General features: G+C 70.3%; 51 protein-coding genes (2 of these 51 running past the window's edge). 27 read left to right on the forward strand and 24 right to left on the reverse strand.

What is annotated here, in order from left to right; translation table 11 throughout:
• From OG407_RS47645 to OG407_RS47690, 10 genes are all read right to left on the reverse strand, one after another.
• Nucleotides 1–423 carry the 5' end (the start) of an LLM class flavin-dependent oxidoreductase gene (locus OG407_RS47645; RefSeq protein WP_405867466.1) on the reverse strand. Its footprint begins 612 nt before the window's first position, so only the first 423 of its 1,035 coding nucleotides appear in the window; it begins with the start codon at nt 421–423; its stop codon lies beyond the left edge, outside the window.
• A 20-nt stretch (nt 424–443) separates the two neighbouring features.
• A complete protein-coding gene (locus OG407_RS47650; protein ID WP_405867468.1) occupies nt 444–2,180 on the reverse strand; it encodes an FAD-dependent oxidoreductase in 1,737 nt (578 codons plus the stop codon).
• Nucleotides 2,181–2,190: 10 nt separating this feature from the next.
• A complete protein-coding gene (locus tag OG407_RS47655) occupies nt 2,191–3,531 on the reverse strand; it encodes an LLM class flavin-dependent oxidoreductase (protein WP_366495731.1) in 1,341 nt (446 codons plus the stop codon).
• Nucleotides 3,532–3,583: 52 nt separating this feature from the next.
• Entirely contained in the window at nt 3,584–4,444 is an 861-nt protein-coding gene (locus OG407_RS47660; RefSeq protein ID WP_405867470.1) for an ABC transporter ATP-binding protein, read from the reverse strand.
• Nucleotides 4,441–5,400: an ABC transporter ATP-binding protein gene (locus OG407_RS47665; RefSeq protein WP_405867472.1), complete on the reverse strand. Its 960-nt coding sequence runs from the start codon at nt 5,398–5,400 to the stop codon at nt 4,441–4,443. Before OG407_RS47665 ends, OG407_RS47660 begins: the two co-directional genes overlap by 4 nt.
• The gene (locus tag OG407_RS47670; protein ID WP_405867474.1) at nt 5,400–6,302 is read right to left on the reverse strand and encodes an ABC transporter permease; all 903 of its coding nucleotides are present in this window, start codon (nt 6,300–6,302) and stop codon (nt 5,400–5,402) included. Before OG407_RS47670 ends, OG407_RS47665 begins: the two co-directional genes overlap by 1 nt.
• Before the next feature lie 2 nt (nt 6,303–6,304).
• Nucleotides 6,305–7,336, reverse strand: a complete 1,032-nt coding sequence (locus tag OG407_RS47675) for an ABC transporter permease (RefSeq protein ID WP_405867476.1) — start codon at nt 7,334–7,336, stop codon at nt 6,305–6,307.
• A gap of 60 nt (nt 7,337–7,396) precedes the next feature.
• Entirely contained in the window at nt 7,397–8,956 is a 1,560-nt protein-coding gene (locus tag OG407_RS47680) for an ABC transporter substrate-binding protein (RefSeq protein WP_405867478.1), read from the reverse strand.
• Between the two features lie 483 nt (nt 8,957–9,439).
• Nucleotides 9,440–10,597, reverse strand: a complete 1,158-nt coding sequence (locus OG407_RS47685; protein WP_405867480.1) for a DsbA family protein — start codon at nt 10,595–10,597, stop codon at nt 9,440–9,442.
• Nucleotides 10,594–11,046 (reverse strand): RrF2 family transcriptional regulator, encoded by a 453-nt coding sequence (locus OG407_RS47690; protein ID WP_405867482.1) that lies wholly within the window; start codon nt 11,044–11,046, stop codon nt 10,594–10,596. Before OG407_RS47690 ends, OG407_RS47685 begins: the two co-directional genes overlap by 4 nt.
• A 164-nt stretch (nt 11,047–11,210) precedes the next feature.
• Between OG407_RS47690 and OG407_RS47695 the strand changes: the two genes are divergently transcribed.
• The 3 genes from OG407_RS47695 to OG407_RS47705 all read left to right on the forward strand — a co-directional run bounded on the left by OG407_RS47695 (nt 11,211) and on the right by OG407_RS47705 (nt 13,958).
• Entirely contained in the window at nt 11,211–11,717 is a 507-nt protein-coding gene (locus tag OG407_RS47695) for a cupin domain-containing protein (RefSeq protein WP_405867484.1), read from the forward strand.
• 131 nt (nt 11,718–11,848) lie between these two features.
• The gene (locus tag OG407_RS47700) at nt 11,849–13,210 is read left to right on the forward strand and encodes a hypothetical protein (protein ID WP_405867486.1); all 1,362 of its coding nucleotides are present in this window, start codon (nt 11,849–11,851) and stop codon (nt 13,208–13,210) included.
• 79 nt (nt 13,211–13,289) lie between these two features.
• On the forward strand, nt 13,290–13,958 hold the full coding sequence (locus OG407_RS47705) for a class I SAM-dependent methyltransferase (protein WP_405867488.1): 669 nt from the start codon (nt 13,290–13,292) through the stop codon (nt 13,956–13,958).
• 52 nt (nt 13,959–14,010) lie between these two features.
• Here the strand turns inward: OG407_RS47705 and OG407_RS47710 are convergent, their stop codons facing one another.
• Nucleotides 14,011–14,973 carry an NAD(P)H-dependent flavin oxidoreductase gene (locus OG407_RS47710; RefSeq protein ID WP_405867490.1) on the reverse strand — a complete coding sequence of 321 codons (963 nt, stop codon included), beginning with the start codon at nt 14,971–14,973 and terminating at the stop codon, nt 14,011–14,013.
• Between the two features lie 89 nt (nt 14,974–15,062).
• Between OG407_RS47710 and OG407_RS47715 the strand changes: the two genes are divergently transcribed.
• Complete coding sequence (locus tag OG407_RS47715; RefSeq protein ID WP_405867492.1) at nt 15,063–15,512, forward strand: ankyrin repeat domain-containing protein; 450 nt, start codon at nt 15,063–15,065, stop codon at nt 15,510–15,512.
• A gap of 295 nt (nt 15,513–15,807) precedes the next feature.
• On the forward strand, nt 15,808–18,114 hold the full coding sequence (locus tag OG407_RS47720) for an FUSC family protein (protein ID WP_405867494.1): 2,307 nt from the start codon (nt 15,808–15,810) through the stop codon (nt 18,112–18,114).
• Here OG407_RS47720 and OG407_RS47725 read toward each other — a convergent pair.
• Complete coding sequence (locus OG407_RS47725; RefSeq protein WP_405867496.1) at nt 18,102–18,695, reverse strand: NADPH-dependent FMN reductase; 594 nt, start codon at nt 18,693–18,695, stop codon at nt 18,102–18,104. The genes OG407_RS47720 and OG407_RS47725 overlap by 13 nt on opposite strands.
• Nucleotides 18,696–18,807: 112 nt before the next feature.
• Between OG407_RS47725 and OG407_RS47730 the strand changes: the two genes are divergently transcribed.
• Both OG407_RS47730 and OG407_RS47735 read left to right on the forward strand, forming a co-directional pair.
• Nucleotides 18,808–19,644 (forward strand): helix-turn-helix domain-containing protein, encoded by an 837-nt coding sequence (locus tag OG407_RS47730; RefSeq protein ID WP_405867498.1) that lies wholly within the window; start codon nt 18,808–18,810, stop codon nt 19,642–19,644.
• Between the two features lie 323 nt (nt 19,645–19,967).
• Nucleotides 19,968–20,423: an ATP-binding protein gene (locus tag OG407_RS47735; protein ID WP_405867500.1), complete on the forward strand. Its 456-nt coding sequence runs from the start codon at nt 19,968–19,970 to the stop codon at nt 20,421–20,423.
• A 99-nt stretch (nt 20,424–20,522) separates the two neighbouring features.
• Here the strand turns inward: OG407_RS47735 and OG407_RS47740 are convergent, their stop codons facing one another.
• Nucleotides 20,523–21,425, reverse strand: coding sequence for a LysR family transcriptional regulator (locus tag OG407_RS47740; protein ID WP_405867502.1), 903 nt, complete (start codon nt 21,423–21,425; stop codon nt 20,523–20,525).
• Nucleotides 21,426–21,611: 186 nt separating this feature from the next.
• Here OG407_RS47740 and OG407_RS47745 point away from each other — a divergent pair, with 186 nt between their 5' ends.
• The 8 genes from OG407_RS47745 to OG407_RS47780 all read left to right on the forward strand — a co-directional run bounded on the left by OG407_RS47745 (nt 21,612) and on the right by OG407_RS47780 (nt 36,478).
• Nucleotides 21,612–22,550, forward strand: a complete 939-nt coding sequence (locus OG407_RS47745) for a family 2A encapsulin nanocompartment shell protein (protein ID WP_405867504.1) — start codon at nt 21,612–21,614, stop codon at nt 22,548–22,550.
• 2 nt (nt 22,551–22,552) lie between these two features.
• Entirely contained in the window at nt 22,553–24,589 is a 2,037-nt protein-coding gene (locus OG407_RS47750) for a family 2A encapsulin nanocompartment cargo protein cysteine desulfurase (RefSeq protein WP_405867506.1), read from the forward strand.
• Nucleotides 24,590–24,816: 227 nt separating this feature from the next.
• Nucleotides 24,817–26,565 carry a diacylglycerol kinase family protein gene (locus OG407_RS47755; protein ID WP_405867508.1) on the forward strand — a complete coding sequence of 583 codons (1,749 nt, stop codon included), beginning with the start codon at nt 24,817–24,819 and terminating at the stop codon, nt 26,563–26,565.
• Complete coding sequence (locus OG407_RS47760) at nt 26,566–27,519, forward strand: YihY/virulence factor BrkB family protein (RefSeq protein WP_405867510.1); 954 nt, start codon at nt 26,566–26,568, stop codon at nt 27,517–27,519.
• On the forward strand, nt 27,520–28,335 hold the full coding sequence (locus OG407_RS47765) for a phosphatase PAP2 family protein (protein WP_405867512.1): 816 nt from the start codon (nt 27,520–27,522) through the stop codon (nt 28,333–28,335).
• 327 nt (nt 28,336–28,662) lie between these two features.
• Entirely contained in the window at nt 28,663–32,832 is a 4,170-nt protein-coding gene (locus tag OG407_RS47770) for a beta-galactosidase (RefSeq protein WP_405867514.1), read from the forward strand.
• Between the two features lie 398 nt (nt 32,833–33,230).
• A complete protein-coding gene (locus OG407_RS47775) occupies nt 33,231–34,022 on the forward strand; it encodes a hypothetical protein (RefSeq protein ID WP_405867516.1) in 792 nt (263 codons plus the stop codon).
• 884 nt (nt 34,023–34,906) lie between these two features.
• On the forward strand, nt 34,907–36,478 hold the full coding sequence (locus OG407_RS47780) for an MFS transporter (protein WP_405867518.1): 1,572 nt from the start codon (nt 34,907–34,909) through the stop codon (nt 36,476–36,478).
• Between the two features lie 33 nt (nt 36,479–36,511).
• Here the strand turns inward: OG407_RS47780 and OG407_RS47785 are convergent, their stop codons facing one another.
• The 3 genes from OG407_RS47785 to OG407_RS47795 form a co-directional block, all read right to left on the reverse strand.
• Nucleotides 36,512–37,741 carry a PP2C family protein-serine/threonine phosphatase gene (locus tag OG407_RS47785; protein ID WP_405867520.1) on the reverse strand — a complete coding sequence of 410 codons (1,230 nt, stop codon included), beginning with the start codon at nt 37,739–37,741 and terminating at the stop codon, nt 36,512–36,514.
• A 197-nt stretch (nt 37,742–37,938) separates the two neighbouring features.
• Nucleotides 37,939–38,364, reverse strand: a complete 426-nt coding sequence (locus OG407_RS47790; protein ID WP_405867522.1) for a hypothetical protein — start codon at nt 38,362–38,364, stop codon at nt 37,939–37,941.
• A gap of 92 nt (nt 38,365–38,456) precedes the next feature.
• Nucleotides 38,457–39,677: a low temperature requirement protein A gene (locus OG407_RS47795; protein WP_405867524.1), complete on the reverse strand. Its 1,221-nt coding sequence runs from the start codon at nt 39,675–39,677 to the stop codon at nt 38,457–38,459.
• Between the two features lie 118 nt (nt 39,678–39,795).
• Between OG407_RS47795 and OG407_RS47800 the strand changes: the two genes are divergently transcribed.
• On the forward strand, nt 39,796–39,936 hold the full coding sequence (locus tag OG407_RS47800) for a hypothetical protein (protein WP_405867526.1): 141 nt from the start codon (nt 39,796–39,798) through the stop codon (nt 39,934–39,936).
• 41 nt (nt 39,937–39,977) lie between these two features.
• Here OG407_RS47800 and OG407_RS47805 read toward each other — a convergent pair whose 3' ends face one another.
• Both OG407_RS47805 and OG407_RS47810 read right to left on the reverse strand, forming a co-directional pair.
• The gene (locus OG407_RS47805) at nt 39,978–41,204 is read right to left on the reverse strand and encodes a PQQ-binding-like beta-propeller repeat protein (RefSeq protein ID WP_405867528.1); all 1,227 of its coding nucleotides are present in this window, start codon (nt 41,202–41,204) and stop codon (nt 39,978–39,980) included.
• 271 nt (nt 41,205–41,475) lie between these two features.
• Nucleotides 41,476–42,159, reverse strand: coding sequence for a ScbR family autoregulator-binding transcription factor (locus tag OG407_RS47810; protein WP_405867530.1), 684 nt, complete (start codon nt 42,157–42,159; stop codon nt 41,476–41,478).
• 1,260 nt (nt 42,160–43,419) lie between these two features.
• On the opposite strand from OG407_RS47810, the gene OG407_RS47815 reads away from it, so the two are divergent.
• The gene (locus OG407_RS47815) at nt 43,420–44,307 is read left to right on the forward strand and encodes an NAD(P)H-binding protein (protein ID WP_405867532.1); all 888 of its coding nucleotides are present in this window, start codon (nt 43,420–43,422) and stop codon (nt 44,305–44,307) included.
• A gap of 833 nt (nt 44,308–45,140) precedes the next feature.
• On the opposite strand, the gene OG407_RS47820 is transcribed toward OG407_RS47815, so the two are convergent.
• The gene (locus tag OG407_RS47820) at nt 45,141–45,707 is read right to left on the reverse strand and encodes a class I SAM-dependent methyltransferase (RefSeq protein ID WP_405867534.1); all 567 of its coding nucleotides are present in this window, start codon (nt 45,705–45,707) and stop codon (nt 45,141–45,143) included.
• Nucleotides 45,708–45,839: 132 nt separating this feature from the next.
• Here OG407_RS47820 and OG407_RS47825 point away from each other — a divergent pair, with 132 nt between their 5' ends.
• Together OG407_RS47825 and OG407_RS47830 are read left to right on the forward strand one after the other, a co-directional pair.
• A complete protein-coding gene (locus OG407_RS47825; protein WP_405867536.1) occupies nt 45,840–47,090 on the forward strand; it encodes a sensor histidine kinase in 1,251 nt (416 codons plus the stop codon).
• The gene (locus OG407_RS47830; protein ID WP_405867538.1) at nt 47,087–47,785 is read left to right on the forward strand and encodes a response regulator; all 699 of its coding nucleotides are present in this window, start codon (nt 47,087–47,089) and stop codon (nt 47,783–47,785) included. The genes OG407_RS47825 and OG407_RS47830 overlap by 4 nt, the downstream gene beginning before the upstream one ends.
• Nucleotides 47,786–47,949: 164 nt before the next feature.
• Here the strand turns inward: OG407_RS47830 and OG407_RS47835 are convergent, their stop codons facing one another.
• Nucleotides 47,950–48,111: a hypothetical protein gene (locus OG407_RS47835; protein WP_405867540.1), complete on the reverse strand. Its 162-nt coding sequence runs from the start codon at nt 48,109–48,111 to the stop codon at nt 47,950–47,952.
• 799 nt (nt 48,112–48,910) lie between these two features.
• A complete protein-coding gene (locus OG407_RS47840) occupies nt 48,911–49,387 on the reverse strand; it encodes a hypothetical protein (protein ID WP_405867542.1) in 477 nt (158 codons plus the stop codon).
• 260 nt (nt 49,388–49,647) lie between these two features.
• On the opposite strand from OG407_RS47840, the gene OG407_RS47845 reads away from it, so the two are divergent.
• Both OG407_RS47845 and OG407_RS47850 read left to right on the forward strand, forming a co-directional pair.
• The gene (locus OG407_RS47845; RefSeq protein ID WP_405867544.1) at nt 49,648–49,851 is read left to right on the forward strand and encodes a hypothetical protein; all 204 of its coding nucleotides are present in this window, start codon (nt 49,648–49,650) and stop codon (nt 49,849–49,851) included.
• An 821-nt stretch (nt 49,852–50,672) separates the two neighbouring features.
• Entirely contained in the window at nt 50,673–51,581 is a 909-nt protein-coding gene (locus tag OG407_RS47850; protein ID WP_405867546.1) for a serine hydrolase, read from the forward strand.
• A gap of 52 nt (nt 51,582–51,633) precedes the next feature.
• Here the strand turns inward: OG407_RS47850 and OG407_RS47855 are convergent, their stop codons facing one another.
• Nucleotides 51,634–51,807 (reverse strand): hypothetical protein, encoded by a 174-nt coding sequence (locus tag OG407_RS47855; protein ID WP_405867548.1) that lies wholly within the window; start codon nt 51,805–51,807, stop codon nt 51,634–51,636.
• A 381-nt stretch (nt 51,808–52,188) separates the two neighbouring features.
• Between OG407_RS47855 and OG407_RS47860 the strand changes: the two genes are divergently transcribed.
• Both OG407_RS47860 and OG407_RS47865 read left to right on the forward strand, forming a co-directional pair.
• Nucleotides 52,189–52,581: a hypothetical protein gene (locus OG407_RS47860; RefSeq protein ID WP_405867550.1), complete on the forward strand. Its 393-nt coding sequence runs from the start codon at nt 52,189–52,191 to the stop codon at nt 52,579–52,581.
• A gap of 78 nt (nt 52,582–52,659) precedes the next feature.
• Entirely contained in the window at nt 52,660–52,908 is a 249-nt protein-coding gene (locus OG407_RS47865) for a transposase (protein ID WP_405868958.1), read from the forward strand.
• A gap of 170 nt (nt 52,909–53,078) precedes the next feature.
• Here OG407_RS47865 and OG407_RS47870 read toward each other — a convergent pair whose 3' ends face one another.
• The gene (locus OG407_RS47870) at nt 53,079–54,011 is read right to left on the reverse strand and encodes an NAD-dependent epimerase/dehydratase family protein (protein ID WP_405867552.1); all 933 of its coding nucleotides are present in this window, start codon (nt 54,009–54,011) and stop codon (nt 53,079–53,081) included.
• Between the two features lie 131 nt (nt 54,012–54,142).
• On the opposite strand from OG407_RS47870, the gene OG407_RS47875 reads away from it, so the two are divergent.
• Complete coding sequence (locus tag OG407_RS47875; RefSeq protein WP_405867554.1) at nt 54,143–54,820, forward strand: TetR/AcrR family transcriptional regulator; 678 nt, start codon at nt 54,143–54,145, stop codon at nt 54,818–54,820.
• Between the two features lie 368 nt (nt 54,821–55,188).
• Here the strand turns inward: OG407_RS47875 and OG407_RS47880 are convergent, their stop codons facing one another.
• Nucleotides 55,189–55,626: a MarR family winged helix-turn-helix transcriptional regulator gene (locus OG407_RS47880; protein ID WP_405867556.1), complete on the reverse strand. Its 438-nt coding sequence runs from the start codon at nt 55,624–55,626 to the stop codon at nt 55,189–55,191.
• A 158-nt stretch (nt 55,627–55,784) separates the two neighbouring features.
• Here OG407_RS47880 and OG407_RS47885 point away from each other — a divergent pair, with 158 nt between their 5' ends.
• The 3 genes from OG407_RS47885 to fmdA all read left to right on the forward strand — a co-directional run.
• Complete coding sequence (locus OG407_RS47885) at nt 55,785–56,882, forward strand: substrate-binding domain-containing protein (protein ID WP_405867558.1); 1,098 nt, start codon at nt 55,785–55,787, stop codon at nt 56,880–56,882.
• A gap of 111 nt (nt 56,883–56,993) precedes the next feature.
• Complete coding sequence (locus OG407_RS47890; protein ID WP_405867560.1) at nt 56,994–57,275, forward strand: FmdB family zinc ribbon protein; 282 nt, start codon at nt 56,994–56,996, stop codon at nt 57,273–57,275.
• 46 nt (nt 57,276–57,321) lie between these two features.
• On the forward strand, nt 57,322–57,402 hold the 5' portion of the coding sequence (gene fmdA, locus OG407_RS47895) for a formamidase (protein WP_403601084.1). Its footprint extends 1,167 nt past the window's final position; only the first 81 of its 1,248 coding nucleotides appear in the window; it begins with the start codon at nt 57,322–57,324; its stop codon lies off the right edge, out of view.

A 57,402-nucleotide genomic window follows, 5' to 3' on the forward strand; every position in this document is an offset into this window, starting at 1 on the left:
GATGTCGAGGTTCTCGCTGGTGAGTTCGCGCTTGCGGGCCACGTCCTTGCCGAACGCCGCGTACTCCACCTCGCTCGACCCGCTGCCCACGCCGAGCTCCACACGGCCCCCGCTGAGCGTGTCGACGGTGGCGATGTCCTCGGCGAGCCGTACCGGGTCCTCCAGGGGGAGGATGGTGATGGCGGTGCCGAGCCGGATGCGGGTCGTGCGTGCCGCCGCGTGGGCCAGGAAGGTCCAGGGCGAGGACAGCCCACCGCCCCCGAGGGGGACGTGGTGCTGGGCCACCCAGCCGACGTCGAAGCCCAACTCGTCGGCCACGACGAAGAGTTCCTGGGCGTTGCGGTAGGTGCGGGCGATGTCGTCGTCGCGGCCCTGGACATGGGTGAGGAAACCGAGCCGGAAGCGTGGTCTCTCGGTTGTCATGGGGTGATGGCCTTTCGGTGTCAGGCTGCGGTGGTGACGGGAACCGGGGCGGGTTCGGCCGTCGCCTCGGCATGCCCCAGCACCTGGTCGAGTACGGCGGCGGCGCCCGCGTCGGGCAGCCGGGTACCGCGCCAGACGACGTGCTGGTCGGGGCGGATCAGGACGTTGGCCGTGCCGTAGAGGGTCCGTGCCGCCGGGTCGGTGAGGTGGACGACCGTGAACGGCAGGGAACGGGCGGCGGCTTCGGCGGCGAAGGCCTTCTCCACGGTCCGGTCGTCGGTGAGGACGAGCAGGCCGAAGGAGGTGCCGAGGCGGTCGTAGAGCGTGCCGCCGCTCGGGTCGACGGGACCGTCGGGCGCACGGTGGCCCGGGCGCGGGTCGTCCTCGTAGACGTCGGCGCGCCAGGGCTGTTCGGCGTCGAGCTGGCCGGGTTCGTACCGGACGACCGCCGAGGCGTCGTACCGCTCGTCGAAGGCCACCCCGTCGCTGCCGAACCGGTCCCGGCGCAGCCGTGCGCCGATCTCGGCCCGCCGTCGTACCGCGTCCTCGCCGAGGTCCGCGTCGTCGGGGATGCCGTCGGCCCGGATCTCGGCGAGGGTGGCCTGGGTGCGCCGCGCACGCTCCAACGCGTGCTCGGCGACTCGCCAGTTGTGGGGGCGGCGCTCCTGGTCGTAGGAGTCGAGCAGGCTCGGCGGGGCCTGTCCGGCGAGCACCGCCGCGAGCTTCCAGCCCAGGTTGACGACATCGCCGATGCCCTCGCCCAGGTTGCCGCCGGGCGTGCGGACATGGGCGGCGTCACCGGCGAGCAGGACCCGGCCGCGACGGAACGTCTCCGCGATTCGGGTGGCGTGGTAGAAGGTCGTCGCGGACACCAGCTCAAGGTCGATGTCCAGGCCGAACGCGGCCCGCCCGACGTCCAGCAACTCACCCTCGCCGGGCTCGTGTTCGAGCGGGTACGGGCCGGCGTACACCCGCCACTCCCGTGCGCTCACGGCGGCCAGGAAGCCGGAGGCGCTGGCGTTGACGACGATGTTCGTCGCGCTCGGGGCGGGTCCGACCCGGTCCGCGATGTCGCCGGTGCGGACGATGAGCCGCAACCGCTTCTCGGTGGCGTGCTCGCCCGTACGGTCGATGCCGGCCAGGCGGCGGGTGGTGCTGCTGCCTCCGTCGGTGCCCAGGACATAGGCGGCCCGAATGATCTGTGAGCGGCCGGAGTCGACGTCCACGACCTCCGCGTCGACGCCGTTCGCGTCCTCGCGCAGACCGGTCAGCTCCCAGCCGCCGGACACGCTGACGCCCTGTTCCGTCAGGTGGTCGAGGAACACCCGCTGGAACACGGTCTGCGGGCGGCGCAGCGCCTCGTCGGCGGAGTGCCCGGCGCTGCCTGCCCTGTCGGTGAACGACGGGGCGGGCACGGGCACCAGCTCGTGCCCGGCGAGGGAGGTGACCAGCCGGGTGCCCCGGTGCCATTCCGGCGGGTACGTCCACGCGTCCCGGACGCGCTGGAGCAGTCCCCAGCGCCGCAGATGCTCCACGACCCGCGGGGTGTGGCCCATCGCGCCGGCCCGCACCAGCGTCGCGGCGGGGGAGCGCTCCACGACGGCGACCTCGACGCCCCGCGAGGTCAGTTCGACGGCCGCCGCCAGGCCGACCGGGCCGGCGCCGACGACGAGGACGTCGACGGTCGCCGGGGGAGTGGTGGCGGGGAAGCGGACGGTGTGGACATCACGTCCCCCCGTCGCCGACAGTTCGGTCATCGCGCGGCCCTCAGTCGTTCACGAGCTGGCGCTCGCGGGAGTGGCGGTTGGCCGGGATCGGCAGGCCGAGGTTGCCGCGCAGGGTGTCGGACGTGTACTCGGTGCGGAACAGGCCACGCTTCTGGAGGATCGGGACGACACTGTCGACGAAGTAATTCAGCTCCTCCTCGGTGCGGAAGGCGAGGTTGAAGCCGTCGAAGGCGCGGGCGTCGAACCACTGCTGGATGGTGTCGGCCACGGTCGTCGGGTCCCCGACGAACGGCGACTGACGGAACTGGTTGATGGATTCGGCCACTTGACGCAGGGTCAGGTTCTCGGCCTTGGCCCGTGCGATGAGCTGCGTGGCACCCGTGCGCCCGCCCTTCTCGGCGAGGTGGGCGACATCCGGGAAGGGCGCGTCCAGGTCGTGCACGCTGAAGTCGTACGCCCCGAAGGAACGGCCGAGCAGCGCCAGGTTGCGGGTGAAGTCGTCGTCCTCCTCGAAGATCTCCCGCTCGCGACGGCGGGCCGCCTCGTCGGTGGCGGCGACGACCGGGCCGCCGTGGATGAGGATCTTGACGTGCTCGGGGTCACGGCCGTAGGCGGCCGCGCGCTTCTTGACGTCGGCGTAGTAGTCCCGCGCCGACTCCAGGGTGCCCCCGGGCGCGAAGATGCCCTCGGCGACCTGCGCGGCCAGATCACGGCCCTCCTCGGACACGCCGGCCTGGAAGATCACCGGCTGGCCCTGCGGGGAGCGGGAGAGGTTCAGCGGGCCCGCGATCTTGAAGTGCTCGCCCGCGTGGTCGAGTTCGTGCAGCTTGGCCGGGTCGAGGAAGACGCCCCGCTCGACGTCGGCCGGGAACGCGTCGTCCTCGTAGGAGTCCCACAGTCCGCGGGCGACCTGCACGAACTCCAGGGCACGCCCGTAGCGGGTGGCGTAGTCGAGGTGCTCGTCGAGCCCGAAGTTCCGTGCGGTGCCGGTGTCGAAGCTGGTCACGACGTTCCAGCCGGCCCGCCCGCCGCTGATGTGGTCGAGCGAGGCGAAGCGGCGGGCGAGGTTGAAGGGCGAGTTGTACGTCGAACTCGCCGTGCCCACCAGGCCGAGGTGCTTGGTGTGGGTGGCGACGGCCGACAATAGGGTCAGCGGTTCGAGGCGGTTCAGGTAGTGCGCCGGGTAGGTCGAGTTGATGAACTGGCTGTCGACGATGAACAGGGCGTCGAACAGGGCGTGTTCGGCCGCCTGCGCCAGCCGGATGTAGTAGTTGATGTCGATGCTGGCGTTCTTCGCGACGCGCGGGTCCTTCCACAGTCCGTGCTGGCCGGGACCGCCCACGCCGTAGGGGTGCAGGGCGAGGTGGAGCGTGCGGGACATGGCTGTTCCTTTTCTGTCAGGGGTGCTTCTGCCAGGGCGAGTTGAGGGAGTGTCAGGCGTGGAGAAGGGCGCGCAGAGCGTCGCGTTCGGCCCGGTCCGCCGCCGCGTTGTGCAGGGTGGGCGCGGAGCGGACGAGCAGACGCGTGTAGGGGTGCTGGGGCTGGTTGATGACGTCGGCGGTGGCGCCGACCTCGACCAACTCGCCCTGGTAGAGGACGGCGATGCGGTCGGCGACCCCGGCGACGGACCCGAGGTCGTGGGAGATGAAGACGAGGGCGACTCCGTCGGCGCGGAGTTCCTTGAGGATCTGCAGGATCTGGACGCGGTTGGCGGAGTCGAGCGCGCTGACCGGCTCGTCGAGGATCACGAGACGCGGTTCGGTCACCAACGCCCGTGCCACCGCGACCCGTTGACGCTGACCGCCGGACAACTCGCCGGGCAGCCGGTCGAGCAGCTCGGGGGAGAGCCGTACCCGGTCGAGGAACGCGCGCACCCGGGTCGCCGCCTCCTGCCGGGACACGCCCTGGATGAGCAGGGGTTCGGCGAGGGACGCCTCGACCGGCACGTCCGGGTCGAGACTGCGCAGCGGGTCCTGGAAGACGTACTGGATCACACCGCGCCGCCGCAACGCACGCCACTGACGATGGCCGTACGCGCTCACCTCCTCCCCGTCGATCACGATCGATCCGGCCGAGGCACGCACCAGGCCGAGCACGGCCCGCGCGAGCGTCGACTTGCCGGAGCCGGTCTCGCCGATGATGCCGACGGTCTCACCCGGCGCGATGCTCAGGGAGACCCGGTTCAGCGCCTGACGGCGGCGCCGGCGGAGGCCGTAGTGCACCTCCAAGTCGGTTACGTCCAGGACGGGTCGGGTGGGTTCGGCGGTCTGCGACGCCGGGCGGTCGGTGCTCACGCGTCCTCCTCTGCGGCGTCCAGGGCGGCGGTCCGCTCGGGCTCCACGGCGTCCGTGCCGAGGAACTTGTCCAGGCCGTACTGCTCGTGCTCGGCGATCAGCAGCCGGGTGTATTCGTGCTGCGGGTTGTGCAACACCTCGTGTGTCGGGCCCTGTTCGACGACCTCGCCCTGTCGCATGACGAGGACCTCGTCGCAGAGCTGGGCGACGACGGCCAGGTCGTGGGAGACCAGGACGAGTGCCAGGCCTCTGTGCTCGCGCAGGTCGGCCAGCAGGTCGAGGATCTCTGCCTGGACGGTGACGTCGAGCGCGGTCGTGGCCTCGTCGGCGATGAGGATGCGCGGGTCGGCGGCGATCGCGGCGGCGATGAGGACGCGTTGGAGCATGCCGCCGGAGAGTTCGTAGGTGTACTGGCTGTAGACCAGCTCAGGGTCGCGCAGATGCACCGCGTGGAGCAGGTCGATCGCCTGCCGACGGGCCTCGCGTCGCTTGAGTCCCTTCTTGACCTTGAGGACCTCGGCGATCTGGGCGCCCACCCGGATCGAAGGGTTGAGATACGACGCCGGGTCCTGGAAGACCGCGCTGATCGTGGCGCCGCGAAGTGCCGTCCACTGGGCCGAGGAGAGCCCGGAGATGTCCTGGCCGTCGATCTCGATCGAGCCGCCGGTGACCTCGAAGTGCGCGGGCAGGATGCCCAGCGTGGCCCGGCAGGTGAGGGTCTTGCCGCTGCCGGACTCGCCGACGATGCCGACCGCCTTGCCGGGTGTCAGCGTGAAGGAGACACCGTGCACTATCTCGTCGTCGGCGGCCCGGTCGCTGATGCGGACGTCGCGCACGGACAGGACGGGTGTCGAGGGGGAGGCCTGGTGGACGGGCTCGGTCGTGCCGGTCTCCTCGACCTCGGCCCTGCTGTTCTGCTCGGCCTTGGTGAGGACCTTCTCGGAGAGAGTTGCCATCACGCACCTCCGGCGTGAACGTGAGCGGCGTCGGTATCGATGGTGTTGGAGAGTCGATTGGCGCGCGCCTTGCGGTTGTTGACCAGGGCGCGGCCCGCCTCGCCGGAGACGTCGCGGATCGCGTCGGCGAGCAGGTTGCAGGCCCAGACCGTGACCATGATCAGCAGGGCGGGGACCAGTGGAGCCCACGGTTTCTGGGTGAGATAGCCGAGGTCCGAGGCGAGCAGGCCGCCCCAGGTGGGCGCGGGCGGCTGGACGCCGATGCCCAGGAAGGTCAGCGTCGAGACGATGACGAAGCCGACGCCGATGGTCTGGGCGAGCGCGACCGCGATCGGCGGCAGCACCTTGACCCACACGTGCCTGCGGACCACCCATCCGATCGACGCCCCGGAGATCAACGCGGCCTCCACGTAGGGCGATCGGGCCACCGCCAGCGTGGCGGCGCGGGCCACGCGGTAGAACAACGGGGACACCAGCACCCCTGTGACCAGCATCGCCTGGGTGATGCCGTTGCCGAGCAGGGCGACGACGGCGACGGCGAACAGCAGGAAGGGCAGGGCGACCAGCGTGTCGGTCAGCCGGAGGGTGACCCACTCGAAGACCCGGCCGAAGTAGACCGAGAGGATGCCGGGGATGGCCCCGACTCCCAGTGCCGTGAGGGCGACTTCGAGCGAGCCGAGCACGCTGACCCGGGAGCCGTCGAGCAACCGGCTCAGCACGTCGCGGCCGAGGTAGTCGGTGCCGAGCCAGTGCGCGCCCGACGCCTCGGCGAGGGTGTCGGAGCTGGTGGCCAGCGGGTCGTGGGGCGCGATGAACGGCCCGAGGACGGCGAGCAGGGCGATCAGGGTCAGGATCACCAGGGCGATCCGGCCGGACGTCAGGGAGAGCACGCGGCGCACCATGGTCACACCCCCCGCTGGGACGCCGGCGTCACACGCGCCAGCACCAGGTTGACGATCAGGTTGAAGACGACGACCAGGACGATCGACACCACGAGGACCCCTTGCACGGCCGGTACGTCACCGGCCTGGGCGGAGTCGTTGGCGAACCGGCCGAATCCCTGGAGCCCGAAGATCCACTCGGTGACGACGGAGGCGCCGACGAGGGTGGGGAACTTCAGCCCGAGCGTGGCGAGCGCCGGGCCGAGGCCGTTGCGCAGCACATGCCCGAAGAAGATCCGCCGCGGACTGAGCCCCCGTACGACCGCGCCCGTCACGTAGTTCTCGCGGTAGGCCGCGATGAGACTCGTCCGCAGTTGGCGGGCGACGTCGGCGATCACGTCGAAGCTCAACGCGACGGCGGGCAGGGTGATATGGGCGAGCCAGGGCCCGACCCCCTGCGCCGCCGGGACGTATCCGGCGGACGGGAACACATGCAGTCCGACGGCGAACACCGCGACCAGCACGATGCCGACGACGAAGGCCGGCATCACCGAGATGACCGTGACGAAGCCCGTGATCGCGCGGTCGATCCAGGTCGTACGGCGCACCGCGGCGAGCGTGCCGAGGGCGAAGCCCGCGACCACGCCGATGATCAGCGCGAAGAACGCCACCGACAGGCTCACGCCCAGGCCGAGTCCGATGAGGGTGGAGATGTCGGCGCCGTTGGTCCAGCTGGTGCCGAGCTGCCCGTGCAGGACGCCGCCCAGCCAGTCCACGTACTGGACGAGGAAGGGCCGGTTGAGTCCCCAGTGTGCTTCAACTCTGGCTACCGCTTCGGGAGTTGCTTCCTCGCCCAGCTGGATCCGCGCCGGGCTGAGCCCGCTCAGTGACCGCAGCGCGAACGTCACGAACGTCGCGACCAGGAACACGGGCACGAAGATCGCGATCGACCGGGCGAGGGTGACCAGGACGCGGCCCACGGTGTGCCGCGTCCCGGTCGTGGTGATCCGGTGACGGACGTCGGGTGGTGTGGCCGGTGCCTCCGTCGTCGTCATGGCTTGCCCCCTCTCTGTAGTGGCTGTACGGGTAGTACCTGCAAGGGATGTGACGGAGTGTCAGTTGGAGCCGATGGTCACGCCGGTCCAGTCGATGTGGGCCGGGTTCTTGGGCAGGGCGGAGATGGACTTGCTCTTCGCGATCAGGTTGGGCGAGGAGTACGTGAAGACCAGCGCCTTGCTCTGCAGACCGGCCCGGGTCGCCGCCTGGAGGACCTTCGCGTAGTCGGGCGAGTCCAGCGGGGTCTGCCGCACCTTGGCGATGGCCGCCTCGAAGCCCGAAGGCTCGTACGGCGAACTGAGGTTGAGCGGGCCGTTCGGACCGAAGTGCGCGGTGAGCGTCTGCGCGGCGGAGTCACGCCCCGTCGTCCCGTAGATGGAGAGCGTCAGGTTCTTCGCGAAGAACGGGGTGGCCCAGTTCTTGTCCACCTTGATGTCGACCGTGATGCCGACCTTCGCCAGCTGCGCCTGGACGATCTCCGCCGAGGGGTCCTCCGCCGGGATGACCAGGCTGAGCTTGATCTGGCCCGCCTTGTAACCGGCCTCGGAGAGCAGCTGCTTCGACTTCGCCGGGTCGTAGGCGTAGTCGTTCGCGGACTGCGGGTCGTAGGCCACATACCCCTTGGGGAACGGCTGGTTGGTGACCGAGCCGTAACCGAAGGTCAGCTTGTCCACGAACTCCTGGCGGTTGACCGCGTAGCGGACCGCGTCGACGACCTTGGCGTTGTTGAACGGCGCCTTGTTGACGTTGAGGCTGATGTTGGAGGCGTTGAAGCCGGGCTGGACGAAGACGTCGAGTCCGGCCTTCTTGGCGGCCTCGGCCTGACTGGGCGCGATGTCGGCGAAGTTGTAGACGCCGGTCTGGAGTCCGGAGACGACCGTCGCCGCGTCCGGGGCCGAGGTCAGTTCGACGTTGTCGATGTGGATGTCCTTGGCGTCCCAGTAGTCGGGGTTCTTCTTCAGCAGCACCTTGGTGCCCGGGACGAGCTGGGTGACCGTGAACGGGCCCGCGCCGACCGGGTTCTGGTCCAGCTTGGTGGGCGACGCGGCCGCCTTCGGGCTGGCGATCTGGAGCACGCGCTCGCCGAGGAGCTGGGGGATCTGGTAGTCGACCTGGCTGAGGTGGAGCACCGCGTCCAGCCCGTTGGCGTCCACCGACTTGATGGAGGTGAGGTCGCCGAAGAGCGCCGAGTTCTTCTGCTTCTGGGCGCGCACGATCGCGGCCTTCACGGCGGACGCGTCCACCGGCGTACCGTCGCTGAACTTGAGGCCCGGGCGCAGATGGAACGTGATCTGATCGCCCTTGGCGTTGTACTCCCAGCTCTTGGCCAGGTCGGGCACGGCCTTGCCGGTCGCGTCCGTACGGGTCAACGAGGCGTAGACCAGGGCGAGTTCACGGAACTGGGCGCCGCTGCCGCTGACGACCGGGTCCCAGTGGGCGGGGAAGTAGGAGGAAGCCCACTTCAGCGTGGCGCTACCGCCGGCCGTCGAGGCGTCGCCGCCGCAGGCGCTGAGGGCGGGGACGAGCACGGTGGCGAGGGCGGTACCCAGGGCGGCGGCGCGCAGTCTGCCGGGGCGGAAGGCCGCCCGGCCGTTGCGGGGCGTGAGTCGTCCGGACATCTTCGTTTCTTTCTTCGAGGGCTTCCGGCCGCGCCGGGGCAGCGGAAAGGAAGCGAGGGCGGCACACCCGGGGGCCGGACACCACGGAGACCGGGACGACGGGCATGCCGGTGCGGCTTCGATACGCACGGGGGCATGCCGCGCCCAGGGCAGGAGGCGTCGGCGGATCGCGGGAGAGGGCCCGGGACACGGAGGGAGGCGGAGGAGGCGACGAAACGCGAGGGGGGCGCGAGGAGACGGCGCTGGGCGGCGAACCGGCGGAGTGCCGGTGCCTACGGGAGCGGGGTCAGGCGCCTGTGGGCCGGAGTCGGCGGGTCAGCGACAGAGAGCGCTGCAGGTGCGCCGCAGGTCCACGTAGCGGCACACCACACCGGGGTGCGTCGTGAGCATGCTGCACATCCTGGGGGCAGCTGTCGGCGGCTGTCAATGGACACCAATTGGTGTCTCATTCGGCGGGACGATCGCTGAGTGCTGATCAGAGGGCTAGTGGGGGACGGGGGGAGGGGTGCCGGGAGGGGAGGGGGTGGTGGCGGGGTGCACTGCGGCTTCGTCCGGGTGGAGCCAGAGGGGGCCGTTGGCGGTGTCGACGCGGACGGCGGTGGGTGGGGGCCAGGGGGTGCCGGTGGTCAGCAGGGTGCGTTCTGGGTCGGTGAGGGTGCGGTAGTGGGCGAGGGCTGCTGTGGGGTCGAGGGGGGCGGGTGCGGGCAGCGGCTGATGGGCCGGTGTTGTGGGCGTGAGTGGCCGTCCAGGGGCCGGAGTTGTGGGCGCGGGGGCGTTCGCCGGGTGCGGCGGCGGGGGCGCGGACGGTTCCCCGGGGTTCACCGTGGTGGACGTAGGCGGCAGTCCGGAGTTGGGCGTCGTGGGCGTGGGGCGCAGTCCGGAGTTCGGCGTCGTAGGCATGGGCAGCAGCCCGGGGCTCAGCTCGTTGATGGCCGAGACGTACTCCTCGTACGGTCGCCAGCCGGGCACGGCGCGGTGGTGTCCGGCGGCGGTGCGTACGAGCAACGTCGGTAGCGCGTACCGGTGTTGGCCGTCGGAGGTCTCCTTGGCGGTACCGGGATGGGGCGAGTCGCAGCCCCGCACCGACAGCACCTCGTCGACGGGACGGCGCGCCTCGGCATGGTCGGCGCGTACCTGCGCCAGCACTTCGGGCGACGCCGCGTCGGCCGCGAGCCGGTCGGCATCGAGACCGGGTACGCCCGACACCGCGGCCAGCGCCGACTCGGGGGTGTCCGCGGGTTCCCCGAGCACGAACACGCTCTCCCGCAGCCGCCGTAGCACCCGATCGGCGACCTGCGCACCCTGCGCTTCGGCGGCCTTGGCGATCAGCGAGGCCGGCCAGGAACTCGCGGCGACGCGGCTCAGCCGGAGCGCTCGCGGCGCGTGGGTGTGGGCGCTGATGTCCTCGACGTAGCGGGAGTACCAGGCGGTTTCCGCGGCGGGGTCGGGCGCGGGGTCGTCGTCGTGGTCGAAGAGGATGCAGTAGGCGCGGCGCCAGCGGACGTGGCTGTGGCCGGCCAGGGCGGCGCGGAGGTGGCGGAACACGGGTTCGGATCCCCAGGCCCAGGGACACAGGGGGTCGGTGAACTCGATGATTTCCAGGGGTGGTTGGTCTGTGTCGGCGTTGGTGTCGGCGGTCATGCGGCTCCCTGGCGGGTGAGGTGCTCGCCCGGGGCATGTTCGTCCTTCGTGGCGGGCGGAAGCAGGGTGGCCAGGGTCGTGCCGCCCAGGACGGCGGCGGCCTCGGCCTCGATCCGGCGCCATACTCCGGGCAGGCCGGAGGCGGGGCCGGGATAGTCGAGTGCGGCCAGGGGTTCGCTGCGGAGGGTGATCAACTCACCGTCCACCGCGCGGGCGACGTCCAGGAGCGTGATCTCGTCGGCGGGCCGGCCGAGCCAGTACCCGCCTTCGCAGCCGCGCTGGCTGCGCACCAGACCGGCTCTGCGCAACTCGCCCACGACGGACTTCAGGAACCGGAACGGGATCTGCTGCGAGGAGGCGATCGCCTCGCACGTGAGCGGACGGGCAGGTTCGCAGGCGAGCTCCAACAGGGCCCGCGTGGCGTAGTCCGCCTTCGCGGAAATATGCATGCGCACATGATGCCCGACGCGGGCCGGGTCACGAGGGCTTCCACGGGTTCCCCTCACGCGTTCCACGCATCCGTCCCCTCGTACATTGCGGGAACATTGCCGCAGGTGAAGGACAATGGACACCTCTTGACATCCTTTCCGGGACGGTTCTAGCGTCGCCAACCATGAGCGAGCCGTTGACAACCCCCGGCGAAGGTTTCCACCCCCATCTCCACGACGCCGCAGGGCAGTCGGCAGCCCCCCTGCGCACCCGCCTGCACCACGTCCGCGCCGGCGCCCTCGACGGCGACACGGCACAGAGCGGCGGCATGCGCAGGTTCGCCGCGGTGAGCGGGAAGACGGTCGGCTCGGAGAAACTGTGGATGGGCCAGACCCATGTGGCCCCCTCGACCTCGTCCTCCGACCACCACCACGGCGAATCCGAGACCGCCATCTACGTGGTGAGCGGCCACCCCGAGTTCGTCTTCCTCGACGACACGGGCCCCCAACCGGAGGAGATCCGCCTGCGTACGTCCCCGGGCGACTACATCTTCGTCCCGCCGTTCGTGCCGCACCGCGAGGAGAACCCGGACCCGGCGGAAGAGGCCGTGGTCGTGATCGCGCGGAGTACGCAGGAGGCGATCGTGGTGAATCTTCCGGGGCTGTATGTGCTGGGCGCGGGGGATGCCTGAGGGGGCGGCGGTCGCGTGGAGTTGAGGTCGCGGCTCTTCCAACTCGCTTCCACCGCCGCGAAGTTGGCTGCTGCGGCCCGCACGGAAGGGCTCGCACACAAGGCCGACGAGAGGCCAACTAGGTTCACGGCATGACATCCGTCAGACATCCGCGACTCTCGGGGCTCGCGCGCAACCCAGCCGCTCCCCAGGACGTTCTGGTCCGCCTGGCCGCACACCCGGCCGGTCGGCACGGACTGTCGCTGCGCGCCGGTCGGTTGGCGGATGCCGTGGCCGAGGCCCTGTTGACACACGACGGCAGCGGAACCGCGGCGGTGCTTCGACGAGACCGGATCTCTCCCGAGATGCGCCGCAGGATCGCCGAGCATCCGGATCCGGCGATCCGTGACGCGCACGCGGACTTCGTTCGTCACATGGTGGACCGCGAGGCGGGGATCGGCATCGCCGACCTGGAGGAGGCCTACGGCCAACCCCGAACGGCGCTGGCCGGCGCACGGGATCCGAGGCTCCGTGCCGCGGTCGCGCGATCCTGGCACGACCGCCCGATGACGGTCCAGGCCGCACTGCTCGCCGACCCGGATCCCCAGGTCCGAGCAGCCGCCACCGTGCGGTCACAACCGGGCGTCCCGCCGGAATGGACGGACCGATGCATCGCCGACCCGGCCGTGCGAGCCAATGTGGCGCACTACGTCCCGCTGACGCCGGACCAGTTCGCAGAGCTGATGCGAACCGAGGACGAGGAAATCCGGGAACTCGTAGCCGGAAACCCGCACTTGTCCGCAGACATGGTCGCCCATCTCCTGGACGTCGACGACCCGAACGTGCGCGTCGCGATCGCGCAGAGCCGCCACGTGGACGCCGACACCCGAAACCGGCTGTACGCGCTCGTGGAAGCGGAGCGCGAGGCTGGCAGCGCGAAGGCGTGCATAGCCCTCAACTGGAGCTTCACCGAACCGAGTTGGCTGCGCGAAGAGCCCCTCGACGAGCGGCTGACCTACCTGAACTGCCGCCAGCCGGTGTTCCGACGCGTACTGGCGACCTGCCGAGACCTGCCGGAGGAGGCGTGGCGCCGGTTGGACGACGACCCGGACATCAAAGTCCGCCGCACCGCGGCACGCCGCCCGGACACACCACCGGAAGTCCTGGAACGTCTCGTCCGTGCCCACGGCGACGAATTCCACATCCGGCCACCGCTCGTCGAACACCCCAACTTCCCACGCCACACACTCCGTACGTTCGTGGACGAGCCCGACCCCCGCGTCCGCTACGTCGCCCTACGGGACCCCGAACTACCGGTGGCCGCCCTCCGCCAACTCTCCGCCGCGCCGGAGCCGTTCCTCCGCCGCGGTGTCGCCCGCCACCCCCAGGCCTCGGACGCCCTGCTGGACCAACTCCTCTCGGACCCGACCCCTGACGTCGCCGACGCCGCCGCCGCGAACCCCGTAATGCGGCGCACGCGGATGTACGGAGTCCTGAGCGAGGGCGATGTGTGACGCGGCGGGGATACGACACGACGGCTATGGGGAACATTCCCAACCAGTGCGATCCTCGGGGCGATTGAAGGGAGTGGTCGTGCGGCCACGGTCACATGGGTACCTGTCCGGCCCGACCAGCCAGATCCCCTACTGGGATGCCGCCGCGGCGACAAAGACGTTCACCCACCCACTCCACCTGCCCTGGCTGCACGGGATCAGCAGGCACGCCGCGATTCTCGACTACGGATGCGGCTACGGACGCACCATGGCGGAACTCGAACGGCACGGCTTCACCAACCTGGCGGGCGCCGACACCTCGCCGGAAATGATCAAACGGGCCCAACATCTGCACCCCACAAGGCACTTCACCACCCTCGACACACCGCCGACCTGGCCCACCCCGCACGCCGAATTCGACGCGATACTTCTCTTCGCCGTGCTGACCTGCATCCCCGGCGACGAGTCCCAGCGCCGTCTGATCGCCGAACTGCACCGCATCCTCAAGCCCGGCGGATGCCTCTACATCAGCGACTTTCTCCTGCAGGACGACGAACGCAACCGCAGCCGCTACAACAACTACGCCACCTTCTACGGCGGTTACGGCGTCTTCGAGACCGACGACGGCGCCGTCTGCCGCCACCACTCCCGGCAATGGCTCACCACGCTGCTCGCCGACTTCGAAACCATCGGCACCCGAACCATCACGGTGCCCACGATGAACGGCCACGAGTCCTTGGGGATCCAAATCCTCCTTGAGGCTCCGTAGGGCTAATCCGGCGGAGGCGACTCCCGGTCCGATCTCATCCGGCGTGGTTCCCTCACCCCTTCCCGGCGCGGGCGAGTGCGTGCTCCGCTTGTGTGGCAAGGGAGTTGACGAGGTCGGCTGCGGATGGAAGGTCGTTGATGAGGTCGACGGCTTCGCCGGCCCATACGGGGAGTGCCGGTATGTCGCCCTGGGACAGGGCGACTTGGTAGGCGTGTCGGGCGTGGGGGTCGGTGGTGAGTTCGGTCTCCCGGTCGCGCCATTCGTCGAGGAAGGGGTGGGCGAGGGTGCGGGCGGTGTATTTCCGTGGCCAGGGGGAGTTTCGGGCGATGTCGAGGATGCTGCTGCGCTCGGTGTCTTCGCCTCGCGCTTGGATGATGGCGGTGCTGACCGTCGGGCTGACCAGGGCTTCGGTCGTGGCTTGGAAGCGGGTGCCGATGAGTGCTCCGGCGGCTCCCAGGGCGAGGGCGGCGGCCAGGCCGCGGCCGTCGGCGATGCCACCTGCGGCCAGTACGGGTGCGGGGGCCGCCAGATCCACGACGACCGGCACGAACGGCAGGGTGGAACGGCCGTGCCGGGCGCCGTGCCCGCCGCTCTCGGATCCCTGCGCCACGATGACGTCGGCACCCAGGTCCACCGCTCGCCTGGCTTCCTCCAGATCGGTCACCTGAATGATCAGTGCCGCACCTGCCCGGCGAATTCGTTCGGCGAACGGGCTCGGATCCCCGAAGGACAGCATCACGGCAACGGGGTTGTGCTCCAGGGCGTGTTCAACCGCGTCGATATCGATCTGCCAGGTGAGGAAGCCGATTCCCCAGGGCTCCGTGGTCTGTTCGGCGACAACCGCCAACTCGCGGGCCAGCCAGGCGCGTTCACCGTTCCCACTGCCCAGCAGCCCCAGCCCACCACCCCGGGAGACGGCCGCGGTCAGCGCACCGCCGGCCGACCCGCCCATCGGGGCCAGCGCGATGGGGTGTCGCACACCGAACAGCTTCGTGAACGCCGTCGACAGGGCCATAGCCGTCATCATCCCCTTGCCGACGCATGAGTTGGAAGTGCGGCGGATATGAGTGGCTCTGCCTCGCAGCCCGACCCTAATCTCGGCCCATGAACCAGCGGCAGCGGAAGAAGCTCTCCAGACGTCTCTTCGGAGCAATACAGGGAGGTGACACCGCCGTTGTGACTGCGGTACTGCGCGCCGGAGTCGACCCCGAGCGAGCCGACAGCGAGGGCACCACACCCCTCTACGCCGCCGCGGTGAACGGAGAGGCCGTGATCGCGGGGCTGCTCCTGGCGGCCGGTGCCTCCCCCGACACCGAGAGCGCCGGAATCGGCGCGGAGGGCACGCCGTTGTGCGCGGCGGCGTGTTGGGGGCACGTCGAGACGGTGCGCGAACTGCTGGCCCACGGCGCCGATCCGAACGTACGGGAAGACCACGGCGAAGGCTGGTCGCCCCTGGACTGGGCGAGCAACGGTCCCCATCCCGAGACAGCCGCCCTCCTCACGGCCGCAGGCGCCAGTGCGGACTGCGGACGGCGGTCGCGACGTACTGGGTGATCTGCCGGTCGGGATCGTGACCGCGGCCTCGGAGGATCCGGTGGGCGGGCCAGGCTCGCGCCGGCCCGGGCGAATTGGCCACGCACGGTGCCCACCGGTTGCCCAGGGTGTTGGTCGACGCGCACCCGGCGCGGCACCTCGGCGACCTTGAGCGTCTGCGGCGTGAGTGGGCCCAGCCCTGTCCCCGTCCTTGCCCGGAGCTTGGCGCTCGGCGCGGCACGGCGCACCGTGTATGCCGGATACTCGTGAACGGCGGGGCATGTGGGTGCTGTGCCGACAGGAGGTGCGCGAGCGTATGGACGTACCTTGGCGGGAGCTGCCCGGGCGGATCCCCGCCTGGTTGCGCGACCATGATCCGGGGCTGGTGGCGACTCGCCGGGCCGCGCGCACCGCGCTGGTGATGCCCGCGCTGTTCGCCCTGTGCAGCCAGGTGCTGCATTCCTCGACGATGGCGACCTACGCGGCGTTCGGGTCGTTCTCGATGCTTCTGCTGGTGGAGTTCACCGGTCCCATGGTGCAGCGGCTGCGGGCGCACGTGGGTCTGGCCGTGGCCTGGGCGGTGCTCATCTGTCTCGGCTCGCTGGTGGCCCCGACAACCTGGCTCGCGGTCACCGTCATGGTCGTGGTCGGCTTCCTGGTGCTCTTCTCGGGTGTGGTCAGCTCCGTTCTCGCGGGCGCGACGACCGCGCTGCTGCTGGCCTTCATCCTCCCGGTGACCTCGCCCGCCCCGCTGTCCCAGCTGCCCGAACGGCTGGCCGGAGCGGGCCTCGCGGCGGCTGCCGCCATGCTCGCGATCTCTCTGCTGTGGCCCCGGCCCGCCGCGGACCCGCTCAGCGCACCCGCCGCCCGGGTCTGCCGCGCCGCCGCGGAGCAACTGCGTACCGACGCCTCCTGGCTGGACGGCGGGCCGGACGCGGCCACCGACCGGCAGTGCGAGGTCACCGCCGGTCGGGCCGCCGCCGCGGCGGCCGACCTGCGTACCGCCTTCGACGCCACGCTCTACCGGCCCACAGGTCTGTCGGCCGGTTCCCGCGCTCTGGTCCGGCTGGTCGACGAGCTGACCTGGCTGAGCGCCATCGTCGCCGGCAGCGGCCCGCCACTGGAGAACCGAGGGGCCTGCGACGCGGACGCGCACGCCGTACGGCGTGCGGCGGCCACCGCCCTGGACGAGGCGGCCGACATCCTCGACGCCCCGCGCAACGCGCCCGACGCCCTCCGCGCCGCCCTCGTGAACCTGCGTACGGCCATGGACGACATGGAACTCCGCGCCACCCACCGACTCCCCGTGCACCGGCCGAAGCCCGGCACGGAGTCGGAGGTCCGCGCCTTCATCGAAACCCTCGACCTGTCGTTCCGCGCCCAGGAGTTGGGGTACGCCACCCTCCAGATCGCCGGCAACGTTGACCTGGCCGCGGCCGCCGAGCGCCGCAGCTGGCCCGAGCGCCTGCTGGGTACGGAACCCGGCGCACTGACCCAGCCGCTGGCCTCCGCCGTAGAGCGTGCCGCCGCACACCTGGAGCCGCGCTCGGTGTGGCTGCACAACAGTCTCCGGGGTGCGCTCGGCCTCGGCATCGCGGTGGCCCTGGCGAACGTGACCAGTGTCCAGCACTCGTTCTGGATCCTGCTGGGAACCCTGTCGGTGCTGCGTTCCAACGCGCTCAACACCGGGCAGAACGCGCTCCGGGCCCTGGGCGGCACGCTCGTCGGTTCGCTGATCGGGACCGGGCTGCTCCAGCTGATCGGGCACCACAGCACCGTGCTCTGGTTCCTGCTCCCCGTCGCCGTGCTCGTCGCCGGCATCGCGCCCGCCGCCATCTCGTTCGCGGCCGGCCAGGCGGCCTTCACCGTCACCCTGGTCATCCTGTTCAACATCGGCCAGGACCCCGACTGGCACATCGTGCTGCTGCGGATCGAGGACATCGCCCTCGGCTGCGGGGTGAGCGTCCTGGTGGGCCTGTTCTTCTGGCCGCGCGGCGCGGCGGCCGCCGTGGAGCAGGCGCTGTCGGCGGCCTACACCGAGAGTGCCCGCTATCTGGCCGACGCCGTGGAGTACGCGGCCAGCCGTTGCAGCATCGGCTGCATCCCGACCGATGCCCCGGTGGAGGCGGGCCGGCAGGCAGCCGCCGCGGCCCGCCGGCTGGACGACGCCTTCCGCAGCTACCTCGCCGAACGCGGCGCCAAGCCGGTACGGCTGTCCGACATGACCACCCTGGTCACCGGGATCGTAGGACTGCGTCTCGCCTCGGACGCAGTGCTGGAACTGTGGCAGCGCAACGGCGGCGAGGAACCGATGGAACCCGACCGTTCCGAGGCCCGGCTCACCCTGCTCGACACCGTCGGCCGGCTGGCCGACTGGTACCGCGACCTGGCCGTCGGCCTCGGCCGGCACACCGCCGTGCCCGCGCCGCTCGCACGCGACCCCGACGAGGAGGCACGGCTGGTCCACTCGCTGCGCCGTGACCTGCGCGGCGACGACGGACACGCCACGGCGACAGCCGTCCGCATCATCTGGACCGCCGACCACCTCAACGCGGCCCGCCGCCTCCAGCCCGGCCTGGCGGCCGCGGCGAAGCCGAGCGAACCGGCCGCTCACCCCGGGTAGGGAACGGCGTCCCGCGCCGACCGGAGTGCCACCGCCCACCAGGCCAGCTGGTCGAGCACGGTCTTGGCGTACACAGGGGCCTGGGGATCGAGCGGGCGACCGTCCGCCCACGCCGTGAAGTAGTTCGGGAAGGAGAGGCCGTCGCGGATCGTCACCGCGTGGAGTTCGGTCAGTACGTTCTCCAGGTGCAGCACCGCGTGTCGGCCGCCCGCGGCACCGCCGTAGCTGACGAAGGCGACGGGCTTGGCCGCCCACTGGGTGAAGTGCCAGTCGATGGCGGCCTTCAACGACGCGGGGTAGCTGTGGTTGTACTCCGGCGTGACCACGATGAAGGCGTCGGCCCGCGTCAGCGCCGAGGTCAGTGCCGTCATCCCGGCCGGGCGGGGATAGTCGTCTCCGGCGTGCTTCGGCGAGGCCGCGGGCAGGGCCAACGGTATGTCGACGGCGGCCAGATCGACGACCTGCACCTCGAAGACGCCGTGCGGGCCGACCTGTTCCTCGACCCACGAGGCCACCACCGGGCCGAACCGTCCTTCACGCGTGCTTCCGACGATGATCACCAGCTGAGGTCTGTTCTCCATGCCCACCACGATCGGACCGCACGGGACCAGCAGCCAGACCGTGCTCAGGCTGGCCCCCGCAGGGCCACGCTGAGCACCCCGCGCCCGCCGGGGATCGCCGTAAACTCACGGCATGGGTTCGCCGTTGGGGGATTTCATCCGGACCACGCGAGACAGCGTCCAGCCGCAGTCGCTGGGCCTGCCCGATCACGGCCGCCGCCGGTCACCGGGGCTACGGCGCTCGGACCTCGCCGCGCGGGCCGGCATCAGCGTCGAGTACCTGACCCGCATCGAACAGGGCCGCGACCGCAATCCCTCGGTGGCGGTGGTCAACGCGCTCGCCGACGCGCTCGGCCTCAACCCGTCGGAGCGCGAGCACCTGCGCTACCTCACGAAGATCACCGGCGGCGAATGCTCCGCCCACACGCGACCCGCGCCGCCGCGTCGCGAGGTCCGCCCGTCCGTCCTGGAGACGCTCCGTCTGCTGGAACCGGGCATCGCGATGGTCACCAACCGGCTGGGCGACGTCCTCGCCCACACCAGCGGCTACGAGGCGGTGACGCGCGGAACCGGACTGCTCGACGCCGATGCACCGAACCTCACGCGCTACGTCTTCACCGACCCCCGCGCACGGACGTTCTTCACCGACTGGGACGACATCGCGGACGAGCAGGCCTTCGACCTGTGGCTCGGACCGTCCGTGGAGAACTCCGAGTGGTTCACCACGGAACTCGCCCGCGTCGCCGGCCCCGACTTCACCCGCCGCCTCAACCGCCACGTGGTTCCCCGACGCGGGGCGCTCCGCCTCGGCCACCCGTCCGGGTACGACCTCCGACTGCTCCGCGAGACGCTCGAACTCCCCTCGGACGCCCAGCAGTTGGTCGTCCTCCTGCCTGCGGACGACAGCACGGCGCAGGCCCTCGACCACCTCCGCTGCGGGTCCCACGGGCGGCTTCGGGTCATCTCCTGACACACCTTGGCACTCCGCAAGTACCAGGTGACAGGGCTGAGTCGACGGCGCGGGGGTAGTCGAGACAGCGATGAGCACGGTGCTCTGAGGAGAAGGAGCGTCATGTCGGGCGTAGTTGAACGCATCAAGCGGTTCGCCAGGAGTCCCCAGGGGCGACGCGCTGTGGAACAAGTACGGCGAGCCGCCGCCGACCCGCGCCGCCAGGCCCAGGCCCGGCGCCTGTTGGGCAAACTTCGCGGCCGCCGTTGAGCACGTCGGCTTCGCGCTCGTGCGGCCGGGGGAGACCCGCTGTCCGCTGAGCGGAACACGCGACCCAAGGAGGAATGATCGCTGTGGAAGGTTCGTCACTCCGGGCAGTTGGCTGGGCCCGCACGCTTCCGTTGGACAGCGAAGTGAAATCGGCCCGGGACTGGGCGCGCAAGCATCTTGAGGGGCTGCACTGGACCACCACCGCTCCGGAGACGGTGGACGCCGTACTGCTCACCGTCTCCGAGCTGGTGACCAACGCGCACCGGCACGCCCACAGCAGCGCCCAGTTGGTGATGACGTGCGACGACCACTGCCTGCACGTCTCCGTGCACGACAAGTCCGCCGAACTGCCCACTCCCCGCGAGGCCAGTACGGATCGGCTCGGCGGACGCGGCATGCTCCTCGTGGACGCGGTGGCCGACACCTGGGAGTCGCACCCCTGCCGCCATGGCAAGTCGGTCAGCGCCTGTTTCCACGCACCCGACGCGGGGCCGCGGGCGGCTGACCTGTCGGTGCCGCCGCAGGACTGACACGCCTTCGCCCAACAGCCCTGCCGGACAAGGCAGTTGAGCACGCGACGGCTTCAGGGGCGATCACCGCTGAAGCACGCTCCGCACCTGCGCGTGTCGTCAGGACGGCCATACCGGTTCGGTGAGGGTCGCGGCGAAGGCGTCGAGGAGTACCTGGGCGGGCTGGGACGCGGGGGGCTTGCCGTAGACGGCGGCCGCGACCTGTCTGCGCATGCCGTCGATGCGGTGGAGTCGGACACCCGGATGCCTGTTGGCGAGGAGGGTGAGTCCGGGCAGCAGGCTCACGCCGAGTCCGGCCGCGACGAGTGCCTGTACGGCGACGTAGTCGTCCGTCTCGAACTCGACGATCGGCGAGAACCCGGCCCGCCCGCAGGCCGCGACGAGATGCTCGCGGCAGCGCTCGCACCCGGCGATCCAGCGCGTGTCGGCATAGGTGGCCAGATCGGTCCCGGCCCCGTCCCAGGAGCGGTCGGCCGGTGTGACCACGTACAACGGTTCGTCGAGGAGCGGTGTCATCGTGGTGTCGCGGCGATCGCGCTGGGGCGGGTCGCCGTGCTCGAAGATCAGCGCCACATCGACGTCGTTGTTGCGCAGGGCGTTGAGCGCGTCCGGTGGTTCGGCCTCCCGCAAGGTCAGCTCGATGCCGGGATACCGGTCGGAGACGTGGGCGGCGGCGAGCGGCACCAGCGTGGCCAACGCCGAGGGAAAGGCGGCCAGTCGGACCCGGCCCGTACGCAGCCCGGCCAGCTCGTCCAGTTCGGCGTGCACCGACTCGACCTGCGCGAGGATCGACTCGGCGCGGTCCACCAGCAGCCGGCCGGCCTCGGTGAGCCGGATACCGCGCCCCATCCGCTGCAACAGCGGCATGCCGACCTCGGCTTCGAGCTTGGCGAGTTGATGGCTCACCGACGGCTGCGCGTAGTGCAGTGCCTCGGCGGCAGCCGTGATCGAACCCTCGCGGGCGACGGCGACCAGTACACGCAACCGACTCAAGTCGATCATTTGCGAATCATAGACCGCGTCGATGACGGCCTCGAAAACACGCATTGGACCATTACCGGACCTACTGCGACGGTGAATCGATAGTGGGTGCGAGAGATCGCGGCCGCACACCTTCCCCTCGGTGACCGCCGGTGATCTCACCCCGTCACGCGTGCCCGGTCTCCGGGCGCGGAAAGGAGATGCCGCATGACCACGGCTGTGAACCCGCCGTCGCGATCGATGTCGGTGAGCGACAGCGCGGCGCGAACCCTCGCGAACGCCACCAAGACCGTCCCCCAGATGAGCTCCATCACGCCTCGCTGGCTGGTGCATCTGATGTCCTGGGTCCCGGTCGAGGCCGGCATCTACCGGGTGAACAAGGTCGTTCACCCGGAGTCGGTGCGCATCGAGTGCGACAACTACGACGAGTCGCCGCTGCCGGACACCTTCGTCGACTACGCACGGGAACCCCGGGAGTACCGGCTCAAGGCCGTCCAGACGGTCCTTGACCTCCACACCCGGATCTCCGACCTGTACTCCAGCCCGCACAACCAGACGGCACAGCAACTGCGGCTGACCATCGAGGCGGTGAAGGAGCATCAGGAGGGCGAGCTGATCAACAGCCCGGAGTACGGGATGCTGGCCAGCGCGGCGGAGACGCAGCGGATCTCCACGATGGCCGGGCCGCCGACGCCGGACGACCTGGACGCCCTCATCACGAAGGTGTGGAAGCAGCCGGCCTTCTTCCTCACCCACCCCGAGGGGATCGCCGCGTTCGGCAGGGAGTGCACCCGGCGCGGTGTACCGCCGGCCACGGTGAGCATGTTCGGCTCGCAGTTCCTGACCTGGCGCGGTCTGCCGATCATCCCGTCGGACAAGGTCCCGCTGGAGAACGGGAAGACGAAGTTCATCCTGCTGCGCACCGGCGAGTCGCGCCAGGGCGTGGTGGGACTGTTCCAGCCCGGGCTCTCGGGCGAGCAGGGGATGGGCCTGTCGGTGCGCTTCATGCAGATCGACCGCAGCGCCATCGCCTCCTACCTGATCTCCCTGTACTGCTCCCTCGCGGTACTCACCGAGGACGCCCTCGCCGTGCTGGACGACGTCGAAGTGGACAAGTTCCATGACTACGCGCCGAGTTACCGGTAACCATGACCACGCCCTCACCCACCGGTAACGAAGCCGCCCCCGCGTGGCTGCCGGACGAGGAGACGCTGAGCCGGATGGCCGGGGAGTTCTTCCGAGCACTCCCCGGGCAGCCGGCGGACACGGAGGCGCCGACTCCGGCCTTCGACGGCCGGCCGGAATGGCCGACGCCCACCGGCCTGCCGCTCGCGGACTCCTCTCCTACGGCGTCTGCGGGGCCGTCGGCCGCGCAGTCCGCTCCCGCGGTGCCCACCGGTCCGCCGGCCCCGGGCCCGTTCCCTGCCCAGCCGGGCGGAGCGCCGACGGCGGATTTCGCGCCCGCGGTGCCAACCGGCCTGCCCGCTGCCGAATCCGCTCTCGCGGTGTCCACCGGCGTGCCGAGCGCGGACCCGCTTCCTCCGGTGCCGACCGGCCTCCCGTCCATGGACCCGCCGCCCCCGGCACCGACCGCCGGAATGAGCCCGCCGTCCGGGCCGCCACCGACCAGCGCCCCGGCCACGTTCATGACCAGCCCCTACGCCGTGGGTGCGCCCGGCGCCGCCGGACCCACCCCGGAGCCACCGGTCCCGCCGGGGCCGCCGCCCGCCCCCTCGCCGGCCGCACCGGCCCGGCTCCCGGACCCCGGGCCGTACTACTTCCTCACCGAGGCACCCGGGTACCCCGCCCAGGCGCCCGAGCTTCCCGGCTTCGGGCACCTCGGGCTGCCGCCGCTTCCCGAGGTGATGTCACCGACGGCGACGACCGCGCCGTACTACTTCGTCGAGGAACCCGACGCGTCCGGCACGCCGTCGGGACTACAGGTCGACCAGCACCCGGCCTTCGACGTGCAGGCGGTCCGCCGGGACTTCCCGATCCTGTCCGAGCTGGTCAACGGCCGTCCGCTGATCTGGCTGGACAACGCCGCGACCACGCAGAAGCCGCAGGCGGTGATCGACCGGCTGGTCGAGTTCTACTCGCGGGAGAACTCCAACATCCACCGGGCGGCGCACGAGCTGGCCGCCCGGGCGACGGACGCCTACGAGGGTGCCAGGAAGACCGTCGCCCGGTTCGTCGGGGCCGGTTCCGCCGAGGAGATCGTGTTCGTCCGGGGCACCACCGAGGCGATCAACCTGGTCGCCAAGGCATGGGGTCCCGCGCACATCCGCGCGGGCGACGAGATCGTGCTCTCCCATCTGGAGCACCACGCCAACATCGTGCCCTGGCAGATGCTGGCGGAACAGACCGGTGCGGTGATCAAGGTGATCCCGGTCGACGACAGCGGCCAGTTGCTGCTCGACCAGTACGCCGCGCTCCTGTCGGAGCGCACCAAGCTCGTCGCGGTCACCCAGATGTCCAACGCGCTCGGCACCGTCGTACCCGTCGAGCAGATCATCGAGCTCGGACACCGCGCCGGGGCACGCGTCCTGGTCGATGCCGCGCAGTCGGTCCCGCACCTGCCGATCGACGTCAGGGCGCTGGACGCGGACTTCCTGGTCTTCTCCGGGCACAAGCTGTTCGGGCCGACCGGGATCGGGGTGCTCTACGCCAAACGGGAGGTCCTTGAGGACATGCCTCCGTGGGAGGGCGGCGGCAACATGATCACCGACGTCACCTTCGAGAAGTCCAGCTACCAGCCGCCGCCGGGCCGTTTCGAGGCCGGCACCGGCAACATCGCCGACGCGGTGGGCCTGGCCGCGGCCATCGACTACGTCGAGCGCATCGGCCTGCCGAACATCGCCGCCTACGAGCACACCCTGGTCGAGCACGCCACGGAAGGCCTGCGCGGCGTGCCCGGGCTCCGGTTGGTCGGCACGGCCCCGAACAAGGCGAGCATCGTGTCGTTCGTCCTCGACGGCTACGAGCCCGCCGAGGTCGGCACCGCGCTCAACGAGGAGGGCATCGCGGTCCGGTCGGGCCACCACTGCGCCCAGCCGATCCTGCGCCGGTACGGACTGGAGGCCACCGTCCGGCCGTCGTTCGCCTTCTACAACACGCACGGGGAGGTGGACACGCTGATCGCGGCCGTCCACCGACTCGCGGACCGCCGAGGCGGGCGCCGCTAACCCGCACACACCACCTGAACCGGTACGGCGGAGACCTCCCCGAGGTTTCCGCCGTACCGGCGTGAAGTCCCGGAGGATCGCCTTCCCCGCGTGCCCGGGGCGTGGGCTCGGGGATTCCCACGTGAGGAGGTGTCTGCGCCTCGGCTTCGGGGGCAGACGGCGATGGGTCGGGTGCGAACGGCATCCGGTCGTGGACCGCCGCGAGGCGCCGACCCGTGGGAGCCCCGATGCCGACCGCCGTGCCGGGAAGAGCAGCAGGAGCGACCGGGGAGGAATCCGAGGCGGTCCGGCGGGGCCGGTCGCCTGTGCTGCCACGCGGTACCGGCAGTACCGCGGCGCGCATCGGCGTACTGACCGTCTGTCAGGCCGCCCTGATCGTGGGCTTCGGACTGCTGATCACGGGCCCGGCCCGGAACCTGTGGCCGCTGACGGTCGAGGACCATGTCGACGAGGGGTTCGAGCGGATCCGTACGGGCCCGCTCACCACCCTGTCGTACCTCGGCTCGGAGGCGGGAAACACCCTCACGGTGATCGCCGTCACCCTGCTGAGCTGCGTGGCGCTGGTGCTCGTACCCCGGCTGCCGATGTGGCGTCAGGCGGTCTTCCTCGCCGTCGCCGTCTCGCTCCAGGCACTGGTGTTCCTGGCCGTCACCGAGTCGGTGGACCGGACCCGCCCGCAGGTGCACCGCCTCGACGCCTCCCCGCCGACGTCCAGTTACACCTCCGGCCACACCGGCGCGGCCACCGCGCTCTACGCCGGACTCGCGGTGCTCGTGCTGTCCCGGGTGCGCAGGCCGTGGCGGTGGCCGCTGGCCGGGCTGCTGTTCCTCGTGCCGCTGGTTGTCGGCGTCTCCCGCCTCTACCGGGGCATGCACCACCCCACGGACGTGATCGGCGGACTGGCCAACGGCGCCCTGTCCCTGCTGATCGTCGGCCGCGCCCTGTTCACCGACGGCTCCGTTGTCGCCGTTCCCGCGCAGCGGACCGGGCCCGCCGACACGACCGCGCAGGCCGAGGAGCGCGAGCCCGGCAGCACCGCCGTGATCTTCAACCCCACGGTGACCGACGCGGCGGCCCGCGAGAGACTGCGGCGGATCCTGGAACAACACGGCCACCGCGCACCGGAGTTCATCGAGACCACCGCCGACGACCCCGGCACCGGCCAGGCGTCCGGCGCGATCCGTGCCGGAGCGGACCTGGTCGTGGTCTGCGGCGGCGACGGAACCGTCCGCGCGGCCGCCGACGCCCTGGCCGGCACCGGCGTACCGCTCGTCGTGGTGCCCTGCGGCACCGGCAACCTGCTGGCCCGCAACCTCGGCCTGCCGCTCACCCCCGCCACCGCGCTCGACGCCGCCCTGTCCGGCGCCCCGCACCGCATCGACCTCGGCCGCATCGAGGGCGACGGCCTCGCCCCCACCCACTTCGCCGCGATGTCCGGGGCCGGGCTCGACGCCGCGATGCTGGAACACACCGACGAGCGCGCCAAGTCCGCCGTCGGCTGGCTCGCCTACGTCCTCGCCACCGTCGGCACCCTGCGCACACCCCGGATGCGGCTGACGGTCCGGCTCGACGACGCGCCCGTCCTGCACCGCACGGCCCGCATGGTGCTCCTCGCCAACGTCGGCACCGTACAAGGCGGTCTGACGCTCCTCCCGGCGGCCCGGCCCGACGACGGGCTGCTCGATCTGCTGATCCTGGACCCGCGCGGCCCCGGCGGCTGGATGCGCGCCGTGGGCATCCTGATACGCGGCCGCGGGCGGAACGCGCGGCCCACGACCGTGGCAACGCTCGTCCCCGAGGGCACCGGCACGAAGGGCGTACCGGTGGAGTTCCGCACCTTCCGGCGGGCCGAACTCACCTTCGCCGCACCGCAGTCGCGTGAACTCGACGGCGACCCGGTGTCCCACGGCCGGCGTCTCACCGCCGAGGTCAGCCCCGGCGCGCTGACCGTGCTGCTGCCCACCCGGGAGAAGTGAATGGGCACCGCCACCAAGGTCCCCGAGACCCGCGACATGACCGGCGACGACCTCTCGGCCGACGAGGCCCTCGCCTCGCTCCGCCGCTACGGCCGCTGGCCGCTCCTGCGCGACTCCTTCGTCCGGTTCCGCTACGCCGACGGTTTCAGCCACTCCCGCGCGCTCGCCCTGCAGACGGTGCTGGCGGTGATCCCGCTGGCCATCGCCTTCGTCGGGCTCTCCACCGCGCTGCACACGGAGAACATCGGGAGACTCGCCGAACTGACCATCCACCGGATCGCGCAGGGGCCCAGTGCCGAGATCGTCGACGACGCCTTGGACCGAAGCCGCCACAGCGCGGGCGACGGCGACGAGATCGCCCTCTGGTTCGGCCTGCTCTTCTCCCTGGTCAACGTCACCACCGCGATGTGCCAGATCGAACGCGGCGCCAACCGGATCTACGGCAACGAACGCGACCGCCCCTTCCACCAGAAGTACCTGCGCGGACTCGTGATGTCCCTCAGCGCCGGGATCCCGCTCGGACTCGGGTTCGTCGTGATGGTGGCCGGCGGCGACCTGGCCGCCGCTGCGGCGACGGTCTACCACCTCGACGGCGATGCCAGGACCGCCTGCGAGATCCTGCGTTGGCCCTTCGGCCTGCTGCTCGCCCTCCTCTCGGCCAGCGCGATCTTCCGCCGTTCCCCCCGCCGCCGCCAGCCCGGCTACACCTGGCTGGCCTTCGGCGCCGCCGTCTACCTCGTCCTGTGGACGGCCCTGACCTGGCTGCTGAGCCTGTACCTGGACATCAGCGGGTCCTTCGACACGGTCTACGGCCCGCTCAGCGCCTTCATGTCCCTGCTGCTCTGGGCCTACCTGACGTCCATCGCCCTCTTTCTGGGCCTGTCCTTCGCCGCGCAGCTGGAGGCCGCGCGGGCGCGTAGGCCGGGCCCGATCACAGCCGACCCGGGAGTCTGAATGATGGTCCGCGCAACGGCCCGGCGACTGAGCGACCTCCGTCGCCGTCGGGCGGCCGACCGGAGATTCGGCCTCCATCTCCTCGGTTCGGTCGCTGTCGCCGCCGTAGCCGCTGTTCCGTTCGGTCTGCTGCTCGTGCTGGTCGAAGGGCGGTGGCAGCCGCTGCGGAGTCTCGACGCGGGCACGGCACGGCGGTTGAACGAGACCGCGCTCGACCACCCGGCATGGACGGATGTCCTGCGCTTCCTGTCCGACCGGGTATGGGACCCGGTCACCCTGCGGACGATCGTCGCGCTGCTGACCATGTGGCTGCTGTACCGCCGGGCCTGGCGACTCGCCGCCTGGTCCGCCGTGACGGCCACGGCCGGCGGATTGATCGGGCTGCTGGTCAAAACGGTGGTCGAGCGGGCCCGGCCGTCCCTGGAGGACCCGGTCGCGCACGCGCCGGGATTCTCCTTCCCCTCGGGACACGCGATGACCGCGACCACCTCGTTCGCCATCCTGCTGTTGGTGCTGCTGCCCATGGTGCCGCGCGCGCTGCGGGCGCTGTGCTGGACCGCCGCGGTGGTGTCCGTGCTCGGTGTCGGCTTCACCCGGATCGCCCTCGGCGTCCACTGGTTCAGCGATGTCGTGGGCGGCTGGCTCCTGGGCCTCGCCGTCGTGGCCCTCACCACCTGGGCCTTCGAGGTCTGGCGCACCGACGCGGGCCGTCGACCCGCCGGGTTGAGCGAGGGCCTGGAGCCCGAACTCAGCGGCGCCCACCCCGAACCCGGACCCTCGGTCCGCAACCATCATGGCGGATCCGTACGAGACTGACGGCCGGGTCCGTGAGATCCCTGGACCGGGTTGTTCCGAAGGAGCATCGGGCGGGCCGGCGGGGCACCTCGCCCGTGGTCGAGCCGGCTCCGGACGTGGCGCCGTGCGCAACACCCTTGGAGCGTGGGCGAGTTCCGCGCACCGGCACCGACGCCGGTGTCACCGACCGGGCGCGTCGGAGGCCGGGGCGGGTTCCGGACGTGAGCCCGGGACCCGATCTCTCGGCTGTGTTCTTCCGACCCATTGTGGTTGGGCCCGTGCCCCCTTACTGTTCGGCTTTGCCCGAGTCTGTTTGATGCTGTTCGCCCAGTCGGTCTGGAGGCCGCCGTGCGGGATGGTCGGAACGGTTCAGAAGGTGCGAGACCCGGTCGCCGTCGCTGGTGGAGGGCGATCCTCGCGACAGCCGCGACCATCGCCCTGGCGGCCGGCCTGACCGCGCCGGCCACGGCGGCGGCGCGGGACGTCGGCGAACAGCCGCCCGCCGTCAGCCCGCAGGCGCACACCGTGACGCTCGACGGCTACTCCTTCCTCGTCGACGGCAAGCGCACCTATCTGTGGTCCGGCGAGTTCCACTACTTCCGGCTCCCGAGCCAGGACCTGTGGCGCGACATCTTCCAGAAGATGAAGGCCGCCGGCTTCAACTCGACCTCCCTGTACTTCGATTGGGGCTACCACTCACCGAAGCCCGGCGTGTACGACTTCACCGGAGTACGGGACGTCGACAAGCTCCTCGACATGGCCCAGGAGGCCGGCCTCTACGTCATCGCCCGCCCGGCGCCGTACATCAACGCGGAGGTCGACAGCGGCGGCCTGCCCGGCTGGCTGACCACCAAGGCAGGCAACAACCGCAGCGACGACCCGCGGTTCCTCAAGTACGCGGACGAGTGGCTGACCCAGATCGACCGGATCATCGCCCGCCACCAACTCACCAACGGCACCGGGTCGGTTATCGCCTACCAGGTCGAGAACGAGTACTACGACGGCTCGGCCGCCGGCCGTTCCTACATGCAGCACCTGGAGGACAAGGCCCGCGCCGACGGCATCACGGTCCCGCTCACCGGCAACAACAACGGCACCTTCAACTCCGGCACCGGCGCCCTCGATGTCGACGGCCCCGACTCCTACCCGCAGGGCTTCGACTGCTCCAACCCCGCGAAGTGGAACGGCGTCCCCGACATCAGCTACGACCACCCGGCCGGAAAACCGCTGTACTCACCGGAGTTCCAGGGCGGCGCCTTCGACCCCTGGGGCGGACCGGGCTACGACAAGTGCGCCCAGCTCATCAACGACCAGTTCGCCAACGTCTTCTACAAGCAGAACATCGCCGTCGGCGCGACCGCGCAGAGCTTCTACATGACCTACGGCGGCACCAACTGGGGCTGGCTCGGCATGCCCGAGAACTACACGTCGTACGACTACGGGGCCGCGATCCGCGAGACCCGCCAGCTCGATCCGAAGTACGACGAGGACAAACTCATCGGCTACTTCACGCAGTCGGTCGCCCCGCTGACCAAGACCGAGGCGATCAGGGCGACACCGCCGGACGACTCCGCGGTCGTCGACACCGCCCGGATGAACCCCGACACCAAGACGCAGTTCCACGTCCTGCGGCACGGCAACTCCACCTCCACTGCCGTGGACAAGACCCACATCTCCCTCGACTTCAACGCCCAGCCGACCAATGACACCGCCTACACCTGGGACGACCCCGACTCCGCGCTCCAGTACGCCGGTTCGTGGTCGCACGTGGCCGACACGAGCTACACCGGCGGCGATTACAAACACACCGAGTCGTTCTCGAACAAGGCCGGCGACTCGCTCACCGTCCCCTTCGACGGCACCGCGATCCGCTGGATCGGCTCGAAGACCAACAACCACGGCAACGCCGACGTCTACCTCGACGGCACCAAGGTGGCGACGGTCGACGACTCCGGCAGCGAGAGCCAGGCCGTGGTCTTCCAGAAGACCGGCCTGACACCGGGCGCGCACACGCTGAAGATCGTCGTCGCCGGGAACCACGGCTCGGGATCCACGGACAACTACGTTGCCGTCGACGCCATCGACGTACCGACGAGCGACTCCGCCACGGAGCCGACCTACCCGGTCGTGCCGCAGCAGCCGGGCACCGCGATCACCCTCGACGGACGCGACTCCCACGTGATCGTCGCCAACTACCGCCTGGGCGAAGCACAGTTGCAGTACTCGACCTCCGAGATCATGACCAACGCGACCATCGGGGACCGGGACATCGCCGTGCTCTACGGCGACCAGGGCAGCGATGGCGAGACCGTCCTGCGCTACGGCGCCAAGCCCACCGTGACCGCCAACGGCGGTGCCGTCACGACCAGTTGGGACCCGGCCACCGGAGACCTGAGGCTCAACTACACGCACAAGGGCCTGATCCGCGTCAGCATCACCGGCGACGGACAGCGCCCGCTGCTCCTGCTCCTCGGCGACAAGGCCACGGCGAAGACCTTCTGGCGGCAGGACACGGCGAGCGGCCCGGTGCTCGTGCGCGGCACCCACCTGCTGCGGACGGCGACCAGCCTGCACGGCGGCCACACCGTGGCGCTCACCGGCGACAACGCCGACGACAAGAACATCGAGGTGTTCACCTCCGCCGCCCAAGTCACCTGGAACGGCAGGACATTGAGCGCCTCGGTCACCGGCGCGGCGAGCCGTACCGGGAAGATCCCGGTGGCCGCCCAGATACACCTGCCGACTCTGACCAACTGGAAGCACGCTGCGGAATCCCCGGAAGCCGCCCCCGGTTTCGACGACACCAGCTGGCAGGTGGCCGACAAGGCGACCACCAACAGCGTCTCCGGCGCCAACTCGCTGCCGGTGCTCTACGCGGACGACTACGGCTTCCACACCGGCAACACCTGGTACCGCGGCCGCTTCCGCGCCACCGGCAAGGAGACCGGCATCCACCTGGTGTCGGACTCCGGGGGAGGAGCGCAGGCGTTCTCCGCCTGGCTGAACGGCACCTTCCTGGGCAGCTCCACCACAGGCAGCGGCGACTTCACCTTCCCGGCCGGCTCCGTGAAGTCCACCGGCGACAACGTCCTCTCCGTGCTCACCGTCAACATGGGGCACGAGGAGGACTACAACTCCTCCAACGGCAACAAGACCGCGCGCGGCCTGACCAGCGCCTCCCTCGTCGGCGCGCCGCTGACGTCCGTCACCTGGCGCCTCCAGGGCGTACGCGGCGGCGAGGACCTCCAGGACACGGTCCGCGGCCCGCTCTCGACGGGCGGCCTCTACGGCGAGCGGGCCGGCTGGTCCCTGCCGGGCTACCCGGACGCCAAGTGGAACCGCGTGTCCCTCCCGGCAACCGACACGACACCCGGAGTCTCCTGGTACCGCACCGACGCCAAGCTGGACCTGCCGCACGGCCAGGACACCTCGCTCGGGCTGACGTTCACCGACGACCCGGCACGCAAGTACCGCGCCACGATCTTCGTGAACGGCTGGCAGGTCGGCAACTACGTCAACTACCTAGGCCCGCAGCACACCTTCCCGGTCCCCAACGGCATCCTGAACCCGAACGGCCACAACAGCATCGCCATCGCCGTCTGGAACCTCGACGGCAGCACCGGCGGCCTCGGCAAGGTCGCCCTGACCGACTACGGCAGCTACGCCTCGTCGCTGCGCGTCGCCCAGAACGACAGCCCTCGCTACGACCCCCGCACCTACGCGATGCCGAAGCGTCCGGGAGTGGACGTCACCCTGGCCGTGCCGGACACCGCCCAGCCGGGACAGGCCTTCACCGCCCGGGCGACGGTGCGGGTACCGAAGGACCGACAGCCCGCTTCCGGACTGACGGCGTCGCTCTCCGCCCCCGACGGCTGGAGCGTGAGCGCCCCGACCCCCACGTCGGTCACCCGCCTGCGGCCCGGTGCGTCGGCCACCTTCACCTGGCAGGTCGTGCCACCGACCGGAACGCTGCCGTCCGCCTCGGCACTCACCGCCACGGTGCGCTACCGGCAGAACGGACGGCAGGCCGTGAGCGCCGACGAGCGCATCGTCGGCGGCATACCGCCCGCTCCGCCCGCCGGGAAGAGCGACGTGAGCGCCCTGCCGTTCCTGTCCTCCACGAACGGCTGGGGCCCGGTGGAACGGGACACCAGCGTCGGCGAGCAGGCGGCCGGTGACGGCCGCCCGATCACCATCGCGGGCGTTGGCTACGCCAAGGGCCTCGGCACCAACTCCGTCAGCGACGTCCAGCTCTACCTCGCCGGACAGTGCTCGCGGTTGACGGCCTCCGTCGGCGTCGACGACGAGACGGGCGGCGCGGGCACGGTGACGTTCTCCGTGATCGCCGACGGCAAGACCCTGGTCACCACGCCCACGCTCCGCGGCGGGCAGGGCGCGGTACCGATCGACGTCGACGTCAGCGGTGCCCAGGTGATCGACCTCAAGGCCGGTGACGCGGGCGACGGCAACGGCAACGACCACGCGGACTGGGGGATGCCGACACTGACGTGCGAGTGACCGGGCGTCGCGGGGGAGTCGCCGCCGGCTCCGAGACGGGTGAGCGAGGCCGGTTCCTACGCGGGGCTCGCATCGTCGAGGAAGTGAGGCAATACGGCGGCGTCGGCGCGGAGCCGTGCGAGTCGGTGCGCGGGCGTAGGCGTGGGCGTGGTCAACAGTGCCGCAGCCTCCGGAGGCTCGGAGGCTGCGGCACTCACGATCTCGACCGCACGGCGCTCGCTCAGCTCACGCCGAGCCGTCTCCGTGGCGCCGACGCCGAGCGGCGACTGCTCAAGGGCCGAGCCACGAAGAAGAACAGGGCAACCGGGACGGTCCCTCGCGGGTCTAGCCACCGATGACACACCATCAGGTGTCGTCGTCCGGGGTGGCGGCGAACCCAGTGTCCCGAGGGGGACTTCATGCGTATGCGCCCGGCAGTGGCCGTCACCTTCCTTACGGCCAGCCTTTCGGTATCGGTGCTTCCGGCAACCGCCCGAGCGGCGGACACGGCCGCTGCCGACGACACCACGTTCTCGAACGTCGTGGTCAACGGAGGCAAGGACATCGTGCTCGGCCCGACCACCAGGAAGACCGTCACGATCACCTGGACGGCCCATGACCCGGAGGGCGTTGCCGCGTCCTGGGCCTACCTGTGGCACGGCCCCAACACCGACGACGCCGACGGCCGCCTTCCGCTGTACCCGCCGGCGGGAACATGCGTGGTGTCACCGGCCGACCCGACGACCTCCACCTGCAAGGTGGGCATCGCTGTGAGCGCCGCGCGGGACTTCGACCACAACGGCCTCGCCGGCGCCTGGAAGGTGCTCGCCGGGGCGCAGGACACCCACGACAACTGGACGGAGACCGACGTTGCCGGTACGGCGAACGTCAAGCGGTACGCCAGGGTGACGGGCAACGCCTCGCCCGAGCCGGTGAAGAAGGGCAGGACGATCACGGTCACCGGCAAGCTGACCCGCGCGAACTGGGAGAGCGGTACCTACACCGGCTACCAGGGGCGCCCGGTCCAACTGCAGTTCCGTAAGAAGAGCAGCTCCGTCTACACCGCGCTGAAAAACGTCACCACCGGCGTCGGCGGCACGCTGAAAACCACCACCAAGGCCAAGACCGACGGCTACTACCGCTTCGTCTTCACCGGTACCCCCACCACCGGACCGTCCACGGCGACAGGCGACTTCGTCGACGTCAGATGACGAACCGCGCCGATTCCCGCCGGTCGGAGCGGTGTCGCGGTGGCTCGGGGAAGGCCGGCCTCCATCCGGGGTGGACGCCGGCCCGCCCGAACGGCCGGTGACCGTGGCGTGGTCGCCCGAGTGCCTCGATCCGATTGCCTGCGGAGCCTGCGGACCGGTGCACGAGCAGGCTTCCTGAGGCGGTCCGGTCGCTGTCCGGGAGCCGCGTCGCGGTCGACCTCCGTGCCGAGTTCCGTCGCGGGGTCTTCGCCCGGCGGCGGACGTGTGACGTGCCGGCGGCCGTTTCCGACCCGCTTGGACCAGACGGGTCCAAGCGGGTCGAAGAGGCGGTATCTCCCCTCGTCGCCGTGCCGAGGAGCGGCGGACGCCGACATCTCCCGGCGCTGCCGGGCCGGCCGACGGATGCGGAAGTCGCAGACGGAGGCGACCATGAGCCTCATCGAGGCGAGTGGAGATACCCGTATGACGTGTTCCGCCGAACCTCTTCGGTATGCCCTGTACCGCCTCGTGCCGACCACCGTGCGCGCGGACCTGCCCGGCGCCGCAGGGGGACCGTCGGCCTTGCTCGCCGGCACCGACGCCATGCCTCTGTCCGGCAGGCATCGGCAGTCCGTGCGGACACCGCCGTCAAGGTCCTGGGCAAGGCTTCCGCCCCAGGTCACCCCTTCCGGCCGCCGCAGGCGGTCCGATGGCCTTGGCGGGCGCCGAGGCTGGCCGGATCATGTCCGGGATCAGAGCCGATCCGTCGGCCCGTCTTCGATGCCGCCACGGCGCCTCCTGATCGGGCTCACCCGCGACGCGAGCCTTCCCCGGCCGGACCCGCCGACGGGTTCGGAGCAGGGGACTGTCCACCCGTAAGCGCACTCGGCTCGGAAAGGACACCGATGTCCGGAACTGGAACCTCCTCCTCGCCCAGACGGCTGACCCTGGCCGCGATGATCTTCGCGGTGGCGATGACGTTCATCGACCAGACGATCGTGTCCATCGCCGCACCGAACATCCAGGCGGAACTGGGGCTGACCAACACCGGCGTGCAGTGGGCCATCAACTCCTACCTGCTGGCGATGGCCGCCCTGTTCGCCTTCGGGGGACGGCTCGCCGACACTGTCGGGCACCGGCGCATGGTCACCCTCGGGGTGATCGTCTTCGCCGTCGCGTCCGCACTGTGCGGACTGACGCCCAAGGGCGGTGCCGCCGAGGGCTGGCTGATCGCGTTCCGGGCGCTCCAGGGGGCCGGCGGAGCGCTCATGTACCCGGCCGCCCTGGCCATCGTGGTCAACTCCTACGCGCTGCAGGAACGCGGCAAGGCACTCGCCCTCTTCTTCGGGATCGCGGGCGGTCTCACCGCGGTCGGACCGATCCTCGGTGGCTGGCTCACGCAGTGGACCTGGCGGGCCATCTTCTGGGTCAACATCCCCGTCGCCGTCGTCGCACTGGTGCTCATCGCGATGGCACGTCCCCACGCCCCGCACCGGCCGGCGCCGATGGACTACCGCGGACTGGCCCTCATCGTGGCCGGCGTGGCCCTGAGCATCTTCGGCTTCCAGCAGTCCTACCTGTGGGGCTGGCACTCCGCGGCGACCTGGCTGTGCATCGTCGTGGGCCTGCTGCTGCTCGTGGTCTTCGTCCTTGTCGAAAAGCGAACGACCCATCCACTGCTGGACGTCGAACTCTTCCGCGACCGGGCCTTCCTCGTGCAGAACATCGTCCTGGGCGTGGCCATGGCAGCCTTCGTGCCGGTGTTCTTCTTCACGAGCGTGTACGCCGAGGTCGCCCTCGGGAAGAAGGCCTCCGCGGCCAGCCTCGATCTGCTCTACTTCTTCCTCGGCTTCGTCGTGGCCGCGCAGATCGGCGGACGGATGCTCGACCGCATCGGCGCCAAGCGGCCCGTGGTGCTGGGCTGCGCACTGTCCTGCGTCGGCTACTTCCTGTGGGCGGGCCGGGTGACCGAGCTGAGCGAGAGCCGCATCGTGTGGTGCATCGTGCTCACGGGAGCAGGAATGGGCCTGATGCTGGGACAGGCCAACACCGACGCGGTCAACCGCGTACCCCAGCTCTCCTACGGCGAAGCGACCGGAGTCACGCAGACCGTGCGCAACTACGGCTCCAGCCTGGGCCTGGCTGTCCTCGGCACGATCTTCGCCTCCGTGCTGCAGTCACGGATCACCCGGACTCTGACCGCGCGGGGGATGGACCACGATGCGGCCAGCCGGGAGGCCAAGTCGATCTCCCAGCTGAGCTCAGGACAAGGCAGTAGTGGTGGCACCGCGTCCATTCCGCACTTCGTCCGGCTGGACGTGGCCGAGGCGACCCGCTCGGTCCTGCTCGGCATGAGCGTGATCATGGCCATCGCCTTCGTCGTCGCCCTGTTGGGCCTGCGACGCGGAGTCCAACAGGAACTGCCCGCCGACAAGCGGGAATCGAGGATGCCCCAGGCACCGGAAGCGGGAGCCTGACGGGACGCCCCGGCAGGCAGGGCGAAGCCGCCGTCACAGCCGCAGGACGATCAGGGCCGTGTCGTCGGTGTTGCCCTCGGCCGGGAGCAGGTCGGTGAGGAGGGCGTCGGCCAGGGGCTCGGGTTCCGCGTGTCGGTGCTGGGCGAGGGAGTGGGCGAGGCGGGCCAGACCGCGGTCGATGTCCTCCGTACGACGCTCGATCAGTCCGTCGGTGTACAGCACGAGGGTGGCGCCCTCGGCGAAGGGGATGCTCGTCTGCGGCCGGCCGACATGCTCGGGTCTGGCGCCCAGGGGCGGGTCCGTGGCCTGGTCGAGGAAGGTCACCGTGCCGTCGGGGTCGAGCAGGGCCGGGGGAGGATGGCCCGCGCAGCTGTAGGTGATGGTGTGGTCGTCCCAGTCGATGAACGTCGTCACCGCGGTGGCCGATTCGGCGCCCTCGACGAAACGGGCGTAGAGACCGAGGGCCTCCAGGGCGGAGCCAGGCCCGTCGGCGACCCGGCAGGCCGCGCTCAGGGCGCTGCGCAGTTGGCCCATGGCGCAGGCGGCCGCCAGACCGTGCCCGACGACGTCACCGACGGCGACCGCCATTCCGCCGTCGGGCAGGTCGACGAGGTCGTACCAGTCGCCGCAGACGTTCAGGGCGTCCACGGCGGGCCGGTAGCGGACGGCCGCCCGGTGGTGGCCGACCGGTCGCGGCGGGGGCAGCATCGCCGCCTGCAGGGTCAGGGCCACTTCGCGCTCACGGGCGTGTGCCCTGCGCAGCCGCTCGTTGACCTCCTGCAGCTCACGCGCCCGGGTGTACAGCTCGGCTTCCAGTACCCGGGCCCGGCTGTCGCTGGCCCGGCCGCCGATGGCCCGGACGAACTCGGTGACCTCCTCCACCCGGTGGACGATCAGCTTCACTTCGCCGTCCTTGCCCCGGACGGGCGCGTTGACGGGGCTCCAGAAGTGCTCCACCCATCGGCCGGGCCGCAGCGGGTCCTCGATGTCGTAGCGGAGCAGGGCCATGGTGTCGCGCTCGCCGGTGGTCGCCGCGCGCAGCATCGACTCCCGGGTCTCGCGCATGCCGGCCGCCGCCGGGTCCTTGGGGTTCTCGGGGAAGACGTCGAAGATGTAGCGGCCGACCAGCTCCTCGCGTTTGCGTCCCGACAGGCGCTCGAAGTCCTCGTTGGCGTCGAGGTAGATCAGCTCGGGGGTGAGCAGCGCCACCATGCCGGGCAGGTCGCGGAAGACCGCCGCATAGTCGATCTCCGGATCCTGCATGGTCTGCCCGTTTCGACGCCGAGGGTCACTGTGTCGTTCCACGATAGGAGGGATCTGGCCACGCAGCCCGGAAACGGCTCTTTTCGGTTCGGTGAGCAGTGACGATGGCGTCGGCCGTCACCCGACCGAGTGGCCTGCGCGGGGAGGACACCCTGGGCGGCCGCACGATGGTAGGGCCCGGCGGGCTGCCACGCCGTTCATGATCCGGTCTGTGTCGGGCCGCCGATGTCCGTGCTGAGACGGCGGTAGGCGGCTCGGGCGTGCAGGATCCGGGCCAGGGCCGTGCCCACCAGGGCGGCGGTGAACAGGCAGGCGAGCCAACACGCGTCGCGGTGTCCGGTCCAGGTGAGGGTGCCGGCGGGCGGGACGGCGAAGCCGTTCAGGAAGAGCCAGCACAGCACCGCGGTGCCGGGGGCCGCCGTGAAGCGGGCGCACAGGCCGAGCAGGACCGAGAGCAGGGACAGCGCGGCCAGCGCCGGAGAGGGCCGATCGGTACCTATCAGCGCATTGAGCAGTGCCACCAGGACCAACGCGCCGCCGGACGCCGCGGCCCAGACCAGTGGCGTCGCCAAGGGCGAGGGGACAGGCCGTGCTCCGGTACGGAGAGGCACCCAGTCGATCATGCTCGTGACTCCTTCGGGTCGTCGCGCTCCTCCTGCGACGGGGAAGCCAGCCTGCCCGAGTCCACGCCACCGGTACAACCTCGCCCCACGGCTCAAGTCCCGTTCCGCACCGCCCTCTTGGACGACATCGCCGCCCGCCGCTCGTAGAGGATCGGCCACAGGGTGATCAGGACGAGCAGCCACACCACGGTCACCGTGCGGACATGCGCGCCGAACACCGCCAGCAGCAGGGGCAGTACGCAGCAGGGGAGGGCCACGGACAGCAGCCACCGCCGTTCCCGCCCTGCTCGGCCGATCCAGACGAGCCCGCTGAGCAGGAAGTACCCGGCCAGCGACGAACACAGCAGCCAGCGGGTGGCGTCCGGCAGCGTCTCCAGGTGCTCGGCCGCGGCTCCCAGTGCGGCGGCCAGGGCGGCGAGGCAACCGGACACGAAACAGTGCAGGGGCAGCGCCGCACGGGCGGGCAACACCCCTGCCGCCAGGTGCGGCACCCCCGCATAGCCGTGCCCGAAGGACAACGCCCACAGCGTGGCCAGCAGGAAGAACGCCGCGACGGCGAGCGAGTACAGCTTCTTGTCCCACTCCGCGTCCGACGTGGCTTCGACCATCTGGACGACGCCCTCACCCAGCACGATGATGACGAAGAGGCCGAGCCGCTCGCTCAGGTGGTCCGTCTGCGACCGCGCGAGCGACGTGCCCCGTGCGGAATCGCGCCGGGCGGTTCGGCTGTCGTGTCGTTCCCGGGCCTCCTGGTGCTCGGCGATGTCGCGTGCGGAGACCGCGAACGTCACGTACAGATCAAGGGCGATACCGAGGGCCCAGAGCCAGTAGCGCATCGGATCGTGCGCCCAGAGCGAGACGATCCACGGGATCACACCGAGCGACATCTGAGCGGCCGGCCAGTCGACAAGGACCTGACGGCGGTGCTGCCAGGCCCGGCTCGCCAGGAGCCGGATCAGGACGTAGGCGAGGGCGAACACCCGCGCGTGCCGGTCGTCCCCCTCGTGCACCCCCGACACCGCCGCGGCCATGACGGCCATGCCGAACATCGCGGCCAGCACCGTACTGACGTGGGTGTTCTCGTAGGCCACGTTCGCGTACAGGGTGAAGCAGATCCAAGCCGTCCAGAAGGCCAGGAACAGCAGCGCGTACAGGCCCAGGTCGGACACGTCCGGCACACCGTGCAGCAGGTGCGCGATCTGCGCCACACCCGCCACGGCGACCAGGTCGAAGAACAGTTCCAACCAACTGGCGTGCCGGTTCTCCTCCGAGGTCGGTTGCGGGGCCGGTGCGGTCGTGTTGTCGTCGCTCACTGCATCACCATGCCCTGTCGCCGACGACCTGCGAACCGGAATTCGTCTGCGACCGGTTGCCCGAGCTGCGGCCATCACACAACTGCCGTCGGAACCAGGACCGTTGTCGGCTCTGTAGGTGCTGCGGCTGCCGTGGTCTCCGTACGCGGTGTTGGAACCGTTGGGGCGCAAGGGCAGCGAAGAACGGATCGAACCCGACCGGTTCTCGGCCCGGTTGATCCTGCTCGACACCGTCGGCCGGTTGTCCGACCGATCCTGAGACCTGGCCGCAGGCCCTGCTGACAGCAGCCCGCGTCCCGGTCAGGCGCGGACGGCCAGCAGACGCCCGTTCTGGAGGCCGAAGTACAGCACGCCGTCGGCCACCGCGGGCGTGGAGAAGACCGGGCTGCCGGTGTCCGCCTGCCAACGTTCCTCGCCCGAGACCGCGTCCAACGCCCACATACGGCCGTCGTTCGTGCCGACGTACAGCGTGCTGTCCGCCACCACCGGAGCCCACCGCACCCAGACACCGACCTTGCGACTCCACCGTCTCTCGCCGGACACCGCGTCGACAGCCCACAGATATCCGTCGCCGGTGCCGAAGTAGACGAGGCCGTCGGCCACCGCCGGCGTGGACTTCACCCAGGTGCCGGCCGGGAGCTTCCACCGGACCTGACCCGATGCCGCGTCCACCGCCCAAAGGTGCCGGTCGGCGCTGCCCACGTAGAGGATGCCGTCGGCCACCACCGGCGAGGACCACAGTCCACTCAGCGTCTTCAGTTGCCACCGCACCTGGCCGGAGGCGGTGTGCAGAGCCCACAGAACGCCGTCGTCGCTGCCGACGTAGACCAAGTCGCCCACCACGGTCGGCGAGGAGCGCACGCCCGTGCCGACACGGACCTGCCACCGGCTCGCCCCTGAGACGGCGTCGACCGCCCGGAAGAAGCCGTCGTTGCTGCCGAAGAGGACCATGCCGTCGGCGACCACGGGCGTGGACCGCACCAGGCCGTCCGTCCTGACCCGCCACCGCTCCCGGCCCGAAGCGGCGTCCACCGCCCACAGACATTTGTCCCAACTGCCGATGTAGACAGTGCTGTTGGCGAAGGCGGGCGACACGGCCACCACACCGCCGACCCTGCACTGCCAGCGTTCCTCGCCGGACAGGGCGTCGACGGCCCACAGGAGGTGGTTCCAACTGCCCACATAAACAGTGCCGTTGACCACGACCGGCGACGATTCCTTCACCGCTCCGCCGGTGTCCAGCTGCCAGCGCACGGCACCGCGCCGCTGTCCTTCCTCCTGCTCGCCGTGCCCGTCGGCGCCGCCGGGGGAAACGAGGACATAGGGCTTGATGACGACCGGCAGATAGGCGAAGTAGCCGATCACCTCGATCGCGTTGAAGATCCCCAAGGGCACGAGGACCAGGGCCCACCACGGCGTGAGTTGACCGACGAGGATGGCTATCAGCGCGGCGCCGCAGCCGAGTCCCGAGCAACTGGCGACGAGGAGCTCAAGGGCTCCTTTGGCGCGAAGGCCTCGAAGTAGCATGGCCGACAACATATGATCACTCGGCTGCCGAATCGGTCAAGATTGCGAAAAACGTCAACACCCGTTGATCGGGCGGAACTTCGGCGCGGGGCATTGCCGGATCGTCGCATTCGCCGCCCCGGTACCGTCTCGTCCGCGCCAACTCCCCTGCCGTGCAAGCCGACTTGACCCTTCCGTACGGTTCCGGTGCGGCCGAGGGTCGCGGCGGCCGGTTCAAGGGCGCCGAGCGCATACGAGCGGGCCGGGCGGATCAACAGGGCCCCGTGAGCGGTCAGTTGTCCGCTGCCTCCGTCGTCGCCTCGTCCGGTGCTGTGGCTGCCGTGGTCTCGGTGTGAATGGCGTGGCCGCGTTGCGGGGTGAGGTCGAGGGAGGTGAGGACCGAGGAGTGGACGATCGAGGGGAGGGTGTGGCGGAGGAGAGCGGAAACGCTGGTGGCGAGGTTCCGGTAGTTGGTGGTGGCTTGCGACATGGCTTGGACGCCGGTGAGGGCGCCGACAAGCACCTGAGCGGTCTCGGTGGGGTCGACGTGGGGGAGGAGTTCGCCTTGTTCCTGGGCCTTGTCGAGGAGTTCGTTGGTGACGGCGGTCCAGTGCTGGAAGGGACCGGTGCGGTCGAGGCCGTCGGCGCGTTGGTCGAGGGTGAGACGGACGCCGGCACGGACGAGGGGGTCGGTCTGGAGGCGGTAGGCGCGCAGCATGGTGGCGTCGATGAGTTCCTGGATTTTGCAGGGGCGGTCAGGGACGACGAGTGACTGGTCCTGTCCGGCGAGGACACCCAGGGCGAGCTGTTCTTTTGAGCTGAAATGGAAGTAGAGGGCGCCTTTGGTCACGTTGGCGGTGGTGAGGATCTCGCTGATGGTGGCGGCTTGGTAGCCACGCTCTTCGAAGACGGCGGCTGCGGCCATGAGGATGGTGTGGCGGGTGCGAATGGCCCGGTCCTGTTTGGGCTCTGGCATCTTCGGGCCCCTTTCGTCACGGGTCGGGTGCCCGTCCGTTAAAAATACCGTCCAGTTCGTATAGTCTACGGCGCTGCGGTCGCCGTTGAGCCGTTCCGTCGTATCGGTTGCCGGGCTGCGGGGGGCTTTCGTCGGGTGGACCAGGCGTGGCCGATTGCGGTGATGTGGCTGCCGTTCGCGATCAGTCCGCGTGAGGCTGAGAGTTCGCCGTCAGGGGCGGCATCGACCGGCCGGTCGGACGCTTGGCCGGCCCGGCCGGTGGTGAAGGTGAATCTCTCGGAGGAGACGGTGAGGAGGTCGCTGCCCACGCCGGGCGGGCTCAGAGGTGACGGAGGGTCACTGGCAGTCGGCCCGTGGCGGTTGTCGGCCGGCTTGTCGGTGGGCAGTGTGCCGTTCGGCTGGGAGGCGGTGGCGTGGACTAGGAAGACGAAGAACACTAAAGGGACGAGGAAAGAGTCCTGAATCGTGGCGTCATGGCCGCGTGCAAGCCCGGGCGCGGTCTCCTCGTGCAACTCGCCTTGCTGTGCCGCGTGTTGAGTCTCGCCGATTTCGATGCAGGTTCAGCAAGGGCAATCGAGCAGGCTACGAGCCACTCGTAGATCGGTGCGACTCCACTCGGCGGACTGCCTCCAGGCGTTGCTGGCTGTCGTCGTTCCGGGTCGGGTGGTGTCCCGCCGAGTTGTGTAGCAGCGAGCACCTCTCAGGTCGCGCCTACATCAGTCCCTTGGTCCGCCAGTCCGCCAGTCCGCCAGTCCGCCGGTCCGCGCGACGCAGAGGGCTCGGCAAGATCGCGCCACTACGCCACTACGTCATTGCGCGGACGTGACCTTCTCTCGACGAGCCCAGACCACGGCCGGCAGGCGGCCCGAAACGCCCCAAGCGTGGGAATGCCGAGGCTGGCACACACGTGTCGGCTGCCGCGGGGAACTCCGGCGTGGTGACGGTCTTCGTGCCGGAATGCCCTTCGGGCATGGACAAACCGTCCATGCTGTTTTATCGAGAGATTCTGGTGCTGCGACGGTCCGGGTGCCCGATGCCTGGCGGTTTGAACTCGACCCGCGGATCCGCTCTTTCCGCGTCCGGGTCGACCCCGTCCCGGCAGGCTTGACGGGCAGGAAACTTGACGGGCAGGAAAAGGGGGAAACGTGAGAATCTTCAGTAAAGCGGCAAAAGTGGAGAGCGTATGGAGAGATGGGGGCGCGGAGGGTTGGTTGACGACGGAAGGCGGGGCCGTGGCGGGCCGGACGCGTGGCGGGCCCGGTGATCCTGGTGACGGGCGCGACGGGGACGGTAGGGCGGGAAGTGGTCCGCGGCCTGCCTGCCGACCTGCGCGTGCGGGTTATGACCAGGGACCCGGCGAAGGCCGTGGGGCTGTTTCGGGGGGTGGAGGCGGAGGTGGTCGTCGGGGACTACACGGACCCGCCGTCGCTGGCCCGGGCCCTGCAGGGGGTGCGCACGGCGTTTCTCGTCACCACGCGAGTCGACGGCGACGACGATGCCCGCTTCCTCTCGGCCGCCCGCGCCGCCGGGGTGCGGCGGGTGGTGAAACTCTCCGCGGCGGCCGTCCTGGACCCCGGGGCCGACGACCTGATCACCCGCCGGCAGCGCGCCAACGAGGACCTGTTGCGCGGCTGTGGCCTGCAGTGGACCCTGCTGCGCCCGCGGGCGTTCATGTCCAACTCCCTGTCGTGGGCCGCCCCCATCCGCAAAGAGCGCACCGTCCGAGCGCTGTACGGGACGTCGCCCAACGCCTGCGTGGACCCTCGCGACATCGCCGAGGTCGCGGTACGGGCCCTGACCGAGGAGAGCCACGCCGGACACGCCTACACGCTGACCGGACCGCGGGCCCTGACCGCCGTCGATCAGACACGTGAGCTGGGCCGGCTGCTCGGCATCTCCCTGCGTTTCGAGGAACTGGCCCCGGACGAGGCCCGTGCCGCGCTGAGCGGACGCTGGCCGCCGCCGGTCGTGGAGGCCCTTCTGGCGAGCGCGGAGCGGCAGAAGGTCGGCGCCAAGGCCCGGGTGGAGGACACCGTAGAGATGGTCACGGGGCGTCAGGCCCGTTCCTTCAGACGGTGGGCTCAGGACCATATCGAGGCGTTCACTGCGGCCGCGGACGAGTCCGGGACGCGGCAGGAGGCGGTGTAACGCCCGTCCTGGGACAAGGAGTTGACCTGCTGTTGGTTCGCTGCGTGTCGTTCCTCGGCAGGCCATGGCGGCGTACGGCACCCGCAGCCCGGGCCGCGGCTCTCTCCTCCTGGGGGGTGCACCGGGGTATGGCCTTTTCGCGGGTGCCGCGGGTGTCGTTGGCCCGTTGGGGCGGTATCCGCACGGCGATGGCGGTGCGGCACGGTGGAGGGGCCGCGACGTCCCCGCGATCCCTGAGGGGGACGGGGCGCGCGGTGTGTGTATCGGGTGGCGGCAGGGCAGCACGAAGGGGGCTTGTCGTCGAACCAGGCCACCCCTGGACGGCACCGTATCGGCCGGTGGCCATGCCCGCCTTGGAGTTCACCCCTCGCCGGTGCTGTGACCGGAAACGATCGCAGATTGCTGTGACTGACCTCGTGTCGATGGAATGTGACGACTCGTCGGACCTGGAGCTCGACGCCCGGCTGGACCGGATCGAGTAGCTGGGCCGCTCAAGGAGAGCCGGACCGGGTTTCCCGTTCGCGGAGCTGTGCTTCTCCGAGACTCTGATCCCTGATCCCTGATCCCTGACACGGACACGGACCTGCTGGTCGAAGACTTCGTCGAGACGGGCATCCCCACTGTCCCGACGGGCCGACCGCCGTTTCGGTTACGTCTGGCTCGGGGAGCGGACTGGTTCTGGACGCTGACGCCGTTCTCCCGGGGGAGTCTCGGGCCGGCAGGTGGAAACAATCGGCAAGGCCCCATCGGGCGGAGCAGGGGTGTCGGGTGGACGGGGAACGCGGTGCGACGGGCGCCTTCTGGGTCATGCGAGGACCGGCTCGCTCTGTTCCTCAACGCTCCTTGGTGGCTCGGTGTACGAAGGCGGGCGGGAGGTTCGCCCACACCGCCTTCGAGCGCTCCAGCCGGTCGAAGCGGCAGACGAGTTCGGCGGTGAGGTGGCGGGCGGGCGGAGTCCAGGCCGCGTGCAGGTAGGCGAAGGTGGTGAACCGGCCGCCGGGCGTGAGGACTTCGGTCACGGCGTCCAGGATGTGCCCGCGCTGTTCCCGCGGCATGACCGTCCACGGCAGTCCGGAGACCACCGCGTCGGCCGGTTCGCCCACCGTCGCGGTCAGTTCGGCGGCCGCACCCCGAATCACGGTCAGGCGCGTGTCGCGCCGGGTGGCCGACAGCCGTGCCGCGAGCACGGGGTTGAGCTCGATCGCGACGAGTCGTGCGTCGGGTGTGAGCCGGGCGAGGATCGCGTCGGTGAACACCCCGGTTCCCGGGCCGAGTTCGACAACGGTCCGGGCCTGCTCCAGGCCGATGCCCTCGGTCATGGCGTGCGCCAGCCGTCGTGAACTGGCTGCTACGGCACCGGTCATGAGGGGGCGTCTGAGGAACTCGGTGGTGATCGACATGGCGCCCATGGTGGAAACGCCCCGGGTGGCCGCACGTCGTATCCCCAGCCGGTGTCCGTACGACTGCGGGAGGACTTCGTGACACCCGCCAGGACGATGCAGGGGAGCGGACCCCGGCCGTAGCTTGAGGCGGTGCAACAGCTGATCGAGACCTTGTCCCGTCTGCGGCGCGGATATCCGTGGCTCTCGGACCTGCTGCTGGTCGTGCTGGTTGCCGTGCCCCCGGTGATCCGCCCCCAGCCGGGGTGGCAGCCGGTCTGGGTGCAGACGGGTGTCTACGTCGCTCTGGTGCTGCCCCTGTTGTGGCGCCGCCGTCGGCCGGTGCTCGTCGCGGCCCTGGTGACAGCCGGGTTCTGGGCGCAGTACCTCGGACAGGTCTGGGGACAGGAACCGGGACGCGGCGCCGTCGCCCTGGCCGCGGTCCTGGCCACCCTCACGGTGCGTGGCCTGCGCATGGCTGCCGCGGCGACAGTGGTCTGTGCCGCAGCCTGTGTTCTGCTGTGGATTCCCGCGTGGCAGCGGGACTACGGCCCCCCGGGCGCCCGGGGGGCCTGGCTCACTCCGCTCGCGGTGGGGCTCCTGCTGGCCGGGGCCTGGGTGTTCGGCGAGTACGTCCGTGCCCGGCGCGCCTATATCGCCGAGTTCGAGCGGCGGGCCCTGCTCGCCGAGTCGGAGCGCCTCGCCCTGGCCAGGGTCGCCGTCGCCGAGGAGCGGGCGCGCATTGCCCGGGAGATCCACGATGTCCTCGCGCACAGTGTGAGCGTGATGGTGCTGAACGCCGAGGGCGGCCGGCTGATGCGGCAGGTCGACCCCGCCGTCGTCGATCGCACGCTCGGCGTCATCAGCGCGACCGGCCGTGAGGCACTGGGCGAACTGCGCCGGCTGCTGGAGGTGCTGCGTACCCCCGAAACGGACGCCGCCTCGATCGGCGACTCAGGCTCCGGTGCGGCTGCCGAACACCTCGCGGCCGATCTGCGGCGGCTGGTCGAACGCCTCGACACGAGCGGCAGGCGCGCCCTGCTGGACCTTCGCGGAGAGTACGGCGGCCTTCCGGCGGATCTCACTGTGCAGACGTACCGCATCGTGCAGGAGGCGCTCACCAACGTCGTCAAACACGCACCGCCGGACGCCACGGTTCATGTGCGGGTCGACACCGGCAGACAGGGGCCCGGGCGGCTGGTCCGCGTCAAGGTGGAGAACTCGGCCGGAGCCGCCGGGCGTCCCGCCCCGCCGCTCCCGTCCGGTCGCGGACTCACCGGCATGCGCGAGCGCACCGCCCTGTACGGCGGGCGCGTCGACGCCGGGCCCACACCCGACGGCGGCTACCGGGTCGCCGCGACCCTGCGCCCTGGCGGGCCCGAGCCCACCAGGGCGACCCCATGACCGACCCGACCCCGACTTCGAAGCGCACCGTGTCATCGTCCCGGGTGTTGATCTGTGACGATCAGGAACTGATCCGGATGGGGCTGCCCATGGTCGTCGACAGCCAGCCCGATCTCACCGTGGTGGGTGAGGCCGCCGACGGCGACGCGGCGATCGCGGGGGTGGCCGCCCTGAAGCCGGACCTCGTCCTGATGGACGTACGCATGCCCGGTCTGGACGGGCTCGCAGCGACCGAGCACCTCTGTGCGCAGCCCGACGGGCCCCGCATACTCGTCGTCACCACCTTCGATCTCGATGAGTATGCCTACGCGGCCCTGCGCGCCGGCGCGAACGGCTTCCTCGTCAAGGACGCCCCCGCCGAGGAGATCCTGGTGACCGTCCGTGCGGTGCTGCGGGGCGAGGTCATGGTGGCGCCCTCGTTGACCCGGCGCCTGGTCGAACGTTTCGTCCTGCATGCCCCCGCGTCCGTGTCCGCCCAGCGTGGCCGTCTGGCGGCTCTCACCGAGCGGGAACGGGACGTCCTTGCCCTGGTGGCCCGGGGACTGGCCAACGGCGAGATCGCGGGCCGCCTTTTCGTCGGGGAGACGACCGTGAAGACCCACCTCGGCCGGATCCTGACCAAACTCGGCCTCCGGGACCGGATCCAGGCGGTGATCTTCGCCTACGAGAGCGGGCTGGTACGGGTCGGGGACTGAACGGTGACGGGCATCCCGCCGGTGGCCCGCATCGTCGGGGTGAGCGTATGAGAGGTCGTATCGCACTCGTGTCGCATTCTGCGTGCGGAGCGGGTGGGGGAGATCGCGGGTTGGATTCCGGGACCGCGCACAGTGTGTCCGGAACCCCTACGTGTCCGGAGCCGCTACTTCGTGCCAGGGCCCAGCAGTCGGCGGATGCGGTTGTATTCGGCGGCCATCTCCGCTGTGGCGAGGATGTTGTCATAGACCGTCGCCAGCTCGTCGTGCAGCTCGGCGGCGCTGAATGTCAGGACGTTCGCGCGGGCGGGGGTCTGTGTCGGTCGCACCAGGCGGGTCACCGTCTCGCTGGAGGATGCCGGCTTCGAGTTCGCTGTACCTCACGCCCGCAGCTTTAGCGGGGTGGGACCGAGATCCGCGCCAAAGGGGCAACGGGATGAGCCTGCGGCCCTGATGCGCTCGGCTTCGCCTGGGCCGACAGGCGGCAGGGGGCGCGTTCGGCGACGTGTCGGACGACAGCATCCACACCGGGCTGCGCATACCGTTTCGGCGATCGGACTCGGGCGTTGCGGGAGCGGGTCAGCTGCATCGGCGTGGACGTGCCGCCCTCCGCGCGGGCGATTCACGGCCCGTAGCAGCCGACCGTCACCCAGGCGGGAAGCGTTCTCCTGGTGTTCGTGGTGGTGGGTGGGGGGACCGGCGGCCGTGTGACTGCGCGGGGGCGAACAGGTGTGACAGGGCTGCGGTCGCCCGGATCTCGCCGGTGTGGGTTCGCGTGACTATGAGAGCCAGGTGTGACATGGGGTGGCGGGGTCGTTGCTCCGGTGCGCCGTCTGAACAGGGATTTTCCGGTGCCGAGAACGCCGAGCGTGTCTTCGGGGGTGCACACGCGGTGGGCGGCGCTCATGGGAGTCTGTCGACTGGTACGACATCGCTCCGGGTGGAAACCTGCCGGGGTCTGATCCCGGTGCGGCCAGGGCGTCGTCCGCCCGGAGCGACAGTTCGGTTCTCCGCAGGCGCGGGTGCGGCGGCTCCAGGAAGTCGGTGGAGATGCCGCAAGAATATGACGGATCGTCAGGTCCATCAGTCCTTGCGGCACCCGGAACGAATCACTCACTCACGGCAGGCTCAGCTGAAGACGAAGGGCCCAGGTACCTGGGCGGCGTTCGACGTACAGGTGACGGAGATGCCGAAGATGACCATTTTCAGCGAGCCCTTGTAGAAGTCCAGGCTGTCGCCGACGGCCACGGTGCCGGGAAGCGGACCGACGGTGACCGCGCCGCCGGCGGGTATGGCCGGGTTCACGGTGCCGCTGAACACCCGGTTGGCGCCGGTGGAGTTGGTCATGGTGAGCGTGGAGCTGATGGAGTTCGCCGACAGGGCGAGCGGCGTGGTGATGGCCGAGGAGCTGAGGGTGATGGTGGCTGACGTACTGCTGACCTGGGTCGCGGTCAGTGTGGCCGTGCCGCCGCCGAAGATGCCGCAGGCGGCGGTGATGGTGGCGGAGCCTGGAGTGACGGCGGCGGACGCGGAGGGCGCGAGGGCCAGCGTCGTGGCGGCAATGACCGCAGCCGTGAGTGCCGCACCTGTGGTTAAGCGCTTCATGGGAGTCGTGTTCCCTTCCCGTGGGTGGGAGTGCCATGTGTGGGATGGCGACCCCGGGCCGAGTGGGTGCGGGCACACTGCGGGGGATCGAATCTGACGGTCCGTCGGAACTTGCGATCCCCATTGATACGCGAGCAACACGGAACGGCATAGTTGAAATCTGGCCGACTGTGTACGCGAGGAAGCAGATCGGATCAGCGACGGGGGTTGTCCGGTGCGCCAAAGGTCCGCGGGACTGGTGTGTATGGGGGGACGGTTACGTGGCTCATGTCGTCGAACACCTGAAGGCGGCCGGTCTCGGCGCGCTCGCCGACCTGGGCTTCGTCGGCGTGGACGAGCCTGAGGACCCCAACGGCCTGGTCATCGGCACCGATTGCAAGGCCATCCGCTACCGCAAGCTGACCGCCGTACAGAAGGAGGCGAACCGTGTGCCGACCGCTGGCCGCCGGACGCGCCGCCGTTGAACACGGCTTCGCCCACCTCAAGAGCTGGCGGATCCTCGCCAGACTCCGCACCGACCTCGTCCGCGTGACGCGACTCCTGCGCGCCCTGCCCGTCCTGACGAACCCACGACATAGCGCACCGCATCGAGCATCACACGGTGGCAATAACCCTCCGGGCGTCCGCCCCGCCCCTTTCGCCAGTCCGGAACAGGCAGCAACGGCCGCACCACCCGCCACTCCGCCTCCGTCATGCCGGAGCCATAACCCGGGATTCGCATCCTCCGCCGCCGTTGATCTGGCCGGCACGAGGCATCACCGGTGCCCGTGTCGCGGCGGGCAGCATTTGGTGCACACGCGGTGTTGCAACCGGTCCTGTCCTCGTCCGTCCAGCGCTCAGTGCTCAGACCTTGCGTGCTTGTAGCCGGTGCGGCCCCGGTCCCGGACGGGAATCGCTGTCAGGGCTGCCAGGGCGTCGTGGACGGACAGCGTGGCGGCCGTACGGGCGGCGGGGGGTGAAACGCACGGCGCCGCCCCGCTGCGAAGAACACAAACAGCCTGTGATCTCCGCTCCGGCCACCGGCCCTTCCGCGCCTCACCCGCAGGGACTGAAAGTTGCCCTGCGTATCGTCCGCAGTGGCGGCGGCCGGCGCCACGGGGCGTCTCGCGGAGTCCCTCTCGACGGCATGGACGAACACGCCGATCCTGAGCGGTCCGGGAGTTGTGGGTGTCATCACACATCGTCCCATCAGGGCTTTTTCGTGGCATCGGTCACGTCACGGAACCGCCGATTCGTCTACGTTCGCAGGTCTGTGCCGCCCCTGCCCCCGAACCGCCGAGGCCCCATGTCGTACCGCCCGAATCCCCGACCGGCCACCCCGAGCGCGAGCACGCCCGGCCGACGCGTCAGGCGTGCCCGCCTGTGCGCGGCGCTCCTCACCGGTTCCATGGCCACCCTCGTCGCGATCGCCATGGCCGGTCCGGCCGCGGCAGCCGGCTCCGGAACGCCGATGCGCTCCGGAGCCGGCACCACGCAGCCGACCGGAAAGAGCGAGGCACGCGTGACGACCGCCGTGCTGGACCTGGACCACCCCGCCGGCAAGCCACAGGTGCGCGGGAAGGACGTCCCCTACGACACGGCCAGCATCATCAAGGTCGACATCCTCGCTACGCTGCTCCTCCAGGCACAGGACGCCGGACGCGGCCTCACCGAGCAGGAGCGCACCCGGGCCGAGGCGATGATCGAGCACAGCGACAACGACGCGGCGACCGCCCTCTGGCGGGAGATCGGCCTGGCGTCCGGGCTGGAGGCGGTGAACAAGCGGCTGGGCCTGTCCTCGACCGTGGGCGGCGCCGGAGGCATGTGGGGCCTGACGCGCACCACGGTGAGCGACCAGATCCGCCTGCTGCGCGCGGTGTTCACCGACAACACGACCTCGTCCACGAGCGGGTCCGCGCTGACCGCGACGTCCCGGAACTACATCCGTACGCTGATGACCCGTATCGCCGCCGGACAGTCGTGGGGTGTCTCGGCGGCCTCCGACTCCGGCGCCGGATGGGCGCTCAAGAACGGCTGGCTGCAGCGCAGCACCACCGGCCTGTGGGACATCAACAGCGTCGGACGGGTCACTTCGGGCACACACCACTACCTCGTCGCGGTCCTCTCCGACGGCAACACGTCGATGGCGGGCGGCATCGCGACGGTCGAACACGCGGCCCGCACCGCGGTCACCTCGGCGCGAGCGGCCAGCTGACGACGGAACACGACAGTACGTCCGGCAGGGCGTAGGCGGATCGTCGGACAGGTCATCCACCAGGCGTCCACCGAACCCGGCCGCCGGCACCGCCCCGGCCCTTCACGAACCAGCCGACTGTGCTGGCAGGGGAGTAGGGGAAGTGCTCCATGTCCCGCACGAGGATGCGACGCTTTTCCTGTTCCGTGACGGTGACCAGCTCACCCGTGAACGGGAGTTCCGGCATTCATCCGATCCACCCCTTGATGTAGCGAGTGTGATTCAGGTATCGCCGGTGGACCAACAGGACCGCAAGCTCCCCGGCGGGTCCCACGCTCCACCAAAGGGCTCGGTGCCCCCGCATCGCATCAGCAGCGGGAAGCCTCCACACCTTGGTTATCGCGTCATCGGAACGAGCGGCCAGGTGGCGGAAATTCATGGGCAGTCAGTCGCCTCTGGGACTCCGGAGCAAGGCAGTCCAAAGATACCCACCCCACCCGGCCGAACCCCGGTGGCCATTCGTCCAGAGGCCGCGCCATGGGACATCCGGGCTGGCTGCGGGCGCTCTGTCGATGCTTCTGGCGATACCCGACGCGGATACGAAGCCCTGGAAACCGTTGGCCTCGACGTGCGGCCCGGCACCCTCTTCAGGTGGCTGTCGGATCCCGAGTACAACGTCCGCCGCGGCTACCGGGACTTCATCCATACCGCCTACGAGAACGTCGCGATCGTCCCTGCCGACCCGATCCCCGACCACGTCAGAAACGGCCAGTACGAGATCAGCGGTTCCGTCACCACCGGTACCGACGAGCGCGTACGCGGAACACGCGACGCCCCGCCCCTGCGGATCGACGGGAGCCGGGGCGACTGGACCGCGATCGAGGAACTCTGGATTGCCGGCGAGCTCACCGCCGACGAGTTCGAGGACCGCTTCATCGAGGACGTCGTCGAGCAGGACATCGGCGCAGGTTCCGACGGATGGGAGTTCGGCGGAAGCAACTACTCCGTCGAACTCAGGTAACGCACCGGACTGGAGGTGGCCCGCCTATGAGCGCCAGACCTGAACTCGACGTTGACCTCCCTGACCGGACTCTGGACGGTGCGCGCGGCCAAGATCCTCGGTCATGTCGGCGACGTCGGCCGCTTCCTTACGGAGCACCACTTCGCCAGCTACGCAGGAAGCGTGCCGTTGGACGCATCCAGTGGGAAGAACCTACGCCACCGGCTCAAATCCGGAAGGAAACCGGATCCTGAGTTCGGCCCTGCACATCATCGCCATCTGCCAGCTCCGCGGCTGCGGCCAGGAGTACTACCGACGCAAGATTGCCGAAGGAAAGACGTCGGCTGAGGCCCGCCGAGCCCTCAAACCACGCCTCTCGAACGTCGTCTACCAGCTGAAACCGTAGTCCAGGTCGACGCCCCGGATCCCGAGTACCTCGCCGGCTCGGGCCGCGTTGCTGATGTCCAAGGACAGCATCGCGCGGGCGTGGCGCGGGGGACGGTGTTGTCAGTGGCTGGTCAGCGTGTGGCTGAGGTACGCAGGCCGTTGATGGTGTCCCGCAGTGCGTCGTCGGTCGGAGTGGGTTCGATTCCGAAGGCGGCGGTGGCGGCGGTCGAGTCGAGGATGAACGGTTGTTGGAGTTGGTACTGGATTTCAAGCATTTCCCGGGCGGCTGGGTTGATGAGCCCGGCAAAGCGAAGCAGGAAGGTGGGCATCTTGGTCACCCGGGCAGATGGTGCTTCCGCGAGTTCGGCGGCACGGATGGCCAGCGCGCGGATGGACAGCGCGGGGGCGGTGGGTACGTGCCAGGGGCGGCCCCAGGCGTTCTTGTCGGTCGCGACGGCGGTCAGGGTGCGGGCGACGTCGCCGACGTAGGTCCAGCTGTGCGGGGCGTCGAGGTCGGCGGGCATGGAAGCGCGTCTGCCGGCGAGCACCTTGGGTAGCACCATGACGCTGAATGGGCTCATCGAGCCCGCGCCGAGGTAGTCCGACCCGCGGACCTCGGCCGTGCGGATTCGCCCGGCTTGGTGCGCGGCCAGCGCGTCGGCCCACAGGGCGGCCCGTACCTGGCCCTTCACCGAGTTGGGGCGCTGCGGCAGTTGTTCGGTCATAGGGGTGTTGACCTGGCCGTAGCCGTAGAGGTTTCCGGTTGTGACGAGCACGGCGCCGCTGAGTTCGGCGGCCCGCAGGAGTGCCGTGCCGAGCGGTGGCCAGTCGGTGGTCCAGCGGTGGTAGGCCGGGCCTGCGCAGCAGTACAGCGCGAGGGCGCCTTCGGCGTGCCGGGCGAGCGCGTCGGCGTCACTCGCGTCCGCGGCGCGGCGCTCGATCCCCGGGTGCTCCGGGCCGCCGCCGCTTCGGGTGAGCAGACGGACCTGCTCGCCCTTGTCGGCGAGTAACCGGGCGGTGGCCGTGCCGACCGGGCCGGCTCCGACGATGACGTGAACGGACATGATGGGCACCCTCTTGACTTGGGCGAGAACACTGTTCTCGGATAGGTGCACCGTACTCACGCGTGGCAGCCGGGTCAAGAACAGTGTTCTCGCCTCGTTCTGGTGTTCTCGGCCTGTGCGACACTGGGGGTATGTCCGCACCGTCGTTGCGTGCCCGGGTCCGCTCGGAGATGCGCCACGAGATCATGCAAGTCGCGCGCCGCCACCTCGCCACGGACGGCGCGAACCTGTCCCTGCGCGGCGTGGCCCGAGACCTCGACATCGTCGCTTCGGCCCTGTACCGGTACTTCCCCAGCCGCGACGCCCTGCTCACCGCGTTGATCATCGACGCCTACGATGAGCTGGGCACGGCGGCGATGGAAGCCGACGCAGCGGTGCCCCGCGACGACCGGCGCCGCCGGTGGCTGGCTGTCTGCCACGCGGTGCGCACGTGGGCGCTCTCGCATCCAGCGGAGTACGGCTTGCTTTACGGCAGCCCGGTGCCCGGTTACGCCGCGCCGCCGGAGACCGTTCCCCTTGCCGCGAAGGTCGTCCTGCTACTCGTGGACATCGCCGGTGACACCGCGGAGCAAGTGGAGTCCGCGCCGGTTCCCGAACCTGTCCGCGCCGACCTGCGCCGCCTGATCGACGAGTACCCGGGTGACCTGCCGGAGGAACGACTCGCCTGCGTGTTCGCCGGCTGGACCCAGCTGTTCGGCCTGATCAACTTCGAGGTGTTCGGTCGCCTGGACGGCTTGATCGAGGCACGTGCCGAATACTTCGACTACCACATGGCTCTGATGGCAGACCTCGCCGGAGTCCCGCGCTGAACCTGCGGCCGGACAGCCGGACAGCCGGACAGCCGGACAGCCGGACAGCCGGACAGCCGGACAGGTGGCCGGCCGAGCACCGCCGTGCCGTGGACCATTGCACCGCACTGATCCACTGACCGACCGAGCACCCGGGCACCCGGGCATGGCGGTGCGTGGCGGCGACTGCCGCTTGCTGCCCTGTCCGGTGCCCGTGCCGCTGCCGATCGTCGGTGTGATGGGCATGCTGTTCCGGCCGCCGCATGATCGCGGCAACGCCACGCCTGTTCCGCCTCCGGGCGGACGCCGGGGCAGCCGACCTGCGGGGGTGGGGTTGTCATCTCGCCGGACAGGTGTGGCAGCCGGCCTCGGCGCCCCGGGCGGGCATGTCAGCCCAGTCGCCTCGACGCGCGCTGGAGCAGTGTCCGCAGCAGGGCCGTCTCCTCGGTGCCGAGGGCGGTCACTATGTGGTCCTTTTCGCGTTCGACCGCGGCGGTCCAGCGGGGGAGTGCCTCGGTTCCCCGCTCCGAGGCGAAGACCAGGACGCGCCGCCGGTCGGTGTCGTCGACCCGGCGCAGGACGAGGCCGAGAGAAACCATGCGGTCGACGACCTTGGTCAGGGTCGGTGCCGTCAGCAGGGCGAACTCGGCGACTTCGGCCATGGCGCGACCGGTGTCGTCGGCGAGGAACGACAGCACGCGCCACTCCTCTAGCGTCGCGCCCTCCGCCTTCAACGCCTCACCGAGCCGTTGGACGACGCTCCGCTCCACGAGCGTGAGCGCTCGCGCCAAGTCGAGTTCGGATACGGCCGCCGGGGTCGTGGTCATCGCCCTGCCCAGTGTCGTCGTGGTGTGGGGGTGGGACTGCGGCGGTAGCGATCGTGCTCGCGCCGCAGAGAAGGTTCGCGTGGAGTGGGTCCACGCTACAGTCATTTCCCTATCGCTGTGAAATATTCTCGTAGCAACCAATCGGTAGTGTGAGCCCTATGATCGAGAAGGCGGCTGTCCGGCTCGGCTCTCCGGCAGGCCGGACCCGGGACGCGTTGGACGTCGCCCTGGTGATACCGCTCCAGGGGCCCGCCGGGATCTTCGGGCCGTCCTGCGAATGTTGTGCCCAGCTCGCGGCCGAGGAGGTCAACGCCGGTTCGGGCGTGCTGGGCAGGGAGCTGCGGCTGGTGCTCGTCGACGGCGGGGCGCCGCCCGAGCAGGTGGCGACCGAGATCGACGCGCTGGTCTCCGGCGGCGTCGTCGACGCGGTGGCCGGCTGGCACATCTCCGCCGTCCGTGAGGTGGTCGCCCCGCGCATCGACGGCCGTGTGCCGTACGTCTACACCGCCCTCTACGAGGGAGGGGAGCGGTCGCCCGGAGTGTTCCTGACCGGCGAGACTCCAGGACGTCAACTGCGGCCCTCGCTGCAGTGGTTCGCCGGTGAACTCGGTATCCGCCGCTGGACGATCGTCGGCGACGACTACGTCTGGCCCCGCTCCTCCGCCCGCGCCGCCCACCGCTACCTGCGGGAGCTGGGCGGCGAGGTGTGTGACGAGATGTATGTGCCGCTGGGCACCAGGGACTTCGGTCCGGTTCTGGCCCGGGTCGCGGCCAGTGGTTGCGAGGCCGTCCTCATGCTGCTGATCGGCGACGACGCGGTGCTCTTCAACCGTGCGTTCACCGCCGCCGGACTCGACCGCGACCACATCCGGTTCAGTTCGCTGATCGAGGAGAACGTCCTGCTGGCGACCGGGCCGGAGAACACCCGGGGACTGATGACCTCCGCCGGCTACTTCGAGGACCTGCCCACCGCGTCGGGCCTCGACTTCGCCGCCGCGTACGGACGCCGGTTCGGCCCCGCGGCGCCGGTGCTCAACAGCCTCGGCGAGTCCTGCTACGAGGGCGTGCGCATGCTCACCGAGCTGCTGCGCCGGGCGGGCGGCGCGGACATGGACAGGATCCAGGAGACCGCCGAGGGCCTGGAGTACGAGACTCCGCGCGGCACCGTCCAGATCCGCGACCGCCACCTGCACCAGCGGGTGTTCCTCGCCGCGGCCGACGGGCTGCAGTGGGACGTGCTCCAGCAGCTGCCCTAGGCGGCACAGCGGCGCAACCATCCTTTTACGTGCACGTAACGCGGTGAACTCTTGCCGAATTGCTTCGGATGGAAATATTTTCATCTCGAAGCATTTGGAAGTGAGTTGTCCATGGCGACATACCAGTACCGCTGCCCGGGCTGCGGAACCTTCGACGTGATCCGTCCGATGGGCCGCGCTCTCCCCGACGAACCATGCGAAACCTGCGGTGAGCGGTCCCGCCGCGTCTTCACCGCTCCGATGCTCGCCCGCACCGGCGCCCCCTTGGCCCGAGCCCTCCAGTCCCAGGAGGCCAGCGCCCACGAACCGCGCGTCGTCACCGAGGTACCGCCGGCTCGCCGTCACCCAACCTCGGCAGCCGATCCCCGACAGGCCCAACTGCCCAAGCCCTGAAGCCTGTTGCCCGAAACGCGACCCACCTCTTCTTGGAGGCAGTCCTATGCCCGAAGTCGTCTTCAGCGTCGACCAGGCCATGTCCATGCGCGACCAGAAGGTCCCCGGCCACAACCGCTGGCACCCC

The sequence above is a fragment of the Streptomyces sp. NBC_01515 genome (assembly GCF_045040345.1).
Classification (GTDB): domain Bacteria; phylum Actinomycetota; class Actinomycetes; order Streptomycetales; family Streptomycetaceae; genus Streptomyces.

Bases quoted from the DNA above. Each gene is read 5' to 3' on its own strand.
- OG407_RS47850 (WP_405867546.1), top strand. From the start codon at position 50,673: ATGTCGTACCGCCCGAATCCCCGACCGGCCACCCCGAGCGCGAGCACG.
- OG407_RS47650 (WP_405867468.1), bottom strand. From the start codon at position 2,180: ATGACCGAACTGTCGGCGACGGGGGGACGTGATGTCCACACCGTCCGC.
- OG407_RS47720 (WP_405867494.1), top strand. From the start codon at position 15,808: ATGGACGTACCTTGGCGGGAGCTGCCCGGGCGGATCCCCGCCTGGTTG.
- OG407_RS47885 (WP_405867558.1), top strand. From the start codon at position 55,785: ATGATCGAGAAGGCGGCTGTCCGGCTCGGCTCTCCGGCAGGCCGGACC.
- OG407_RS47855 (WP_405867548.1), bottom strand. From the start codon at position 51,807: ATGCCGGAACTCCCGTTCACGGGTGAGCTGGTCACCGTCACGGAACAG.
- OG407_RS47655 (WP_366495731.1), bottom strand. From the start codon at position 3,531: ATGTCCCGCACGCTCCACCTCGCCCTGCACCCCTACGGCGTGGGCGGT.
- OG407_RS47785 (WP_405867520.1), bottom strand. From the start codon at position 37,741: ATGCAGGATCCGGAGATCGACTATGCGGCGGTCTTCCGCGACCTGCCC.
- OG407_RS47755 (WP_405867508.1), top strand. From the start codon at position 24,817: ATGCCGACCGCCGTGCCGGGAAGAGCAGCAGGAGCGACCGGGGAGGAA.
- OG407_RS47710 (WP_405867490.1), bottom strand. From the start codon at position 14,973: ATGGCCCTGTCGACGGCGTTCACGAAGCTGTTCGGTGTGCGACACCCC.
- OG407_RS47875 (WP_405867554.1), top strand. From the start codon at position 54,143: ATGTCCGCACCGTCGTTGCGTGCCCGGGTCCGCTCGGAGATGCGCCAC.
- OG407_RS47780 (WP_405867518.1), top strand. From the start codon at position 34,907: ATGTCCGGAACTGGAACCTCCTCCTCGCCCAGACGGCTGACCCTGGCC.
- OG407_RS47735 (WP_405867500.1), top strand. From the start codon at position 19,968: ATGATCGCTGTGGAAGGTTCGTCACTCCGGGCAGTTGGCTGGGCCCGC.
- OG407_RS47790 (WP_405867522.1), bottom strand. From the start codon at position 38,364: ATGATCGACTGGGTGCCTCTCCGTACCGGAGCACGGCCTGTCCCCTCG.
- OG407_RS47840 (WP_405867542.1), bottom strand. From the start codon at position 49,387: ATGAAGCGCTTAACCACAGGTGCGGCACTCACGGCTGCGGTCATTGCC.
- OG407_RS47680 (WP_405867478.1), bottom strand. From the start codon at position 8,956: ATGTCCGGACGACTCACGCCCCGCAACGGCCGGGCGGCCTTCCGCCCC.
- OG407_RS47670 (WP_405867474.1), bottom strand. From the start codon at position 6,302: ATGGTGCGCCGCGTGCTCTCCCTGACGTCCGGCCGGATCGCCCTGGTG.
- OG407_RS47745 (WP_405867504.1), top strand. From the start codon at position 21,612: ATGACCACGGCTGTGAACCCGCCGTCGCGATCGATGTCGGTGAGCGAC.
- OG407_RS47730 (WP_405867498.1), top strand. From the start codon at position 18,808: ATGGGTTCGCCGTTGGGGGATTTCATCCGGACCACGCGAGACAGCGTC.
- OG407_RS47880 (WP_405867556.1), bottom strand. From the start codon at position 55,626: ATGACCACGACCCCGGCGGCCGTATCCGAACTCGACTTGGCGCGAGCG.
- OG407_RS47695 (WP_405867484.1), top strand. From the start codon at position 11,211: ATGAGCGAGCCGTTGACAACCCCCGGCGAAGGTTTCCACCCCCATCTC.
- OG407_RS47805 (WP_405867528.1), bottom strand. From the start codon at position 41,204: ATGCTACTTCGAGGCCTTCGCGCCAAAGGAGCCCTTGAGCTCCTCGTC.
- OG407_RS47765 (WP_405867512.1), top strand. From the start codon at position 27,520: ATGATGGTCCGCGCAACGGCCCGGCGACTGAGCGACCTCCGTCGCCGT.
- OG407_RS47775 (WP_405867516.1), top strand. From the start codon at position 33,231: ATGCGTATGCGCCCGGCAGTGGCCGTCACCTTCCTTACGGCCAGCCTT.
- OG407_RS47870 (WP_405867552.1), bottom strand. From the start codon at position 54,011: ATGTCCGTTCACGTCATCGTCGGAGCCGGCCCGGTCGGCACGGCCACC.
- OG407_RS47665 (WP_405867472.1), bottom strand. From the start codon at position 5,400: ATGGCAACTCTCTCCGAGAAGGTCCTCACCAAGGCCGAGCAGAACAGC.
- OG407_RS47725 (WP_405867496.1), bottom strand. From the start codon at position 18,695: ATGGAGAACAGACCTCAGCTGGTGATCATCGTCGGAAGCACGCGTGAA.
- OG407_RS47715 (WP_405867492.1), top strand. From the start codon at position 15,063: ATGAACCAGCGGCAGCGGAAGAAGCTCTCCAGACGTCTCTTCGGAGCA.
- OG407_RS47740 (WP_405867502.1), bottom strand. From the start codon at position 21,425: ATGATCGACTTGAGTCGGTTGCGTGTACTGGTCGCCGTCGCCCGCGAG.
- OG407_RS47700 (WP_405867486.1), top strand. From the start codon at position 11,849: ATGACATCCGTCAGACATCCGCGACTCTCGGGGCTCGCGCGCAACCCA.
- OG407_RS47690 (WP_405867482.1), bottom strand. From the start codon at position 11,046: ATGCATATTTCCGCGAAGGCGGACTACGCCACGCGGGCCCTGTTGGAG.
- OG407_RS47810 (WP_405867530.1), bottom strand. From the start codon at position 42,159: ATGCCAGAGCCCAAACAGGACCGGGCCATTCGCACCCGCCACACCATC.
- OG407_RS47820 (WP_405867534.1), bottom strand. From the start codon at position 45,707: ATGTCGATCACCACCGAGTTCCTCAGACGCCCCCTCATGACCGGTGCC.
- OG407_RS47830 (WP_405867538.1), top strand. From the start codon at position 47,087: ATGACCGACCCGACCCCGACTTCGAAGCGCACCGTGTCATCGTCCCGG.
- OG407_RS47890 (WP_405867560.1), top strand. From the start codon at position 56,994: ATGGCGACATACCAGTACCGCTGCCCGGGCTGCGGAACCTTCGACGTG.
- OG407_RS47750 (WP_405867506.1), top strand. From the start codon at position 22,553: ATGACCACGCCCTCACCCACCGGTAACGAAGCCGCCCCCGCGTGGCTG.
- OG407_RS47760 (WP_405867510.1), top strand. From the start codon at position 26,566: ATGGGCACCGCCACCAAGGTCCCCGAGACCCGCGACATGACCGGCGAC.
- OG407_RS47675 (WP_405867476.1), bottom strand. From the start codon at position 7,336: ATGACGACGACGGAGGCACCGGCCACACCACCCGACGTCCGTCACCGG.
- OG407_RS47685 (WP_405867480.1), bottom strand. From the start codon at position 10,597: ATGACCGCCGACACCAACGCCGACACAGACCAACCACCCCTGGAAATC.